Genomic DNA, 56,009 nt, shown 5'->3' on the forward strand with positions numbered 1-56,009 from the left:
CTTGGAAGAAGCGCTATCATGGCACGTGAATCTTGCGAAAAACAAGACGATGCACAAGACTGTAGAAGTTCAGAAGTAATTTTATAGATAGGAAATGACCAAGCGGACTTCGATCCGCTTGGTTTTTTCGTGTGATTTTTTTGGGGGTGGGGTGGGTAAATGGCTGGGTTGAGCGGATGTGGGGGTGGATAGAGCGGATAAGCCAGGGGATAGAGCGGATGCCGGGTCGCATAGAGCGGGTAAACGGATGGATAGAGCGGATGCCGGGTCGCATAGAGCGGATAAACGGATGGATAGAGCGGATGCCGGGTCACATAGAGCGGATAGCGTGAAAGTATGAGCGCTTGGCCATATATATGAGCGTCTCCTCTCTCAAGATGGATTAGGCTAGTCGCCGCGATGGACATTGAGCGGTTAAGCGAGTGCATAGAGCGGATACTGAGTCACGTAGAGCGGGTAAACGGATGGATAGAGCGGATGCCGGGTCGCATAGAGCGGATAAACGGATGGATAGAGCGGATGCCGAGTCACATAGAGCGGGTAGCGTGAAAGTATGAGCGCTTGGCCATGCATATATATGAGTGTTATCTCTTAGAGAAAATGAAACTAGACGATCGTAAGCGCAGAGCATCGATCAACGGCGCCCCCTTCCACGAAAAAAAGAGGAACCCATAACGGATTCCCCTTCCACTCTTACTTATTACAAATCATCAAAGCCGTTCAAATCACTAGTCTTCACGTACTGACGGCTAGTTTGTTCGAAGAAGTCCGTTTTCGTGTCGTCGAAGTTATCAACGTACGCGCGGATCCACTTCATTGGATTCTCTGTGAACTCTGGATAGATTTCGCTCAAGCCGAGCATGCGCAACATTTTGTTCGCGCGATACTTCACGTAGCCTTCCATCTCTTCTAGCTCCAGGCCATCGATTCCTGCTAATACATAGCGGCTCCAGATGACTTCTTGCTCGACGGAGTGGCGGAATTGGTCATAGATCCATTCCGTGAATTCGTCTGTGTTATACTCTGGATTTTCGGCCAAAGCTGCTCGGAAGATATCGCTGATCGCTTTACCGTGCTGCAGTTCGTCACGGTTGATGTACGAAATCATCGTGGATGTGCCAACCATTTTTTGATGGCGCGCTAAGTTATAGAAAAATGCGAAGCCACTGTAGAAGAATAGACCTTCTAATAATGTCGTATACACCATCGCTTTTAGAACTGTTTCGATTGTCGGGTTCTCCGCAAATTCATTGTAGACATCTACAATTCGTTCATTTCGCTTCATTAATACTTCGTCAGTGCGCCCCATTTCAAAGGCTTCCATTTGCTTGTCTAAGTTCGTGACAGATGAAAGTACATACGCGTAGCTATGGTTATGCTCACTTTCCTGGTCGGCAATAGTCGCGAGAATCGACTTGACGGAAGGATCCGTTGTGAAGTCTGCGATTTTCATTGCGATGACAGTTTGTGGACCGTCAAGTGTCGCCAGTAGGCCGATAATTTTTAGGAATGCGGATTGTTCTTCTTGTGTCAGGCTTGAGAACTGCTTGACATCTTGCGTCATGTCGACTTCATTTGCTGTCCAGAAAAGTGAACGGATTCGCTGACGTAATGTATAGAAATGAGGGTGCGCGATGTCGTTCCAGTTTAGGATGCCGCTTGCTTCGCCACCGAAAATAGCTGTCGCCTTATTCGGGTTTGCAGGATTCAGTACTTTTACTCTTGTAAGTGTCGCCAATGTTCGAGCACTCCTTTCGTCCAATTCGTAACCGTTTGTTCTTGTATACCACGCGGACTTTGTTCGATCTTCAGTGGGTCAAAAGGTGAATGATAGAATTTTGCTAGCTTGTCTGCGGCTTTGCAAAATAGATCGTCGCCGCCAAACTGCGTATCCCCTGTGCCAAAGACATAGACGAGCTCGGGTTTGTAACCGACGTCCGCCACGAAGTCTTTTACTTCATCGGGCGTTGCACCTTTTTCCCATGTGAATGAACCGATGCAGAGCGCGTCGTATTCTTTAACGTTTGGAATGACACCGATGCCGATACGATAGGTATCGACTTCGACGCCTTCACTTTGTAAACTTTCCGTAATCAATTCCGCTACTTCCTGTGTGTTGCCACTCCAGGATGCATAGGCGATTAAGAATGACACCACTCGCACTCCTCAATCTCCGCTGCAGTTGAACGCATATAGTACGTGGTTTTCATGCCGGATTTCCATGCCTGCAAGTGCAAATCCAAAATAACAGATGCGCGGATGGAGTTCGGTACATAAATATTGAATGAAATTGACTGATCGATGTGTTGCTGACGCGCGGCGTTTTGCTTGATAGACCAGCGCTGATCGACGATGTAAGCAGAACGACGGTAAATGTCATACGTATTATGATCTAGATCCGGTGCAATAACCGGTAATTTATAGTCTTTCTTCTCTTCATGGTAGAACGGTTTGAATACTGGGTCGATTGACGCTGTTGAACCTGCGATAACCGAAGTTGAACTGTTTGGTGCGACTGCCATCAAGTAGCCGTTCCGCATACCGTTCATTGCCACATCCATGCGCAGTTCACGCCATTTATTCGAATCGTATTCGCGTTGCTCGAAGTATTCGCCCGTTTGCCAATCCGAACCATCGAACAATGGATATGCGCCTTTTTCTTTCGATAATTCCATTGAAGCTTTAATTGTCAAATACGCGATATTTTCATACAGCTCGTCTGCGAAATTCACCGCTTCATCCGATTCCCACTGAATATTTTTCAATGCGAGTAAATGGTGCCAGCCAAATGTGCCAAGTCCAATTCCACGGTAGCGCGCATTTGTGCGTTGTGCTTGTACAACTGGGATTTGGTTCTGATCAATGACGTTATCGAGCATACGCACTTGAATGCGGATCAAACGGTCTAGCACGTCTGCTGTAACCGCTCTTCCAAGGTTAATCGATGACAGGTTACATACAACGAAATCGCCTGGCTTCGTGCGTGTGACGACCATATCGTCTTCTAGTGTTACGGATTCATGTGTAGATGCTGACATATTTTGAAGTATTTCTGAGCACAAATTACTAGAATAAATCATGCCTTCATGCTTATTCGGGTTCATACGGTTTACTTCATCACGGTAGAACATGAATGGCGTTCCTGTCTCGAGCTGGCTACGTAGGATACGCTTCATGATTTCAATCGCTGAAACCGTCTCTCTGGATAAATCTTCATTGCGGACACATTCTTCATACTTCTCGCGGAATGTTCCTTTCCCTTTTGTTTCGTCATAGAAGTCTTCTAATGAATAGCCCATTTTCGTACGGACTTCATGTGGATCGAATAAATGCCAGTCTTCGCGGGACTCGACTTTCTCCATGAATAAGTCCGGCAAGCAAACGCCTGTGAAAATGTCATGTGCGCGCAAACGGTCATCACCGTTATTGAGCTTGAGATCAAGGAATGTGAAGATGTCTTGATGCCATACGTCAAGATAAACGGCTACAGCCCCTTGACGTTGACCGAGTTGGTCGACACTGACTGCTGTATTGTTCAGCTGTTTGATCCATGGGAGAACACCGCTTGATGCCCCTTCGAAGCCACGAATCGATGCACCGCGAGAACGAACTTTCCCCATATAGACACCGATTCCGCCGCCGAATTTCGACAAGTTCGCGATATCAGTGTTGCTGTTGTAGATCCCTTGTAAGGAATCATCCACTGTATCGATAAAGCAACTTGATAGCTGTCCGTGCATCTTGCCTGCATTCGATAATGTAGGTGTCGCAACGGTCATGTACAAGTTGCTCATCGCCCAATATGCTTCGCCGACTTTATGAATGCGGTCTACTGTTTCATCTTGCATTAACGTCATGGCGATGATTAACCAGCGCTCTTGTGGAAGCTCCACTGATTGTTTCTTAAAGTTTACGGTGACGTAACGGTCTACCAATGTTTTCAATCCGATATATGTGAATAAAAGGTCACGAGAAGGATCGAGTAGCTTGCCGATTTCCTGAAGCTCGTCTTGGCTGTATTTCTCTGTCAGAACAGGTGTATATAAACCTTGTTCCACCAAGCGTTCTACATTTTTCGCAAAATCGGTATACACATCCGCTCCACGCAATGCTTTTTGCTTTGCATAGACGTCGAATAAATAAATACGCGCAGCTACAAACGTCCAATACGTGGTCGCTTCATCAATACGGCTTAAAGACTCTAGCACCATCGCATTCGTCCACTCAGTTGCCGAGCTTGCCGGGTGACGCTCCTGGAATTTTTCGCTCGCTTCGATCAACGGTTCGATTTGTTTCTTGCCGAATTCCTCTTGTAAGTTTTCCATCAATAGATTAAGTCCCACAGCTTCTTGAATAATAGCCATTATATCCGCTCCCTTTAGTTAATTAGTTCGGTTATATACTAAATAAAAAAACTCCCAATAAAATCGGGAGTCGTCAATTGACGCTTAGTAGATAGCGGAAAGTTTTAGGCAGACTGAAAAAAGACTGCTTTGTGCTTTCACTCTCCAACCCCGAAGAATGTTTTGCTGAGATGACTGGCAGGTCTACTGGCTGGCACATCGCTCTTCCATCTTTCCTTCCCGCCGAAGCAGTGGTTTTACAAGATAGTCGTCCGTGCCCTCAGTTGCGGGGGCAGCTCCGTTCGTGGCGGATTCCCTTTTAAACGTGGTGGGTACCAATTCATCTAATTGCTGTTACACACTATATATAGTGTATTGATTCATATATAACCCTAACATGTTGTGTTCAAACATGCAAAACAAAAATCGAACCGATGTTCAGAATCCTTCTTCTGAACTACGATTCGACTTTTGTTATTCAGTATTTTATAGTATATCAAACTTTTTACTTCTTGACTAAATTGTTTGTGTGAACGTTTTAATTAGATAGTGAAATTAGTGAGGAGAAGGGATTTCCGCTACAGCAGGGGGACGCTTTCCGAAGGGCGTGGCCTGAGCCAAGCGAACAGCGAAGGGTTCGCTTTGCCGTATTTCTGTGTACTTTGCAGAAATTAAGGCACCTGGCCAGGGTCTCAGACTCACGCTGATCCTCCCGGAGTCGCCAACTGCTTACGCTACAATCCTACTTTCTAACGTAGACCACCTAGAAAATTCACTGTATTTATTAGTTCCAATTCAAAGTCTTAAGATCAAAATATAAAAAGCCCAATATTATCTATCAATATCACAAACGATCTTCTGCTCTTTCAGCTGTTTCTTCCCAACACTCTGCGCCTTTTAAATCAGGGATGCTAGCTGCTTTGAAGACGGGGTTCCTGCCCGCCTTTCGTTGTTTGGTGAAGTCGTCGAGTACTTTGAAGGCAATTTTGCCCAGGAGTAGTATAACGACTAAGTTAATGATGGCCATTAGTCCCATGAATAAGTCGGCCATGTCCCAGACGACTTGTACTTTTGCAACGGCTCCGAAGTAGACCATAGCGAGTACGAGAACTTGGTAGATTCGTTTCCACAAGACGTTAGCGTTGATAAATTCGATGTTCGTTTCGCCATAGTAGTAGTTACCGATGATGGAACTGAAGGCGAAGAACATGATCGCTACGGCGATGAAGTATGGTGCCCATGCGCCTACGTGTACTTCCATGGATGCTTGCGTCAATAAGATACCGTTTGTTTCGCCTGATTGGTACAAGCCGCCAAGTAAGATAATGAAGGCAGTTGCTGAACAGATGATGATGGTATCGAAAAATACGCCTAATGATTGTACGAGTCCTTGTTTTGCTGGGTGCGATACGTTCGCTGTAGCTGCTGCGTTTGGCACACTACCCATACCTGCTTCATTGGAGAACAGACCTCGGCGTACACCTTGCATCATAGCCATACCGATTCCGCCACCCATGATTTCTTTAATACCGAATGCGTGCTCGAAAATTAATGCAATCATCGCTGGAACTTCTGTAATGTTCAATATCACAATATACAATGCTACGATAATATAAAATGTTGCCATTATAGGTACGATAGTCTGCGTTACTTTAACAATACGCTGCACACCACCAAAGACAATTACTGCCGTCAGAGCAATGAGTCCAACTCCTACAGCCCAATGTGGAATGCCGAATACGTCTGTGAACGATTGACTGATTGTGTTCGATTGCACTGCGTTAAAGATGAATCCGAAACACATCGTCAGTAAAATCGCAAAGACAATACCAAGTTTCCGCCAGCCTAACGCTTTTTGCATATAATACGCCGGCCCTCCGCGGAAAGTATCGCCGTCTTTCACTTTATACACTTGCGCCAATGTACTTTCAATGAATGCAGTCGCCATACCGATTATAGCGATAACCCACATCCAGAATACCGCGCCGGGCCCACCGATTCCGATCGCAAGGGCTACCCCTGCTACGTTACCTGTCCCTACACGTGACGCGGCACTAATTGTAAATGCTTGGAATGGCGATACCCCGTCGTTGCTATCCTTCTTCTCAACAATCAGACGGAACATCTCACCAAATAAGCGTACTTGTACAAATTTCGTGCGAATTGAGAAATATAAACCTGTTGCCAATAAAAGTCCGATTAAAACATATGTCCAAATGAAATTATTCGCCGGCCCTACAAGCCAGTTGATTGCATCTTGAAACATCTGACCACCTCCTCGTGTATTCTATACCCTACCCGCCTACTTGCTATGCATCACATAATAAAAAACTATTTTCTACTATCTACTTTGCATGACTATCGACGTTTTGTTTTCCAATAACTCTGCCGCATTTGCCATCAATTCGGTCAACGACTTCTTTCCATCATCCAATGAATGCAATTCGGTGAACCACACAAGAAGCTCTTGACGCGCTGCTTCTTCAATCGCTCCTGAAATGACAATAACCGGAACATCCTCTACCTTCGCAAGCTTCGCAATCCCCATTAATGCCTTGCCTGCAAGCGTCTGCCGATCCGTCTTACCTTCCCCTGTTACAATGAAATCTGCTGAAGATAGATGCTTTTCGAAATCCATCGCTTCGAGCATGACATCAATTCCACTTTCAAGACGCGCTCCACAATAGGCAATTAATGCACCCGCACTTCCCCCAGCCGCTCCGGCACCGCGTAACGCATGCAATCGCACGCCCATCTGCTTTTCCGTCTCGTCCGCCAAATGTCGTAACCCTTCATCCAGACGCAGAATCATCTCTGCATCCGCTCCTTTTTGCGGACCGAAAACAAACGACGCGCCTTGCTCACCGACAAACGGATTGTCCACATCAGATGCAATGCGAATGTCCGTCTCCAGCAAACGTTTATCCAGTTGCGAGGTATCGATTTCATTGATTAACGTAAGCGTAGCCCCATTCATCCGCAATAGCTGTCCATCAGAGAGGAAACGAACGCCTAGCGCTTCAAGCAAACCCGTTCCCCCATCATTCGTCGCACTCCCGCCAAGTCCAATGATCATTTTCCTGTAACCCATATCCAGCGCATGACGAATTAACTGCCCCGTGCCAAATGTTGACGCTTTCATTGGATCGAGTTCATGCTCCTCAAGCAACAGGAAACCGGACGCCTGTGCCATTTCAATGACCGCTGTCTCACCGTCACCAAGCATACCAAAGCATGCATCTACTGTGCGACCAAGCGGATCTTGCACAGATACGGTTCGCAACGTCCCGCCAGTTGACGCGACAAGGACAGCAAGCGTTCCCTCGCCACCATCCGCGACTGGTAAACGGACTACTTCTGCATGCGGATATACCTTCTTCACGCCACTATACATAGCGTCGGCCGCTTGATCTGCCTGTAAGCTGCCCTTAAATGCATCAGGGGCAATGACAATTTTCACAGCTCACACTCCCTTTATTCGTATTCTAGCAGATTATGCAGGAAAAGTTACCATAAATTATTGGATAGCTACTATATTTTTATACTATAGACTTTCCGCTGCCTGTGGTGGATGTGGATCCGATCATACTTTAGTGGAGTGCGCTCTATGAGGACGTTCATCCGCTCTATCAGCACGCGTTTCCGCTCATGGGCAACCGGAGAAGCCGAGCATACTTCTGCGGGAAGCGCTCTATGAGGACGTCTATCCGCTCTATCAGAATACGTTTCCGCTCATAGTCAACGGGCATCCGATCATACTTCTGCGGAGAACGCTCTATGAGTCTGTTTATCCGCTCTATCGGGGCGCGTTTCCGATCATAGGCAACCGGCATCCGATCATACTTCTGCGGAGAGCGCTCTATGAGTCTGTCTACCCGCTCTATCAGGACACGTTTCCGCTCATAGGCAACCTAAGTCCGATCATACTTCTGCGGAGAACGCTCTATGAGGCTGGCCAGCCGCCCTATCGGAACACATTTCCGCTCATAGTCAACGGGCATCCGATCATACTTCTGAGGAGAACGCTCTATGAGGCTGTCTACCCGCTCTATCGGGACACGTTTTGGCTCATAGTCAACGGAGATCCGATAGTACTTCTGTGGAAAGCGCTCTATGAGGACGTCTATCCGCTCTATCGGAATACGTTTCCGCTCATAGACAACGGGCATCCGAGCATACTTCTGCGGGAAGCGCTCTATGAGGACGTTCAGCCGCTCTATCGGGACACATTTCCGCTCATAGTCAACGAGTATCCGATCATACTGCTGCGGGAAGCGCTCTATGAGGCCGTTCATCCGCTCTATCGGGACACATTTCCGCTCATAGTCAACCGGCATCCGAGCATACTTCTGCGGAGAGCGCTCTATCAGTCTGTCTATCCGCTCTATCGGGACACGTTTCCGATCATAGGCAACCTAAGTCCGATCATACTTCTAAGGAGAACGCTCTATGAGTCTGTCTATCCGCTCTATAAGGACACGTTTTGGCTCATAGTCAACGGAGATCCGATCATACTTCTTCGAAAAGCGCTCTATGAGGACGTCTACCCGCTCTATAAGCCCCCAGTTCATCCCCCGTCTAACATCCACACAACAGGTTTTAAATGCCGCACCCTCAGGGAACACTACATACATAAGGAAGGGAGCGGGTGAAATATGGCTGAGTTACAAGTGAAAAACTGGACGAATCGAAAAAGTTATCAGAAGAGAAATCTATGGGCCGGCATATTATTCGGCCTTGGGTTTGTGGCGTTTTTGGATGAGACACTGTTCCATCAATTGCTGCATTGGCACAAGTTTTATGATAAATCTACCGTGGCGGTTGGCTTGGTGTCGGATGGTTTGTTTCATGCGTTCAGCTGGTTTGCGACGGTGGGCGGTTTGTATTTGGTAGCGGATTTGCGCAGAAGAAATGCGTTATGGCATAAGATGTTCTGGGGTGGCAAGTTACTCGGGGGCGGAGCGTTTCAATTATATGATGGAACTATTCAACACAAGGTCATGCGCATTCATCAGATTCGTTATAACGTGGACATTGTTCCGTATGATATCATTTGGAACGGTTCTGCGATTTTGATGATTGTGATCGGTCTGTTGCTCATCAAGTCCGCGCAACGGGATGCCCGCTCGGCGGAAAGGCTGATGCTTCATGCCACATGATTCATATATCAGTGTAACCGATTGGCTATTTGGGATTTCTGCGGTTCTCGCCATCCTATTATATGGAGTCGCTGTCTTTCATTCCAATCGGCAAAGACGTTTGCGAAAATGGCCACGGAGACGGATCGTGTTGTGGGTAGCGGGTGTAGTAGCCTCAGCAAGTGCTGTCGTCGGACCGCTTGCCGACCTGTCACATGATTCTTTCACATGGCATATGTTGGGCCATCTCTTGCTCGGCATGCTCGGCCCCCTTCTGTTGGCGCTCGCTGCTCCCATGACGTTATTGCTGCGGACACTACCCGTTCGGCAGGCACGTAAAGTAACCTACTTGCTAAAAAGCCGACTCGCAGGGTTCTATACACATCCCGTCACTGCATCCATTCTGAACATCGGCGGACTGTGGCTGTTATATACGACGGGTTTGTTTGCGGCCATGCACCACCATCTTTGGCTGCATATCTTGATCCATGTGCACGTGTTCGTTGCGGGATATTTATTTACCATTTCTCTTTTATACATCGATCCTGTATCTCACCGCTATAGTTACCGCTACCGCACTGTAGTCTTTATTGTGGCTCTTGCGGGACACGGAATTCTATCAAAATTCCTATATGCCTATCCGCCTGCCGGTGTACCTGTTGAAGAAGCGCGTGTAGGAGCTATGCTTATGTATTACGGAGGCGATGCGGTGGATCTTGTGTTGATCATTCTATTGTTTAGAAGCTGGTATCACTCAGCGAAACGGCAACAGACCAACATTCCATCCACTTCAGATGTTCATGTGTATAAGAGTGAAACGACACAAAACGCACCTGCCAACTACTAGGTGCGTTTTGTCTTCGGTTAGGCATTTCATTATTCGGCTATAGCTGTCATAATGGTCCCTTGGGCTGCGGCACACATCTTCTCTTCTCCATCTTTGACGGAAAAAACATCACAACGGCATACGGCTTGCCGCTTGCCTGCTGAAATAACTGTCGCCCGGGCAATTAACTTTTCACCAACAGCGGGCCGTATATAGTTGATTTTGTATTCTGCCGTCAATACGTTAGGGCCCAGAACGGAGCCGCCTACAAAGGTCAATGCGTTATCAGCTGCATAACCAATGACCCCACCGTGCACAAAGCCATGTTGCTGCAATACATGTTCCGTGATGGGAACTTCCAGAACGACTTCACCTGGTTTAAACTCCATCAATTCAGTACCTAACAGTTTGCTGAAAGACTGGGCTTCTAGTGCTTGCTTTCCGATATGGAACATTTCATTTTGCGTCATATTCTTGTCCTCCCCTTATAAAATGTTATCCTTCATTTGATTATGATCTCGGTGCAAACAATATGACAGACACACCAATCAGGCAAATACCCGCCCCTATGAAATCGTACAAATCAGGGGTTTTTTTATCAATTCCCCATCCCCATAATACAGATAGAAAAACGAACACTCCTCCATACGCTGCATACACTCTGCCAAAAGACGGGAATGTCTGGAATGTGACCACCACGCCATATACAATTAATGCAATGCCGCCGAATAAGCCAAACATCGCAGATTTACCTTCGCGCAGCCATTGCCAAATCAAATACCCTCCGCCAATTTCGGCCAAGCCGGCTAGGAGAAATATCACTACAACTTTCACCATCAGTAAACCTCCATTTAATCACTTCGGATAATCCAGCGTGGACTTTTCATCTATTGATAGTCGCATAACTTGTAAACACCCACTGGTTCACGTGCACAAGACCATTTCTTGAAAACTAGTACTAACCATATTATAATTCAGACAACTCAAAACACAAAAACCAGTTCAACGGTGTCAATTCGATTATACATGTGACCACAATAGAAAGAACTATTACGATAGAAAGTTGTTTAGGTGTTTGATAGAATATCACGCACAACATAATGTACATGATGAGTTCTGCCAAATAATTCACATCCACATAAAACAACCCGATTCCAAGTGAGAGACTCAACATCAATCCCATAGGCAACGCAGGTAAAATATAAGCTGAACTTCTGCCATGTTTCGCATACCAGACAATCATTGCAAGAAATGGCGTGAAAACTGCTACAAAGCCCCAATACTTCATATCATTCGTCGAATATACGCCAAATAAATAGGCTGAATACAGATAATAGCCGGTCAGCATTCCCAGAAAGAATAGCAACGTATGAATCGCTGCACGCATAGCCGTTTTACTGTATGCCGCAATACACGTCGCGATCAATACCCAAATCCCCATTCGAGTGAAGACATCTCCAAAGAAAGGGACAGAGTCCAAAAGCTTCGTCAGCAGGCCAAATAGAATACTGGCCACTAGCCAAGATACCAGCACTACTATTCTAGTCATTTTCATCTCTCTCACATCCATAACCTTCTGTTTTCCATGCACTTCGTATCTTATAACTATTGAGGAAAAATGTAAAAAGACTTACCGAAGTTCGATAAGCCGTTCACTACATCTTCCATTATTTCGCCAAAGCGATCTCAATATGTGCTAAATGATGCGCTTCATGCCAAGCCAACTTCGCGATCTTTTTCGCTACTGTAATCTCTCCGTTTATTTGATGAATAAATGTTCGTTGCAGTTGCTCTTCTGTCAGACTATTGCCTAACGCGACAATACGCTCATTGATCCCTTCGAGCATCTTAATGGAAGGCTCCACCGATAGCTCGGTGTCAGGGAGTACAGCCCACTTCTCTTGATCGAAAGCAGGTGCTGTTGGATGGTCGTCTGTTAACGCAAGCTTTAATCGCTGATACATAGTCAACTGCGAGTCTGTAATATGATGCACCAATTGACGAACTGTCCACGCACCTTCGCGATACGTATTAGTTAGTTCTTCGTCATTCAATGAATCTACAGTTCCCCTCAATCGAGTTGTATAGCTTTCAATTTCTAGTAACCACTTTCGAATATCTTCCAACGTCACTTGTTCAGGAACGTGTAAGTCTCCGATCGGAAATCGATGATCCATTACGAAACCCCCTCTTCATTACCTCATTATCCCATAAATTATCTGATTACTCTATGATTTTCTCAGCACTACTTTTTAAAAACTCTACTACATGTATTGACCCTCACGTTACGTCACACTTTATACTACATAATAAGGAGGTGCTGATAATGAAAATGAAGGTAAAGCAAGTCGCGGAATTAGTCGGTATTAGCGTGCGCACACTTCATCACTACGATGAAATCGGATTGCTGACACCCGAGGAAACCACAGACACGGGTTATCGCTATTACTCCGAACAGAATCTCGAGACGTTGCAGCAAATACTTTTTTTCAAAGAACTGGACTTTCCTCTGAAAGAAATCAAGGAAATTCTCAGCGATCCGTCATTTGACCGCCAGCAAGCTCTTCAGCTGCATCGAAAACTATTGCTTGAGAAACGCGACCGGATCGATCAAATGATTGCGACCATCGATAAAACTACACACTATCTAAAAGGAGAGATCGACATGTCGAATGAAGAGAAGTTTAAAGGATTTAATTTCAGTCAAAACCCATATGAAGAAGAAGCACGGAAATTATGGGGAGCAAAGGCGATCGAACAATCAAACACCGCATTCAAAAATACAGCCGTCGGAGAAAAGATGAATGACATCTACCGGAAATTGGCACAGCTCAAAAACACACCGCCTGAATCCACTGAAGCACAAACAGCTATTACAGAATGGTATGAGTTTTTGAATACGCATACTGGTCATCACTACACATTGGAAGCGTTCAAAGGGTTAGGGCATATGTATATAGCAGACGAACGCTTCACGACGAATATCGATCAATTTGGTGCAGGTTTGGCACAATTCATGTGCGAAGCGATGATCATTTTTGCAGATACTCACAAAGAATAAACATCCTCTTGCACGACAGATTTCAATCAATAGAAAAAGGGCTCCCGCTCGACAAAGCGGGTAGCCCATCTAGTTACCGTCTTTTCCGCGTCGCTTTCAGAATGTAACTGACGACAATGACAAAAATCAACGCGCCTACGATAGTAGGGACGACATAATAGTCTCCTAAACGCGGGCCCCAGCTGCCTAATAAATTGCCGCCAATCCACGCACCTATAATTCCCGTAATCATATTCCCCACAATACCACCTGGAACACTTTTTCCAATGAGTAGACTAGCAAACCAACCAATCACACCGCCAATTATTAAATACAAAAGGATACTCATTTCACACGCCCCTTCAGCTATTTTAAGTGTATTTACTACTCAAATTGCGAACATAATGAAGTGATCGAGTTACATCTTATTAGTAATCTATTCCTTGTTACAGCATAGTATTCATCATAAAAATCCGTGTAGGCGCATGTATGCAAAAAGTACCGCTCATATGTTCCAATCGTCGTGGATGATATAATTTACTACAGTACTAGATATACGCAGTAGGAACTGGAGGTTATAAAAGTATGCGATCCTTTCATTTCAACGGCAGTCGAATAGTGAAAACGAGGATAGCGATCTTTTTGACAGCTATTGTTTTATAGATGAACCCGTTATTACCTTACAGATGGTAAATTACACTATCCACAAACCACGTCCATGGGATTCTTCGTTAATTCCTACACTTCGATTCATTCTCCTCTCTAAACATATGTTCAATTTATGACAGCAAACACATTAATTCGACAAGATATGACAATTATCACTAGGTCCTGGCTAATCCGTAGTGTAAGTTATGGATAGAAGTTCGCTAGTTCATATACGAAATTTGTAGTTTGAGGAGAAATTTATAATGAAGAAAATAGCTTGGATTACGGATACGGCAGCACAAGTAGATGAGGCTTTTATTCAACGACATCATGTATCTGTACTTCCTCTTGGCCTAGTGTTTGAAGATCGATGCTATAGGGAATCACTGGATCTTACAGAAGACGAGTTTTATGATAAATTACGCGCTGCAAAAGGTTCACCTAAAACCTCACAACCTACAATTGGTGAGATGACTACTTTATATGAAAAACTGCAGACAGAAGGATATGACTTTGCTATTGCCGTGCATTTATCCAGTGGACTTTCAGGTACATTTGAAAGCGCTCAATCCGCAGCAAAAATGACAGACTTCCCTGTGTACCCTATTGATTCGAAAATCGGTTCCTTTCCGATGGTCAAAATGATTGAGATGGGGAATGAACTGTTTGCAGAAGGTAAAGGACCAGAAGAAGTCGTGGAAGCCCTTACTGCGATGACTGCAAATTCTAAGTTATCGTTTATCCCAGGTAGTCTAGGCCAATTGCATAAAAGTGGTCGCGTTTCAGGAACACAAGCATTTTTAAGTAATTTGCTGAACATAAAAGTTCTCATTAGTTTTGAGAACGGAAAAGCCGTGATGACGGAAAAAGTACGGTCCATGAAGCGGGCAAAAAAACATGTTACTTCCCTACTCCGTTCCGATATGGAAAAAGGTTCTGTACCAGAAGTAGCGGTTATTCATTGTCATAATCCACAGGACGCTAACATATGGAAGAACGAGCTACTAAAAGAATTTCCGACATTACACGTTCAAGTCGTTTCACTTAGTGTTTGTGTGGCCGTGCATGCAGGCGAAGGAACGACGGGATTAAGCTGGGTCACCTATTGAATATATAAAGGGACCGAATCCATTGTGAATTCGGTCCCTTCTTTGTTTATAAAACACTAAAACTCGTAACGTGTGCATTCTTCATAACCGATACGATGGGATGAGTCCCTTTTTATACAAGTACGCTACACCATTCAAAAACGAGCTCGGGACTTTCTTCCAAAAGAAATGTTTTTGATAAAATTGGCGATGAGCTTTTTTCAAATCACTCCACTGCCTGCAATCTTTTTGCTGTCTATACCGCGCCACGTCGATCAGTCTGATTTGATCGTCAGGCGTGATCAATATATTTCGCAAATGAATGTCTGACGGATTCAACCCTGCGTCGGATGCTAACGATAAAGCATAGTCGATTTCTTTAATATGTGCGTCTGTAATCAGCCGCCCATTTGTCAGGCAATCAAAAAGCGTATCTCCTTCCACGTAATCCATCACTAAATAATTCGTGCCTGCTTCATAAATACGTGGAAAATAATGAATATCCTTGAGTACTAGATAAATCTCAGCCTCTTCCTTCGCAATGTAGACGAAATTTGGAAAGAAAACTTTAATCGCCTTGTTCGAGGATTGAATTCGAAATACAAACGCACTTCTCCCTGTTCCGATAAGCTGCAGAGATGGATGAAAGTCCATTAGACGATTCTTTTGATTCACGACGATCGATTCCACAAGTTCCTGATATATACTCAAAGCGTAACCTCCAATAATTTTAAAAACAAAAAAGAGACATCAAAACCAATTAGTGGATTTGATATCTCTGTAAAAATCACAAGAGACCTCACCAAATAATTGGCAAGGTCTCGCAAACAACGTAAGTTGCCAGTAAAGCCGAGGATTCCCATCCTGTATTGACGACTTTTACTGTGATAGCTACTCCCCTTAACGGAAGTGTTCGTATATTAGTATAGGCTCACTATAAATTGAACCGCCTTATATGTCAACTAACTAGGAATGCATAGATATTTATTGACTCACTATGATAAAACAATCGACCTTTCTCATCGTACAGCTTGCCTGCTCAATTTACTTTTCACCACACCGATTAATGCAGGCAGGACAGATAAAAAGATAATTGCAAGCAACACCGTGGAAAAGTTCTCTTTAATAACAGGAATATTGCCGAATAAATACCCTAGCATCGTGCATAGACCTACCCAAAATGCCGCTCCAACGACATTATAGAAAGCAAAGTACCGATAATTCATGCGGCTCGCGCCCGCAACGAACGGAGCGAATGTCCGGACAAACGGCATAAAGCGGGCAATCAAGATAGTTTTTCCACCATGCGTATTAAAGAACGTCTCTGCAGCTCTCATTTTCTCTTGGTTTATCACTTTCCCTAGCCAACTGCCGGGAGAAATCGACATCCCCACTTTACGTCCAATATGGTAGTTCACTGTATCACCAAGGACAGCTGCAACGAAGAAGACCGCGACAAGCCACCAAATATTAAATGCATCTAACGCCGCAAATGCACCACCTGCGAACAGCAAAGAGTCACCAGGTAGAAATGGAAATATCACTACACCGGTTTCAATAAAAACGATTAAAAATAAGATGACGTACGACCAACCGCCAAAAATTTGAATGATATCGACTAGATGCTCATCAATGTGCAAGATAAAGCTGATTAGTCCTTGAATGAGATTCATGTACAGGCTCCTTTTTTGGAAAAATGACTTCGACGCGACGCAAGTGAGAATACCAAACGTATACACACGATCTATCTACTTTACGTTTGGCTTAGGGTATTTATCCTTGAAAAGTGCTAAGCCCGTAAAATAAATAGTATCCCTTCCCATTTGAAAGTAAAACAGGAGTTGGATACTAAGCGTTTGCGCCTACTTATGTGGTGTAGTAAATATACCATGGATTCCCGTAAGTTCATCCAACTTATTGTCTTTTCCAACTAATTGAACCCCACACCCGCTACACACGACCACGGTCGACGTATCGCGTGACCAGGCTAGCAACGAGCACACCGTATATCAAATGACTTCCTGTCCAGTACAACCATGCCATGCCGTCATCCGCTGCTGGCGGCCGGTCAGTCAGCAAGGTAAGGAAATACAACACACCGCTTCCCGCTGTGTACACAACCACATACGGCCACATATTGTATTGCCATTTGAAAAACTTCAATAGGTAAAACAGCCCCAATACACTGGCGATACAAAAAACGAAGTGAAAGACGATGCCGAACCAAGCGACATCCGAAAAGACATGAATGATGGGGAAGTAGTCTACATTATACAGTAAAACATACGCTTCATTTCCGGTTACGACCCATACGCCAAACAGGAGTAGCGCCAAAACGGCACCACTGACAATGCCTATGCTAACCAACTGCAAAAACTGCTTCATCTGCTTTCCCTCTTTTCCATAAGGTAGTTGGTTATCTATTCCCTTTGACTTTATGAATAAACGAACCTATTCATCCCGCTCTAGATTCGAAAAGTACGGATAAGCCGATGGATAATTCATCACTTTAAGGAGATTCATTGCCTCATGCTCTCGGGGGTCATACCATCACAAAAAGAGACCTCACCAAAAAACTGGTAAGGTCTCGCAAACAACACAATAGTTATTCTTTAATAGTATCCACAAGTCGCTTGGCATCTACCATCGACATGCCTTTATACTCCCGCAAGTACTTCACCGTTTTTACGACACCGAGAGTTTTTAATTTTTCCTGTGCAACGACGATTAATTCATCCTGACTTTCGACGGGACGCAATCTCTGAATCTCTTCCTTCAATACTCTAATTTGTTTGGCTTGCCCTAGGATCAGCAATAAGAATCCTACACTTGCTAAAGCGAGTGCTACAATTAATATACTTTCCGTATTCATAAACGAACCTCCCTAACTAGAGTACATTTCATTTTACTCTCTACCGTAATTCAACATTAACCAGCTACTAGTAAGATGTAATACATAGCCGATGCAAATCGTTCACGAGCATGTCGACATGTTCTTTCTTAGTAGACCAACTTGTGCAAAAACGAACCGCACTATGAGTTGCATCGACCTTTTCCCAGAAAGTGAATGAATACTTTTTACTCAGCTCTGTCATGACATACTCTGGCAAGATCGGGAATTGCTGATTAGTTTTTGAATCAAAACGTAATGCAAATCCGTTCTCCACAAATGCTTGTCGGAGAATCAACGCCATTTCCACAGCATGTTTCGAGACTTCATAGTACAAACCATCTTCGAACAACGTTTCAAACTGGATGCCTAACAGTCTTCCTTTAGCGAGCAAGCCGCCTCTTTGTTTGATAAAATACCGGAAATCCTTTTTCAATGAATCATTGGTAATGACGACCGCTTCACCAAACAACGCACCAACTTTCGTTCCGCCAATATAGAATACATCACATAGTCGTGCATAATCCGCTAACGTAATATCATTATCAACCGAAGCCAAACCATACCCAAGTCGGGCACCGTCCAGTACTAATGGCAACTCGCATTCTCCACACACTTTACTCAAAGCTTCCAATTCCGCTTTAGTATAGGTCGTTCCATTTTCTGTAGGGTTTGAAATGTATACGAGACCTGGCTGTACACAATGCTCCGGGCTCGCGTCATTCCAGTGAGCATCCACTAACTCTTTCACTTGCTCCGCTGTAATTTTCCCGTCCTCGCTAGGTACAGTAAGCACTTTATGTCCAGTAGATTCAATAGCGCCCGTTTCATGCGTCGCAATATGTCCACTCTCGGCAGCGATTGCGCCTTGGTACGGACGTAAAATCGACGCGATGATCGTAGTATTTGTTTGAGTGCCTCCTACTAAAAAGTGAACATCTGCCTCTTTCGCTTCACACTCTTTACGAATATACTCTCTAGCTTTCTCGCAGTGTTCATCCATACCGTATCCCGGCGTTTGTTCTTCATTTGTTTCGATCAATCGTTGCAGAATTCGCGTATGCGCGCCTTCCGTATAATCATTTTCAAATCGTATCATAGTTGTCCATCTCCAAATATGCCTGATTTTTTCTGCAAGTATACCATAGAATGATGGATTTTTGTTACATATTACATTGTTCTTTCAATGACGAATTTTCCGATTTTTATTTCACAAACAGCTGTTGCATTTCACTGTCTTCTTGTAACTTTTCTTGAATGAAAACATCCAATTCTTCTTTATTTGTAAAGTCGTTTAACTCTTTGCCATACCAGTCCTGCAATTCCGATTTGTTGATTTCATAGGTGTAGTTTCCAAAATCAAAATCCACCCACTCCGCATTATCAATGAGCGTGAATAAATAGCTTGCATTATAAACCGCTGTCTCTTTATAATCCCTTTCTCCCATCGCCGCATCCATATTTTCATACTGGATCGTCATACCATACGGTTCTGTTTTGGTTTCAAGCGAAACTTCTTCAAACTGCTCAGCGTAACGCAGTTGCTCGATTATATGAATTACTGCACTGTTATCGCCAATAAATGATCCTTTGTATTGGAATACATCTTCACTTGGCTGATCGGGAGTGGAACTGCAACAAGTTAAGAACAGTATTACTAGTAATGAAGACCAAAAGTATTTTGTGAAGTTTTTCATGGTATTCTCCTTTGGTAAAATGTTTTCCCTATCGCGCAATGAACATGACGATAGACGTTACTTGGATTTTACGTTGCTTGCCCACATTTGTGCTCAAAGTCGAGATAGTGGTTGGAACCCGTTGATCTGCGCTGCAGCCGGACGCGTTCCGGAGGGCGGGCGGTGAACCACACTCCTCACTTCGCTCGCTAGGTGTTTCACCTGTCAATGCAAAGATGTGCTCCTTCCCGCTACGCTTCACTCGCAAAAGCCGTTCTTCGTTACGGCTCTCGCTGATCCTCCCAGAGTCGCCGGCTGTAGCGAAGATCAACTAAGTGTTCGGAATTAAATATTGTGCCATAACCAGCCCCCGAATACTGAAAGATTTGAATAACTTCAAAAAACAATAGTGTTACCAGAATAGAAACAACCAAAATCGTTGACAAAATTCTACCTACTTTTGCTCCCCAATCACTTTTGAATTTATACCCAATAATTAAGGCTGGTATATAAAAAGCAAGAGAATAAAATACTGTATAATGCAAACCCGTATTACCGTTTGACCAAGGTTTTACACTCATAAAACGCAAAATATAATCGCCAATAGCATCGTATTTTCCAAAAGAGACAGAAAATAATATACCCAATATAAATAACAATAACGACAATGATCCCAATCCAAACTTTTTATGAGTTTTAACATTTTCAATACTATTGTTCACCACTAGATTCACCCACTTTTTTATTTCAATTAATCATAATCTGGCCCTATTGTCTAACTGTGAACCTAATCTTATTTTTCTATTAGTATAGCAGAATTATCCAGTTTTTAAAAAAGCAAATGACACCGCTATATCCAGTTCCACTTAGTGTTCTAATCGGATATTAATTCGATCAAAAAAATCCCGCAGGAGACGATGCTGTCTCCTGCGGGATTTTTTAAACTTAAGCTTCTACTGTTTGTTTTTCAAGTGATTCATTATACATATCCGTATCCAGTTCACCCGTCACGCGGGCTGTTGTGACACCTGCTGTCATCGAGCCACTGACGTTTACAGCAGTACGACCCATATCAATCAATGGTTCAACAGAAATCAATAACCCCGCGAGTGCGACTGGAAGATTTAGTGCCGATAAGACAAGAATGGCGGCAAATGTCGCGCCTCCCCCAACACCAGCTACACCAAATGAGCTAACTGCTACGATTGCAATTAATGTGACTAAAAATGTTGGGTCAAGTGGATTTTGACCTACTGATGGAGCAATCATGACAGCGAGCATCGCTGGGTAAATTCCTGCACAGCCATTTTGCCCGATGGATAAACCAAATGAACCAGAAAAGTTTGCGATCCCTTCAGGTACACCTAAGCGGTTTGTTTGTGCATGAATCGTTAACGGTAATGTGCCCGCGCTTGAGCGTGATGTGAAAGCAAATATCAACGCTTCTCCTGCTTTTTTCACATACGTCACTGGGTTTAATCCCGATAGTGTAATAATGAGCAAGTGAATACCGAACATCACCACTAAGGCGACATAAGAAGCAAAGACAAACTTCCCGAGACTGTAAATTGCCATAAAGTCAGACGTCGCTACAGTTCGAGCGATAATCGCCAAAATACCATATGGCGTCAAACGCAGAACGATTCGTACAACACCCATGATCAATGCGTAAATCGCATCAATTCCTTTTTTCACTGTTACCGCATTTTCTTCATCTCTTCTTGTAATCGCTAAGTAGGCAAACCCAAGGAACGCCGCAAAAATAACGACCCCAATGGTTGAAGTTGGACGTGCCCCTGTGAAATCTAGGAAAGGATTAGCAGGTAGTAAATCAATGAGCTTGTCAGGCAACGAAAGATCGGCTACAGTTTCGTAGTTTTCTTCCATCGAAAGCCCACGTGCCGCTTCTGCTTCTCCTTGTACAATTTCAGATGCGTCCAGTCCAAATAGAAGCGTAACTGAAATTCCTACAATCGCGGCAATCGCGGTTGTACCCACGAGCATACCTAAAATCGTAGCCGCCATCTTCCCAAAGTTTTTTCCAATGGTCACTTTCGTAAAGGCTGCCAATATGGAAATAAATACAAGTGGCATCACGATCATTTGCAGTAATTTAACATAGCCGCCACCTATTAGGTTAAACCATGGCATCGACTGCTTGAGGATCTCAGATTCTGTTCCATATGCGAAATGTAATATAAGTCCGTAGCCAATCCCGAGTCCAAGCCCCGTAAAAACGCGTTTTGAAAATGAAACCTTTTTACGATTCATTCTATATAACAAGCCTACGAGCAACAATAGACCCGCAATGTTCACAATAAGTAAAAAAGTATTCATCTTTCCATCCCCTTCTATTTTTATATTATTGTAGATTTTGATATAGTTTACACTTTATCCCCTTAATCCCTATTCGTCAAGTATGATTTTAAATAATCTAACATTAGCCAATCTGTTACGCTATTAACTTACACCGAAGACTGTAATAAAAAGGGAATATCGACTAAGCTAAATAGAGTCGGTATCCCCTTAAAATTTATGAAATTTTCATGATTGTTTCTCTACTACAAATACTGAATCATAATCGACATAGTTACCGCTACTTGATTAGAACCTAAGCAGTTTAGCGGTAACAATTAATAAGTGACTGGCGCTAGTCATCGCATCAGTGACTTAAAATAAAGCTATTTCTTGAATTAGCTTTTCCTAAAGTTCCTTGGGGACGAAAAAATAATTTACTTAAACATTGCGGCGTGTTTTACGTAGTATAAATATACCTTTTATTCTTCTTTACCCACTATACAAAAGATGAGAGTTTCATACTTTCTAAAAAAGTTATGTAATATACTATGTATAGTATTACACACAATATCAATGTACATATGATGTATTTTAATGTATACTTTTATGTAATTGAGACATACTATAAAGGAGATGATACGATTGGGGCGGATTGTTATGGAGAAACCGCAATTCAACAAAGACCAAGTAATTTCTGCTTCACATGCTGTGAAACGATTTGCAGAAGTTCGCCGAAATGCAAAAAGCAAACCTCAATTCATTTCTCAAAACAACAATATTGATTCAGTAATACAAAGTTATGAGGACTACGAAAAGATGTATATGGAATTAGAGAGCTTACGTGAATTATTCTACGATCTTCAGCTATCTGAACGCATTAAAAAGGCCGATTTAAACCCACAGCACCGATTCCCTATCCGTGAGGTGATGGGATCAGACAATTATGCCGAATTCCAACAAATCGATCCGAATTCCATCTCTGATGAAGAATTGTTCGAATGAGTTATGGCTAAAGAATTTGAGATTATCTTCATAGAAGATGCAAAAAAAGATTATCTGAAATTAGACGGTTCTGAGAAAAAGTATGTAGATCTTGCTCTTGCGAAAATCAGAATACGAGCAGATGAAATTGGAGATGAACTATCTAACAAAGCCGGCTCAAATTTAGCTGGTTGCAAAAAGATTAAGTTCAGGAAGATCGGAATCCGAATTGTCTTTAGAATAGTAGGAAACCAAGCTGAAATCGCAGAAATTATTTCAATCGGGAAGCGTAGAAATGATGAGGTATATAAACACGCAGCGAAACGTTTAAGAGATATCGATATAAAGTAAAACATCAATGAAGCTATTAGACTTTGTTGATGTTTTTTATTGATCGAACATCTTATTTACTTCAAAGAGTTTCGATCGTCAGTATAATACAGAAGAACTATCCGTAAATTTTTTTGAAAAGCAAATGACACCGCTATATCCAGTTCCACGACCTTGCATCAAGCTAATCAGCATATTATTCCCCGCCCCGATTTTGATGCAGCTCGACTTCCAGATATGCATCCATGAATGTAATAGCTCATATACTTCGTCTTCATTGTTTAATCTATTTTAGATCCCCTGTTGCAACGCGAAAATAACTACAGTAATCCCTAAAAGAAATTACGTAAATCTAAAATTTCAAGAAAAGACGGCAACGAATTACTCGCAGTTTCATCCAGTACTTTGGAGAGCTCGCCTAAAATTATTCCTACGATAAATATGGAAATCGAGTTTATACATTTTCTTAATACAGGCAAATTCATTGGTTTTCGGATTTCATTTAAACATGTTCCCATGTACTTCCCGAAAATGTAAGTATTTTTTATTCTAGAAAAGCATCCGTTAAAGGAATCCACCTTAGCGAGCACTGTAAAACTCATTTCCGGGGAATAACGACCTCTTCCTTTTCATTTATGACAAGGGTCCACACAGCACACATACACATCAAAATCCCAAAAGTAGTAATAAAGACAACAGGAGATATGATTTTAACGAAGCTGAAACCTATCATCGCACAACCAACAATCAAATAATGATGAATCGCATGTAAATGGTAGGTATCTTGCTCAGCATGCCAAGCACGAAAGTACCCTTGTAAGAGTCCAAGAATAACCTGCAATAAAAGTACCACATAGGGGAGAATGTCAGACGAATACTTTATACCGCCTATACTTACATACACGATCCCCATACCCGCGTAAATGATTGCGATATAAGAACGATCCTTATTCTTTCTCGTCTGCGCGATTCGATATCCACAAGCAGCTGCAAAAGAAAATGCAGCAAAGAACCAGGCAAATAAAGTAAATGTCAAAGAGACCTCTTTCAGCCAAATTATATAATATGGAAAAATAACCACCTGACCGACTGTAACGATAAGCGGTAAATAGCGCGTACTCTTATGATTCATGCTGCGCTCCCTCATTTTACATAATAGTCGTAAAACATATTCTGGAAAACGTTATGTGGATCTCTACGTAATTTTTCATCTGCAAATGTATTCCACTGAGGATAAGAACGCCTGAACTGTTCTTTCGTCTGATAACGATAGTAAGGTAAATAATACGTTCCTCCATGCTCTAATGTTAGATTGGTCCAGTTTTGGATGAGAGACGTCGCTTCCGATATCTGCTCCTCTTTTAACCCATGTTGCATTAAAACAACCAAGCCAAACATATCCTCTTTGGCATAGTTGAGTGTTGTAAACTGATCTTTGGCAGCGTATCTAATGGTGATATTATGGATTTTAAAGTCATCATGTTTATCATTGACTGGAATTACATTCTTCAAATCCTTCATATAGGCCTCAAAACCATGAACGGGAACAAAGAATTCCTGCAATACTTCCACCCGACCGGGCTTCGTATATTCCATAAACGTAGATTCCGAACGCATCGCATTATTTCGGGTAATCTCTTTCCCATTGAGGGAAGCAATGTAGCGCTTTTGTGTTCCCCAAAAAAGATTTTCTAAAGCGCCGCCATGCCGTCCAATATCAAGTGCTAACTTAGTTAATCGAACGCTTTGTTCTTTTTTTAACCCAGTAGTAAAATCTTGTTTTTCTGTATGATTATAATTAATGACATACATTTCATCTAAAAAGGAGTTCGGTGCTACACTCACTCTCGCATAGTGCATGGCCGTATGTTGATCATTTAATAACCGGTCAAAATAGGAGGCATACGCACTCATTTTCAATTTCTCTGTTTGGATCGTATATAGCTGGTTTTCCGTTAATTCTACTGTCACATCTACTATCACGCCAAACAATCCATAGCCACCAAATATGTACTTCATCCATTCATCTGGATCCTCTCGGGTCACGGTCTTGATTTCACCTTCAGGGGTAATGATCGTCATTGCCTTTACCGTTTCTGCCATTGAACCAAAGCGGATATCCCGACCATGTGCATTGACAGATAGAGAACCACCTATTGTAAAAATCGATTGAGATTGCGTCACTTTCAAGGCCAATCCAATAGGTTGTATGGCCTCTTGCACATCTTCCCAAGTTGCTCCTGCTTCTACACGAACTGTTTTTTGCCGTTCATCTATTTCCAGTATACGATTGAATGTCCGCATATCCAGGACCACTCCGTTTTTGTAATACGTATGGCCACCTTGTGAATGCTGCAATCCAGCAATAGCAATTTGTTGTCCATCCTCATTTGCTTGTTTTACAATTCTTTGCAAATCACTGCGATTTTCCGCTCGAACCACTCTTTCAATGCGCTCAGGAAGTAATCCGGTGTAATCTGTTACTAAACCACTCTGAGAAAGTCCATATTTCCTTTTCTCAATCGGAATGTTCCATAAGATAACAGATACAAAAATAACCACTAGACTTCCTAGGAACCACGGCTTCTTTACTAAATGTGCTATCGTTTGCATGTGATCTCCTTATCTAGTATGTATTTAACCTATAGAATATTGAATTTCATTTTTTCACAATAGCACCTATTAGAACATATGTGATTACTTATGAAGCAATCGCCGCGTTAGCTTAAATCTATCCATTTACAAGTCATCATTATATAATTTATTCGTTGAATCCGTTACAAATTGAAACCACTCTTCTTCTGACAAATCATCATAAGCAAATCCCATTACAGACGAATCACCGTACTTGATTACATCTAATACCTGATCGAGCAATCCCGTTCCAGCTCGCCAATCACGTAATCTTATATCCTTACAATTAAATGTTTCTTTGCAATTTCCACAACGAATATAGACTATATTGTTCTCATCTATTTTATCATTGTCGAAAAAGCATAAATTACCGCTTGTAGCATTGCAGGTAGGGCAAACAGCTTCAAGATGTTTTCTATACAGGTTTTCGAAATATGACCATCTTTTAGTAGCTAATTCTAATGAACATCTACAAACCTTTGCATACTCTTTAGGATTCAATAAAATCATCCATTTCATTCCTCCTTAAATGGATAATAAATATACGCTTCATTCAACTGTATTGTAACTTTTTATCATCAAACACTATGTCTATGCTTACTATAAGTAGTTCAGTTAAGAATTCTGCTACGCCTGATAAAACGACTGTTGTCATGGATGCATTGACAATATGTATCACAATCCAGCTTAAGATGAATTTAATTAAAGCTATCCAAATCCATTTTTCTTTACTGTGTGCTTTTGATCTCGCTATAAAAAATAAAGTGACCTGCTCTATTATTTCAAAGAACATGCCAACCAAAAAACAGAAGAAGATGAACCACAGTAAAGATCCAATTGATTCATACGAAACACCAAGTAAAGAGATAAAGCTTGCTAGACCAAAAACTATACCGCCAAAGACAATGACAATCGACATAGCTACCAACAGAGTCATTGCTATACCAATCATAATCTTATCTCTCCACTGCAAGACCGATCACCTTTATCTATCTTCCTTAGTCAAAACTTTACATATAAGAATCAATTTATTATCGGACCCCATTTGTGCGTGACCTTCCCCGTTAATTTCATCCATTTGTTAATTCTCTACACTCAAAGGAATATTTGCTTGTGAGATTACTATGTATTTCTAATGTTTCTTCCCCGCCGTTTTCCTGACATTGTGAAATTAATGACCTGATTTCCTTAGTATTAAAATAACTGGTACTCGCGATTAAAAATGATACAACTAGCAAAAGTGTCATGATAATCATTAAAATACCTGTAGCATAATTACTTTTGGAGTAATTCATTTTCTACCTCACCACTCTCTTTTATTTCTTATTCTTGCCCTTTAAAAAATACAGTTGTTTCCTTACATCGCTCTAAATTAAGATTGACAATGTCAGTTATTAGTGTCGTCAGTATTGCTAAAGTCGCTGCAATAATAAAAAAGATCATAGCCCTTTAAAATGTATGGGTGTTCATTATCTTAAAGATTTACGCCACCCCATTTAACTTGTTGAACATTCTGATAATAAAGGCAATATATTTCTTTATGCCGCGATAAATTTCACCATACTACTGAATAGATCACGTATCTTTAAGTAAGAGTCGCACGCAGTTGCTTTTATAAAGCTACTTGAAATAAGGATCGTTATGAAAAATATTCCAACCATAAATAGAATCCAAGTAAGCATACAAAAGTTAAGGTAAGCGAGAGTAGAGATACCTGAAAGTCTTTTCTGTTATCCGAAAATTTCCATTCCATATATGTTTGAACACCGATTCGCGTTAACACGAAAAGCCCAGATAGTATATATGGTATAAAGAGCTGACTAGTAAAAAGAAGTACACTAGTTATGATAGAGATCACGAAAACTATACATAATATCCAATCGATTTTTTTATGTAATGTATTTATTTGTTGATTTGAAAACCATTTATTTTTACTTGCACCTATTCTATAACGAAAAATAGCTGGAATAACACCAACCAGTAAAATAACAACTGACAGGATGATGATCATTTCTATCCAAAACCCATCTGGTATTCCAAGGTACCCCATTTAACGCAACCCCTTTATACTCGTCTTCTTCTTTCAATAAGTTCACCCATATCATCTGGCTGGTTTTATTGATTAGAAGCAGATCCCTTTTCCAAAATTACACCTGTTCGCGAGTTGTTTTATGTTTATTCATCAAAGTCGCTATTCTTATTTTTGTTTTTCCTCCATGTTAGGAAGACTGATAATTCTCCTATAATTAATCCTATTGATGTTAATATTATTCCAGTTTTATAGTCTGGGTTTTCAATTACAAGTCCGCCAATACCAAATCCTATTAGAACCCAAAAAATTATAAAGAGGTAACTCTTCACTCTCCCCTTAAAGTACTCCATCATAACAACTACCTTCCATCGTTCAGTTTTCAGTGGATTTGAAACACAAACATTCGGCTAGAAAGGAAACTCATGATCGAAGATACCTTGCTACATTTCCCCTCTTTCAATCCAATAGCAAATACAGATATCAAAAATAACGCCAGTAACAAAATAATCCACCCGATTGTGGACAGTCACTATTTCAATGGTATCTTCATTTTCCCATAATATAGATATTTCTGGTCTTCACTGATTGTATAGTTATTCTTATCAAACGAGTCGACTGTCTCATAATCATCCTTTTTGGAAAACCTTTGACTTTCACTGGTCACACGTTTATAAAGTAAAGGGTAATGCTCCTTATATACTGCAATATATAATACCCCTTCTCCCAGATGCCCTTGATGACTAACCTGGTGGACAGCGTAGTTATCAGTCAAAGAAGGATCCTCTATTGGTGTAAGACTTTGTGAAACAATCAGCATAGGAAACCACATAAAAACGGAATATATAAATAGTAAAAATGCTGCAAATGAGATGACCACACGTTTAAGGCCATCAAAATATATAAAAGCTACAGTAAAACAGATGGCACTCATTAAAATATCCATTGATGGCGCCAAATTCAATAAGTTGATTTCATATGTTTTTGAAAAGATCATGAAATCGAAACCCTTTACTAAAACAATCGATACCACTCGCAGAACTAGATAAATGGCTGATAAAATCATTAAGACCCTGTATATATAATTTTTAAGCGTAATTAAATATGTCTTCAAAATATCCCTCTTACCTGCCATAAAGCTAATCTTTTTGCTCTTTTTTCCCGACACCATATCCTATAGAAACGCCAAACAGTAGTATAAGCAATAAATCCCCGTCGAAGTTATTTGTAATGATACTAATTACTGACCAACCAAATAAGATTCCTGCAATTAACAACATTATATTTTTAGACATATTTAATACTCCCTCATTTTGGAATATGGCGAATGTATCACTGAACAATAATACAAAATAACCCGATTGTGGAAAATCCTTATTTAGTTATCGCATCCATTAATTGAATAGTATTTATACAAATTTTCACTTGTTAAATTCGGCTTTCAGAAGGTAAACCACGTCGTATTTTTCTAACTCTTTCATATTCCCTTCAAAGTCTTCATAAAAATCAGTAGAAAGACTACTCATAGTTTCACCACTTGAATAAGCGATATTGGCTAGCAAAAGCTCACCTTCAATAGAATGATTCTTGCCTTCAAGGTTGTTCCAAACGCTTGCCATAGCATCTAAATCATCTGAAGTTGTCTCGGAGTTATTTATAGAACTCATACCCCCATTACCGCTAATTCCAATATTGAATGTCTGCTTCTTTCCACTATCATATGGATTAGTAGTCGCAAAGATAATAGAGCCTTTTTCCTCTACATCTGTTATTAATGAGCTTATTGCATCATTAACCAACTTACCTGATTCGTATTTTTCAACCCATACTGATACTTCTTTATAATCACTGTCAACATTGAAGTCGAAAACAAATGATTTGTTTGAAGTAGTCGAAAGTATTGCATTCTCTCTCTCTGTTAATTCAACAGCAGATATTGTATTTGATTTTGAATTATTATTAGCACAAGCACCTAAAACAAATACCAACAGTGCTACTAGTGCAAATAACTTTTTCATATTATTCCTCCCTTTAACCATCTACCCTCATTCAATTTAATGGCCCGTTAATTCAACAAAATCACTGATTAATATTATGCAATTCAAATGACTCTTCCAAGTCATCCCATTTCACATGTACTTTTATCACTTCATCTTGCTCTACTTTTGCTCCACCTTTAGAACCGCCTGAAGACGAAAATGTTCTTGATGACGGAGGTGCCGTAAACTCTTCAGTACCACTCCCTTGACCACTGTTGGTTTCATAGGAGTATTCAATTTTTTGTAATGAAGACAACTCTTTTAAAGGGCCTTTGTATGTTAATACAAACCTAAAGTGATCTTCGTTCGAAATGGCTTTTTGCCCGTCTTTCTCTTCCCACTTTTCTGTTCCATTATAGGTATACTCAGCTTCCCAATGCTCACTTTCCCCAATAAATACATAATCATTATTGTTAGTTTCTGAACAAGCTGTTAAAAATATTACTGCAAAGAATAAAGTTATTATTTTCTTCAAATTAACTCTCCCCCAAGTAAATATCGAGTTAAGATGTTACCATATATTAACTATTCTAACACACTTCTAAAAATACCTCTTTTTCCACTAAATAGCCAAATCACCGAAAACGGGGTGGATTCCTCCTTTATAATCGTCCCCGTTTGCAGTAGACAGAGATTGTTTTTATACTGCGAATTTATTCTCCCCCATTGGAATTTGGTTCAACATGAACATGAACATCATATACTCCATCTTTTTCTTTCAATGTATTTTCGACTAAGGTGGAAATATCATGAGCTTCTTCAAGACTTAGATTCGGTTGTACTAAAATTACAATATCGACCACTGCATTATTTCCATAATTCCTCCCCTTAATTTCTTTGATCTCTTGTACTTCATTGATTAATTGAATCGTATTTTTATAAACTTCAATTTGATTCTCATCAAAACCGTCACTTAAATCATGGGAGGCTTCTCTAAAAATATCCCAAGCCGTTTTACAAATAAGAGATCCTACTATTAGTGCAGTTAAGGTATCAAGCCATGGCATATTTAACTGGGATCCGAATATTCCTATCGCAGTTCCTATACTGACCCATGCGTCTGAAATGTTGTCTTTGGCAGCAGCCATAACAGCTTGACTGTTTATTTTCAAAGCTAATTTTTTATTGTATCGATAAACAAAATACATGACCAAAAAGGAAAAGATACCAACATATCCTGCCATTATATCTGGCGATTCCTTTCCTCCATCCGCAAAGGAGATGATTGTGCTAAATAAGACTTGTATACCTACCGCCATCATAATAAAAGAAGCAACCATTGATGCGATGGTTTCACTTTTCCAATGACCATATTTATGGTTTTTATCTGCTGGTTTCCTCGATAATCTTAGCCCGATAAGAACAGTGATCGATGCAACAATATCAGTTGTATTATTTAATCCATCTGCTTTCAATGCTTCAGAGCCGCTTAAATATCCTATAATTAATTTTAAAATGGATAAACATATATAAGCGACTATACTTAAATAAGCACCTTTTTCACCTAATTTTAGATCATTATACTTTTGTTCATCCAACAATACACAACTCCTTATCAAATAAATTTACTAAATATTTTCAAGAAAATATAAACTTGCCTTAAGGCAACAAAAACCCCTGACTAGATTCAGTCAAGGGTTTTTGTTTTTGAAAAAATATATTGTTGAGATAAAATTCTCCATTCGAATCACTCGCAATATTGTTTTTTAAATTATATCACTAACGTGACCATATAACGAGAAATGCTATATTTTATTTATTTAATACGGTTCCATCTTCAACTATATGGCCCGATTACTGAAATGAGTGCAAATCCTTCTTCAAGAGTCGCACTCATTTGCATATAGCCCTTTTTAATTATCTAAATCATCATCCATAAAAGACTTTTTATATACTACAGGCTCGGTTGTTCTTTCTATTGACTGTCCCACTACAGACTTGTTAATTCCTTCTTTGACTGCTTTATAGATCACTAGATAAAGAATGAATAGTCCTATAATCCAAAGAATAATCATCCCAAAAACCTGACTGGCCAATACCTTTCACTCCATTCTTTATACAAAGCTTCCCCGCTGCTAGTAAAGTGTGTATTCAACAACTGCTTCCATCTGCTGGGCCTTGAACTTATAATTCTTGAATCATTTCTACTCTGTTTCCAAACGGATCCCTAAATTCAAATCGGTCATAACCTGGAATTGGTACGCCTTCAATGATTTGAATAGCATGTTGTTCTAACACGCCTTTCCAATGTAAGAGATCCTCTACCAGATAAGCTACATGCGCTTTTGTTGTTAAGCGGTTAAAACCGTCTTCTGTGCCTACGTGAACTTCTCGATCGCCGACTTTCAACCAAAATCCCCCACGACCAGTAAGTGAGTCCGGCTTTTCTACTTCTTTCAATCCCAATACATCACAATAAAAATGCTTACCTTCCGCTTCTGCATTTTTCGGAATTGTGATCTGGGCATGATGCAATCCAAGAATCATTTACCTCTCCCCCTATGTATTGATACCTTTACCTATCCAACAATCTTGGCCGCATTGTTGAACGGGTGCAAATCCTTATCCCAGAATCACACCCGTTTACCAAATTCCAATATATAGACTATCCGCCAAATCCAAACAAAACCATAAGTAACAGTGGTAAAACTAACCTAATAACAAGGAGAATTATTACTAAAAATCCAATGTATTTGAGAATGCCCTTCTCCTTTGCCTTGAATGCCCAAATGCCCGAAATAAAGCCGCCTATCATAAGTGCAATTCCACAGAAAAAAAGAGTCCCAATAAATATTTTCTCTGGAAATGATGGATTTTCAGATATAGAATAGCTGACCGCAAACGCAATAACGCCTACGATACTTAAAGCAATTGACCATCTACTCTTCTTCTGTGAAACCAATACTTTCACCCCTCACTCAATTGACTCAAGTTTATATGACGTTAAATGGCCCATTTGATGCGCAAGCGTTGTTCAGTTAACACACCCGAATGGCTAGGAGTTCCCTAAAACTCGTCATAACTATTCCCATCCGTATCCTGAACGAAAAGCTCACCCTTTATAGCACTTATGCCAACCATAATGTACGGATTATCTTCATCATTTTTATTTTCTATCTCTTTTAATATTGCTTTTGTATTTCCTGAATCTACTTTCACATCATCTAGTTCCAATGATCTCTCTGCATCTCCAGTTGATACGACCACCATTTTTCTACCTTCTGATATTGTAAATACTTTAAATCCTCTTTTATCAGGGTTATCCTGAAGACTAGTCACAAAGTTTTCAATTTCAGGATCTTCATTCAATCTATCCTTTTCCAACACCCAATAGTTGTCGGGCGTATATCCCCCACAAGCAACCAAAACCAAAGTTGTGACGGAAAACATTAAAACAAGGAATGTTTTCTTCAATATTTTCTCCTTTCTTGTTGAATCTTATTTAAACTAAATAGCCAGATTACTAGATCGTTTACTCCCCTAAATCAGATAACCATTTACGGAGTTTTGCTTTAGGGTAATATAGTTTATTATTTATAACTACGCGTGGTATGTCTGGATATTCTTGAATCAAGTGCTTCGCATCTTCTTTGGAAATCCCCATGAAGTAATGAACATTATTTTCCCTTATCAATTCGTGTTCATCATCATCGCTAAAAATCTCACTGAGACTATCTTTAGCATCCGGATTTTTAAAATTTTTAAGCCCATTGCCTATAAAGTATCCAGCTGCAGCAATTCCTAATGCAATCCAAAATAAATCAAATTCCATATTGTTATCCCCCATTTTTCCAACATACTGTATGTAATTAAGTGGCCCTTATATAGGTCAAACGCAATTCCTTGCTATAGAATCACACTTGATTTTAAAATAACCTCTGATTATATAAGGGTTTCCAAGCCACATCTGTTTTCTGCTACACAAATGCGATAAAATTCTTTTGTGCTTATCGTAACGACGGCTCAATAGCTCCGCAAGTATAGTCTGGATGATCAAATTGAACGTTATCGCCTTCCCATGAACAACAGCAATCCACCTACTATTTGCTTCTGAATCACTACTTGCGTTGGCGAAGCCTTATTTACATGTAACTAAGTGGTCCATTTCAGGAACTGTTCACCTTAAAAACTACTAGTGCTTCCTTCACAATTAATCTACAACTACTTCAATTAAATCAGTATGAATACTAATAAAATATGCTTCTACTAAATTGTCTAACTTCTGATTAAGCTTGTAATATTCATCATCAGCTTTTTCAATAACACTATAAAATTCATCTTCTTTATTCTCGCCATTTTCCAAGACAACGTGCAACCTCCACATTTCTTGACCATACTTTCTCTCAATCATTGCATAGTCTTGGGCACCAATTTTCTCAAGTATAGCTATTAATTCTTTCAAATAACTTTCTATTCCTATTTCTTCGATATACGATCCAAACCAGTTGAGTAAGCTTTCATGTCCTCCGCTCTCAAGCTCAGAATAATATTGAAACACCATACATGCTTCATTGACGACAGTATCTTTGGATGGTAAATCACATTCACTTACTACTGATACAACTGCATTCCATATATCGTCCTTGTTCAATAAATCTTCTCTGTTCATTTTAATTCTCATAATTCCCTCCCTCAACTCTTCTCATACTATTCATTTGTACAGTATGAATAGTGTGAGAAGTATTTCCGTTAAACGTGACCACAATGAAATTTAGCACCAGCACGATGTAGATGCCAAGTATGACTTTCCAATATTTTTTTCAAATCAAAACACACCGTAGTCTAAAATACTAAATCTCATCCGATTGATGGAGATTTCTTATTGAAGAATCGCAACCGACCGCTAAGACTTGATGGGCTGTTCATCTTTCACATGAATCACTTCAAAGCGTTCACAAACGAGAAGCATATCTTCTGAAAATTCATGTTCAATCGCATGTAATTCCTTTCTAAAAAACTCCTCATGTGCTTCCCACCAATATCTGTAGGTTCTATCCCCTTCACCTTCCGCAATAGCAAACTCTTCACTTACTTTATTCATTGGAGTTATCGTAACCTCTACAGTCTTAGTGATGGCTACGGGTTGATCGGCACTGTTTAAAATAATATTGTAATCTTTAGTTGTTGGGAGTGGTTCATTTTCGAGTTCGTAGAAAATGTGGCCTGAGCATGTTGCAGTTTTAATGCCGTCCACTACTAATTGTGCAAGGTAATCAGGTGCAGCCCCGAATTGCCACGCACTAACAGATTGTGGTTTCTCTTGATTTCCCCAATATTCATCCCAATATGTTTGTGTAGCTGAATTCATAATTCTAACCTCCATTAGCTTTATCTTTATTGATCTAAATGGTCCGATTGCAATATAAACAAGCCGTTATTGGCTTCTTTTCGGATTTTCATACCCTTCCTTCGAAGAATAGCCAACGAGATTCACATCACCATCTTCGACTATATACAGATAAGCGACTTCGAGTTCGTCTATGAATACCACTTCAACACCTGCCGAGGAAAAAGCAGATCGAGTAGCATATCTACTTACCCAATCGTCTTCAGGATACGTTTTTTCTAAATAGGCATTAACAATGTCTTCATGTTCGTACCACTCTTGAAGCGATGACTCTTGTTTGTACATCACATAATAAGTCTCGACGGATGCGACAACAATTGCTAGAACTAACAGGATAGTTCTAACCTTTTTCCAAAAAAGTGCGACAATGAGCAACAATATTAAAGGTGCAACTAAAATCATGAAAAGGATTACACTACTGGGACTCAAAACACGTACCTCCTAATCGTTGCTTATTTTATAAAACGCTAAGATAAATTCTCTATTGGCTAAGACTTTTAATGTAGGTAAGGCTTTATTTTTAAATAATTGTTTTAGTTTCTAACCATTTCTTGAAGTTCTGTCGTTCATTTTTATCTCTAAGAAGCTTTCTAACTTTTTTTCTAGATGAAAAGTAATCCTTAAGTTCTTTATCTTCCTCTATCAATGAGTTGATACTTGGATTACTTTCCGATAACTTCCTAAACCAATATTTTTCTTTTACCAAGCTTACATTGGATGAAAGTCTTCTTTCATTTGAAAGGAAAATATAATTAATATAAGTAAAAGTATCCTTTATCATTTCCCATATAGCCCTATCGTTTGTCTTCATTTATAGCTCCTTTAAAGAAAAGTGTATATCGAAACTAGCCAGTTATTTCATTCAACAAGCCTTACTCAATATGGTGCGATTGTGGAAAATACTATCTTGAATTACTCCAAACAAACCCAAATATAGTTAACTAAAAAAAACATTTTTTTGTTTTTCACTTTTCTTGGATTTTCGCTTTGTATAAATAACATAAGTGGCATTTCCAATTGTTGGAATTATTGCTGCTGTTAATAAACCAAGTACCCAATATATATTAAGAATATTAAAATCAAATATTAGGAACAAAATAGTTGCCACAATAAACGCTCCCCAACCTCTGATAGCCCAACGCCACGGATGTTGTCTATTATCGGAAAGCATATTAATCCCCCCGCCCGATTGCTTAAAGTTAAATTTAATTTTAGATCACTCGGGTTACATATTGAGTAGTCTTGGCAACATAGGCACCGTAAGCGTAAGTATTAATTCTTTTTCGTAATCTTCGACCGATTTTTTTCTAATTCTTCCCGGTTATTGAATCCATCAGCAACGCCTATACAATCCTCATATGCAATTCCTCTCTCTACAAATTCAATATTAAAATGGATTGTTTTATGACTATTAATTACGTATTCAGTTGGCATATAACCGATTACTTCATTGGTAGTAGAGTCAACAAGGATTTGGGGTGTTCCAGTAACAACGTTTTCTACGTCCTCAAAAGTAACGACCAAAACTTCCTGACCCTCATATTTTTTGTCTAACAGAACATAACGATTATCGGCCATAGTTTCTTCTACATCTGCACCTTGCCAACCATCTTCAGCTGTATTATTCCAACCTTTTTCATTAACAAATACCCATGCAGCAGCCCTAACATCACTATATTCGTAAACGTTATTTACTTTTTCTGAGTTCAATTTATTTGCGCAACCCATAATTAGTAAGGCTGACAACACTACTAAGAAAAAGCATATATATTTTAACTTCACTTTCCATCGCCTCCTCGCAAGGTTGAACGGCTTAAAATCATAAAGGTTACAATTATTCTGTCATATTACAGAATGGTTTTGTCCCAGTTTCTATATATTTTATCTAGTGATCATAAATTTAAAATGGATGATCTGGCCGTCACCACTAAGTTTAATTTTTACTTCATAGGTATCCAAATTTATATCAAACCAACATTGATAATCATTTATCAAAAATCACTCCAATTCATTTGTAATCAAAAACTCCTGTGTTTTGTAAAAATGCTATCTTGTTCAACTAGATGGCTCTATAGTGGCACTAACTTTCTGCCGTTAAAGGGAAAGTATAAGTTTATTATTTACTACTTTTCGTTTCTTGTTCGAGTCTGTCAATTTTCTTTTCAATTCTATTAAGTTGACTTCTTCTCTCTTTGTTAGTACGAAATAAAAACACTATGGCAACTATAATTAGCATTACAAATGCAATTAGAAGGATTTGAGCTAATGCATCTGCAATGCTAAAAACACTTTGTTTACTTTCCAAAATCATTTCAGAATTAATTTTACTCTCCCCTTGTTATTGATTTATTTCGAACGAATATTAGATTTCTTTAACTCAATTAATTTAATTGGCCCTATTACTAACAAGGGTGCAACTCCTTGTCATACAATTGCCACCGATAGCGAAATATTTACTATCCGTAAATTTACTCCGTTCATGTTATTCCTCAAAGTAATCAGATATAAAAAAAGGATTAACTCTAAGTTCCCTTAAAAAATATTTTATTGATGTATGCTTATTTAAGTAGTCACGTTTAGGAATTAACACTTCTTCTTTCAAGCGCTTGTATAATTCATTATCAATTTCGATGGTTGAATAAGCATATTTCCCACTATTTTCTTCTTCAATGCCAATTAAAAATGAAATGATATATTCATACATAATAGGAAAATCACTTTCAATTTGCTGATGACGCTCTACGAATGCCTTAATAAACTCTTCCAAATAAGATTCTTTATCTAAAAACGGGAAACTACAACCGCTATACCAATTTCCTAAATACACTGTAAATACAGCAATCGCATAGCGACGTGTTTCCTTATCTGAAGCACCAAAATAATTGTAATACGCATCCTCTTCAAAGCTTTGACCTGTATCAAAATAGCCAATTTCGATTCCCTCAAGTCCTTTTTTCACTTTTTCAATAATCTCATTTGACACGAAGATCCCCCAATCAAAAAAATGATTATCCACTGGATTTCCTAGAAAATTCACGCCGCTGTATTAGTATCTATCTCACTTTTTCTAACGTCAGAAATTGTCTTTACGGCCACAATTAAAAAGAGAGCAATAAACCCTACTTTGAATCCTATTGACCAATTCCATATGAAAGTCGAGAAAGTGACTCCAACTGTTAATGCTATATGGTATAGAACTTTATAAGATCTTTTTGAAAAAACATCTATTACAAAAAACATAATGAATAGAATCATGAATATATTTCTTAAAACTTCAAACAGAGCATCCCAATCCATCGTTTAACCTCCTTCACAAAATGGCCCGATTATGGAAAATCCTTATTCATTTATTACGCTCTTTAGCTGAAGAACTAATCTGATGCACCATAAAATTTGTAACCATCCACAATTTGAAGAAATTCTTGGTTACTCACTTCTAACCAATTATTCTCCAAAAGAGTCCCATTATTTGCATTTATTTCTGCAACAGTTTTATTTGATTCTCTCGTAATAAAGTAAATATTTACGTCCTTTACTACGTCCAAATGTTCTTTAGAATAACTCTTTATAGCTTCCAATAATGCTTTTGTTTCAACAGCTACATCAAATTCCAGATCATCATTATTCAAAGTTTCAGAATGGGGAAGCATCTTAAATTCAATGTTTAATTCTCCTACTGTAAAATCAACAACTAGAAAATCATAAAAATTTTGACTTTTATCTTTTAAATAAGCTTGTATTTTTTCTTCCTCGCGTTGGGTGCAAGCTGATAACATTAAAATGGAAGTCAATAATAATAACATGAGCAACATGTATTTTTTCATTGCTAAACTTCACTTCCTGTAACATTGGATAATGGCCGATTATTGATTCAACTTATTTTATCAGCACTTCAATTTTCTCTTTATTCTGTTCAACTAGTTCCTCTAATAACTGATTTGATTCTTCGTTATAATCTGATATCTGATTTTCATTATCATTATCAAAATGATTTGGCCCTATTTTTTCTTCCAGGTACGTAAGCACGTAGGCATTTTGTTCACTTACTCTTCTGGTATATTCCCGTTGAAATTCCTTTGTATCCATATCAAACTTTTTTGCCTGCGATTCAGCAAATTCCCGTATTTGCTTGCTATTCAGATCTTCCGTGTCTGCAGGTGGCAGTACTGCAAACGTGTCACTATCTGCATCCAGATGTCCAGAAATATCAAGGCCCATTTTCTTCACTTCCTGTTTCACCAGTTCTATCCGTATGGCACCGTCCAAATAGTTCAATGCTGTTTTATCGGGTAATAAGAACCGTAAATCCCCAACCGTGATCTCCTGCCCATTTACGATGGCTGCTGGTTCATCATTATCATATTTCGCTATACCGCTGCAGCCCGATAGCAAGATAAGGAGAAGCAGCACGAAACAGAACTTCATAGATTTTAACACCCAGACACCTCCTATTCTTTATTAATCTGTATTGAAAAAAGCTTGCCATATAAGCTTGTTTCCTTCTTGTTTAAGTACTCTTAATCCTTTTAAATTCCTAAGAATGGCATGGAACAACGCTTGATGTACACTAAGCACTTTCAAACTTTCCATTTTCAAACTCCTTGCATACTAAATTCACTATCTCAATGGAATTAGGAGAATCCTTCTGTCCTAATGGCATCCTTTTGTTTAGATACTTCATTCTCTTTTTTGACGTATTAACCATCTTGAGTAAAAATGTAGCTCCCCGATTATTAATCCAATTAAAATGGCGACAACAGCAGATTTATAATCAGGTTTACCAAATGAAAATGTAACAACTATAAATCCAATTAATAAACCAAAAATTATACTTATATAAGTTTTATATCTTTCCTTCAAGTATATTTTCATAGTCAATCCCCCTTCTAACAACTATTCATCAATATGGACCTATTATGAAAAAACCTCATTCAGTTTTCGCGCACAATTGTGTTGTTTATCATTGAGTTATAACAACATATCCAATCCAGCCGATCATTATTATTACTGGCACAATCAGCAAAATCGATAACCACATTATATTTTTCTTAAGCGATAAAGCTGAACCGAGATAAAAGAACGGCAAGATTATTCCCCACCATCTGAGTATTGGTGTAGCAGCTAAATAAAACGAAAAAGGTATTATTAGCAAGAAAGAAATAACGAGAAACAGTGGCTTTTTCTTAATTAAAGAAACAATAGAAAAAATAATGGAAGCAAGCATAAATGGCCAAAAAAGTATAACCATATTTCACCCTCCTATCTTTTATATAACACCGATGTATTACTTTCTCGACAAAATGGCCCGATTATGTTGTTTTACGCGATGCTTCTGTTAAGCAATTGCCACGAATGTGAAAGTAATAGTACCTCTACTTTTCATTGAATTCCAAAGAAGTCTTGTCTATTTGAATATTGGGATTTACAGCCAACAATGAATGTATAAGTTCACTTTCATTTCTTGGAGATATATTTATCACGTCATATTTACCATAAAGAATCTCCAACCTGTCAACGGATAGAGCAGGCGCTGTAAATGGACTTTTCGTTCTGCTGATTTTTTTGATCTCGTTGATATTTACCTTACTTTTAAACGGACCAAATTTTAATTTCAGCAACTTCCCCTCAACCTTATAACCTGTTCCAAACCAAATCCATATTAATAAAGCTAGAATGGATGCACCTAGGATATATCCAGGGATACTTTTATAAGTGATTAGTTGCCAGCCAACAGGTTTTCCACCGAATATGTAAATTAAAATTATGAAAAGTATAAAACCCCAAACGATTAAGAAAAACCAAATGTCTTTCTTGGTTGGAAAATACATTTGAATCACCTCTATTTAGACACTCATTCCATTAAACGGATCGTTTGTGGAAAATAATTATGCAGTTATCGCGTCCGTTAACGGATTATTATTTTAAAGGTTTCTTAAATACATAGCTTACTTTGTCATAATCCATCTTCTCCTCATAAAAACGATGGGCGTCTGTTCGCTGTAATCCCGATGATAAGGCGACACTTTCATAAGCATTTTCTTTAGCCCATTCGTGTACGTAAGCCAGAAGCTTTTCGCCATATCCATTTGAACGTTTATTCTTATCGGTAACTAAATCACATACCCATACAAAACGCCCGTAATAAAGAGTTATCATAGGTTTAAATCCTGTAACAGCGACAATTTCGCCTTGGTCATACAAGGCAAACAATCTGTACATATCCTTTTCTTTGGCCTCTGTTACCAAATCAAGATAGGCTTTTTCATCAAGATGTGTACGTAATTGATTCATCACTGGAAAAGCTTCAAGAATTTCCTTTTGAGATTGGAGTTCTCTGATAGTTAATGTATCCATTGGCAATTTCCCCTTTTAATTTTTTTCACAATCTGGTTCGATTGCGGAAAATGCTTAGTCACTTATCACGCCCTCTTGCAGGAAAATAGTTATCCCATAAGATGTGTTATAAAATATAGAAAACCATATGACCCTAGCGAACCAATACTTATTACTAAAACCATCACCGATAAGATTAAAGGTCTGTAATCTGACCTCTCCTTTGAATTAAAGAGGAAAATAAGGGATACACATATACTGGCGATAAAAAAGATCAACCATAGAATATTTATCGTGAAACTTTCAAAGTTTATAAGGAAATTAGCTATATAAAATATGTTTATTAACAGCAGTATAGTTAAAATCATTTTTTTCAAAGTAACACCCCTAATCACCTAGATTATCTTCCCAATTTACTCAACAATGTGGACCGATTGTGGAAAATCCTTATTCAGTTATCGCCCTCGATATACAAAGACTAACTAACCTACGCGCCAAGGTTTTGATTACCGATTATGGTTATCTATTTTCTTCTCAATTTTATCGAGTTGCTTTTTTCGCTTATTATTAGAACGAATCAATAAAACAACCGGGACTATAATTATTGATATTGTTGGGCAACCTTTTACTATGACTTAATTACTCTTTTACGACTCTAATATCTTTTATTGAATTCCTGGCAATTGAGTCTTCCTTCGTTATCTGATGACCTTCAACAAGTGAGATATAATAATGCTCGTTCGATAAAGGATAAAAGTTCTGATCTTCTTGCTTTTTTTCAAAATAGATGGTGTATCTGTGTTTGGAATCTGTTTTTAACTCCCAACTTCCACCTGATTCCATAGTGGCATTTGCTGATATTCTATTGGCAGTGTAGCCTTTTTTAGCTTCTAGCAATTCAGCTACAAAATAACTGTTTTCATTTTGTTCGATCACTAATATTTCTATTTCATCCGTTGTAGTTATCAAGTCAATACTTCCTTTAATTCCTTCGCTTTGAATCAGGTCTTCCAAAGCAGCCTCTGGTGATGGGAAGTAATTTATATTATTCTCTTCGCTACAAGCTGATAAGAGGAAAAAACTTGTCATTAGTAAGGTAACTATAAAATGCTTGATGATATTCTCCTCCTTCTAATCCCTTATTTGGACCGATTACAGCAAAGTCCTAATACTCAAATACACTCGATTGTTTAACTGACTAGTAGAAAATAATAATATTTTACTTCATGCAATAAACTGCTTAATTTAAAATATGAAGTAAAGGCGATATATGCTGCAATCGCTCCAAATGCACATAGAATGATGGTACCTCCGCTATTAAGCATCTTTCTTTTTTTCTTATAAAGAATAAGCGTCACTACAACGATGATCAAAAGATAACAACCCGATAGAATCAGCACGGATCGCCCCCGTTTATGGATTTTCTTTTCTGTCTTTATCCTTTATTGCCTTTATAGTTTCAGGGATGACGACAAAGACTAGTATTCCACCCATCATGGTTAAATAGGTGTATAGACTTATTACTTTCATTAAAAAAAGCAAGAGCATAACGGCAAGTACGAATATTCGCCAGTAAAAGAGAGATTTCTTTTTCATCAAAACACCCTCATTTCTCTGCAAAATGGCTATATTTTGAAAAATCCTTATTCAGTTATCGCTCCTACTTATGGGATTACCAAAGGGGTTCATCTTTTCCACTTAATTTAATTTTAGAAATAATAAACGGAACAAATATTAGACTTAACCATCCCAAAGTTAATAATCTCTGTGATTCAGCAGAGATGTATTGTCTGTCACCACAATTGGGACAGTTTTTTCCCTTCTTTGAAAATCCAAGAGCGATTATGTCTTTGGCATTCCACTTGTAATTACAATTAGTGCAACGTGGCATGATTATCCCCTCCTCTTCTTCATTACCCTATATTCAGAAAATGGCCCGTTTGCGATATTAGGGCGATTACTCGTGCAGCAAACGCCCCCGTTTATTGCACATATTTATTGTCAGGAGATTTCGATTCGCTTTTAAGAAATAACACAGAAATTAACATAATTATGCCTATAATCCCTACTATGAATTCAGCGATGTAAAAGTCAGAATCTCTTATTAAACGAATAAGAAATCCTCCACCAAAGATTATTGTCATACTCATACCAAGAATTAGAAATGCAGTTTTCATTGCTTCCCCTCCAAGCATAAACTATTTCGCAAAATGGCCCTATTCTTGTATAAACCTATTCACTCGCGGTCTTTTCACCATATTTATTTTCCATAACGTAAAAAACAAAAAGTATTATGAGAATCACAATTGGAGTTGTACTATGCTCCATTAACCCGAAGTACGGCAATATTAAAGACAGAAGTATGAATGTTGTTGCTACCAATCTTATGATAATAAGGTTTTTAGGATGTTTTTTATTATCCAAATTACTCTCCCCTTTTCTAAAAAAATGGCCTGATTTTGGAAAGGACGCAAATCTTTCTTCAAGAATTGCGCCCGATAATGGAATACGGCTATCTTTTTCTATTCATTTGAAAGGCTGTCATGGATGCCGAGAACATCAACAAACCTCCTCCAAAATTCATTATTCTATTGCCCGTGTCGCCCAAACTATTAATCGTCAAGGAAACCATAAATACCCCAATTACCATTGCGAAAACTATTAATACCTTTTTCCACACGCCAATCCCCCCTAATATTTAAGTCAGTATGCTGCAAATTGGCCCGATTGAGGCATAATTCTTATTCAACAACGGCTCCCATTCGTTGAAGTACACACTTTCTAAAATCCTTTATTTTTCTTCGGTTTTTTAATACTGAAGTATGCTCCTAAAATTAAACCTACCGCCGACAATCCATAGATCACAGATTTACTATCCGTATGAATATTTAAACTAGATGTAACCACAGCCAATATAAGTGAAATCAATATGAGTAAATAGAATGTAGATTTCATTTTCTCACGACCCTTGTCTACTAAAATTTGCTATTGCTAAAAAAGCCCTAACTATATTAAATTGGCCGCTTCCTTGTATACGTTGTACCACCATCACGCCATTTTCTAGCTCATCAAATTCAAATTAAAAGCACAACTTCCACTTCACATTCCCCTAAACTCATTTGGCACATGAACTAAAACATACTTTTTCGTCCACATTTGGGTCGTAATGAGTAACGATTCACCTTCTTTTTCAAAGAAAAGGCCTGAACCTTCCTTTGCTTTAAATACCCAACCTTTGGAGCCAATCATTTCTTTAATCGTTTCATCAGCTATTGAAACGCCATCATTCTGACTTCTTGTGATATACCAAATGAAGTCTTCATCCGTAGCGATTTCTATAATCTTTTGATCCGAATCATTCAATTGTCCAATGACTTCTTTTGCCGATCGGTTTTCTATCGGTAGAGAGGGATAATAGGATTTATTCACAATCATCCACACAGCTGCCATAACTGCAAATACCGCTGCGATCATGCCAATCCATTTCACACGCGCTCACCCATTCCTACAAATTGTCGATACACATACACCACGTTGTGTTATTCACTTCTCCCCAACTGAAGCGTCTCAACCATTTTGCTGCTGTTTTTCCCGTTCTTCTCGCTCGAGAATATATCTCTCGTATGCATCGTTCACGCCATCGTACGCATCGACTGGAACGGTATGTTGATGTATTTCCTTCAACAACCAAAACGACCTGAAAATCACTCCGACGATGATGGCAGCTAACACATACCAACCTAGAGGTCCTATAAACGCCAAAATCCCTAAAACACCCGCCACCAAAATACATCCTACCAACTTCATACTCTCTCTCCTTTACCCTGCATGCGACGTCAGATTTTCTACCACGATCATCTCATCTATTTTCATAATCCCATCAACTGAATATGCGTTTCCTCATCGTCTTTAAACACTCGCATATATTCATACGTCCGATCCAATGTAATGGTGTATAACTTATACTCGTCTTTTGTTGGTTCATCATTCTGCTGCAAATAAATCTGGAAAGAATCTTCATCCGTTCGTATATCCAAATCACCAAATCCTTTTCCACTATCCAAGAAATCTTGATTTAGATACACATATCGTTTCATTTCGTTTTCTGAGAACATATAGATGCCATTGCCCTCAGCCTCTTCAGACGTTTCTATACCGTCAATGAAACTTTTCACATCTGCATTGACTTGGTCGATGGACACTTCAGAATAGGTTAATTGCTTCTCACCACACCCTACCAACACACCCATAACCAGCAGCAACACGAATAATTTCTTCATGTTATATACGCCTCCTGTCAGTTTAATGCCAAAACCATCGCATAAATACTTCCAACAAATATACCATTATTTCCAAAGATTACATATAGCACATGTAATATTCTGCAATAAAAATTTAGAAGGAGTTTGATAATTCGCAATCTTCTACTCCGATATGGTAAAATGGAAGTGAAGTCAGGTTCTCTTTCTTGAAAAGCATACTAGTTTTTTATTATAAGGAGGAATGGCAAATGACTAAAGATGGTAGACAAGAGATTATTAAAAAGAACGAAATGCGGTCGAAGGAAATTTCCAAAATGATTGGCGAAGGCGGAATCGGAGCGGAAAAGTATTACGATATTAGAAAAAAAACGTCTACAGAATATGTATCAGAAGAACATAAAGAGAATGAATCTGACGGCAATAAATAGTTTAGTTATCTACTACAGAATTCCATAGAACGACCCACGAGCCACTTTCCTATAAGATGGAAAGTGGCTCGTGGTGTTTGCATATACAAAAAAGACCCCCGCATTTACACGGAAGTCATTACTTACAATATATACTTATCAATCTTCAAAACCAATTCTGCAATTTCTGGCTTACTCACTTGGTCGTCCGCTCCAACACTTTCCCCTTTATGTTTCAAGTCATCTGTGATGAGTGAAGAGAAAATGATAATCGGCAGCTCGGTAAGTTTTGGCGTCTCACGAATACGCTTCGTGAAATGATGGCCGTCCATTTGTGGCATCTCGATATCTGTGATAACCAACTGGACTTCCTTCTTCACATCGATGCCATCCGCCACTAGCGTCTCCAAATAATCAAATGCATCTTTGCCGTTTTCATAGAAGTCGAGATTCGCGTAGCCTGCTTCACTGAGTGTGTCATACAATAACTTCCGCAATAACGGGGAATCTTCCGCAATCAAAATGCGTTTATCTGAACGCTCACGCTTCCCTAGCTTCTTCACTTGCTCCACGTTAATGCCTGCATCCGGATTAATATCCATAATGATCTTTTCGAAATCGAGCAACAGCAACATATCACCATCGAGCTTGATGACGCCAATTACCTGAGAGTTTTCTGCCGCATAAATGCCAGACGGTTTCTCGATCTGATTCCAAGAAATTCGGTGGATCTGCGTCACGTTATGTACGCGGAAAACGACCGTTTGTTTATTGAAAGAAGCGACGATATACTTTGCATCTTCTGGATGGCTTGAAGGGGCCATTCCTAAGATTTTCTCCATACTGACAACCGGTAGCACTTCACCACGCAACTGAATAATTCCTTCCACCGCAAAATGGGCATGGGGAATCGGTGTGATCTTCAATGGCATGATAATTTCCTTCACTTTGATCACGTTAATGCCATAACGGTTACCTTGCATCTCAAATCCGACTATCTCCAGCTCATTTGTGCCGCTTTCCAATAAAATTCCTGAATCATTGGACACATTCTTCCACCCTCTCAGACGATATGGTCTATTGCTAATATATGTATTCATGGAACATACAATTCCTTGGTGCGATAGAACTAGTATATCACACCAATTGACTATCAATCTATGACAGGTTAAATAAATCTTGTAGTGAAATGAGGTTAGGGATGTACCAATCCTTGCTTATCGGACTCCGCCAACCAGTTTTCGAACTGCGGCACCGTCAATGGTTTTGAGAAATAATACCCTTGGAAAGTCAAATCCGATTTCAAATCAAGCAAGAATTCCACTTGTTCCATTCTCTCTACTCCTTCAACGACTACCGTAAGATCCATTGAACACCCCATCACAATAATCGCATTCAACACCGCACACTTCTTCGCTGGCGCGGGTACTTCATCCGTAAAGGATTTATCGATCTTCAGCGTCGAAATGGGCATCTGCTGTAAAAAGGACAATGACGACACGCCTGTCCCGAAATCATCAAGCGCGATCGAGAAGCCATAACGCCTGAATCGCTTCATTGCGGCAATCGCTTGGGTAGTGGACTTCGCCGTACTCGTTTCCGTCATCTCCAGTTCAATACGACTTGGATCTAGTTGGTACGTATTGATTTCCTTCCATAATAGATCGAGTAAATGTGGTTCGATCACGTATTCGCCGGGAATATTAATGGCTACTTGTGGCACATGAATACCTTGCGAATCCCAGTTATGAATCTGTCTGCACACTTCGCGAATAACCCAATCCGTCACTTCCCCCATTCGCCCTTCTTGCTCCAGAATCGGAATGAACGTCGCTGGGGAGATCGCTCCAAGTTTCGGATGCGTCCAACGAAGCAACGCCTCCAGCCCGACGAACTCATGGGCAGCCCCTTTGACTTTCGGTTGATAGACGAGATAGATATGTTTTTCATCCAACGCTTCGGAAATATCGCGCAAGACATCTTGCTCATAGGACATGCCGTGGATGGTAGGATCGAACGTCAGCAATCCCCACTCATGTGAAGCCGCCGCTTGTTCCACCACCATTGACGCTTCTTTATATAACGTCTTCACAGATTTGTTCTGATCAGCCTTCGCTAATCCACATATATAGCGCATCTCTTGGTTTTTAATAGGGAGTAGTTGATCGATATCACGTTGCATGACAACTAAGTTTTTATAAAAATCTACTGTGCGTCCCGTTTGATCCACAAAAAACAAATAACGATTTCCACTAACACGATACAAATGTGCATACGAAGGTTTCCACTTCGCAAGCAACTCACCAACTTGCTGCAGAATGATATCTCCTTCTGAGTAGCCATATAGTTGATTGATACGCGGTAGATCAGGGAAACTCCAAATCGCCACATCTCCGGCCGCGACTTCATCAGTCAAACAACGCTCCCAATTTCGGCGATTCGGTAGCTTCGTCAGAACATCGAAATACTTCAGCCAATAATCGACATAGCCGTCAATATAGGAAGTCAATAACATGCCAAGAAGCAACAGCCCAACTCCGACGCCGATCAATGTATTCATCACTTGCATATGCATAACGGACTCACGTAACGCTTGTCCGTCTTCTATATAATAGTCGGTACCGATTATGACAAAATAATGCATCGCTAACGTACCTACTGTCAAATACAATGTAGCAAACCCTTTTGATATACCGCCTTGCTTCACCTGATTCACACCGCGAATTGCTAAGTAGGCAAATAATCCACCCACTATATTACTCGCCACCACTAATTTCCAATCAATGCCGATATAAGCGTCTAGCTTGATCGCTTTCATGCCAAGCAAATGCATAGTACTCATCCCGATCGCAATGAGAATCGCAGCCATGATATGCCGAGAGCGTGCTTTCAACGGACTTTGAACGAGTTGAAACGTCAGCAACATCGCAAGAAAGATAGGAAAAATACAAATAATGGCCCAACCGTAATGTACATGGATTTCAATAGGCAACAATAGCGAATTGATCGTCAGAAAATGAGTCGACCAAACCCCAAATGCCAACGACAAGGAAGTGAGTACGAGCCATACTCCCCGTTTGAAGATGCTTGGTTTTAGCATGCGTTCATATAATACGAGTGTGGTATAGGAAGCGAATCCCATCACTAAAAACGACAACAACATCATCTTCAGTGAATACGTTCCGAATATTTGTGTGTATTCTTGGTAGTCAGTCATCGAAAACATCCGCTTCACCTCCTCAGCCTATGCGATAGGAAAATTCATACTTTATCATGTTTCTAAGTACTTACAACTAACGTAGTACAAAAGACAGTACTTCCTATTTATTATTTACTATTTGCCTATGGTAGTCAATCGTTTTTGTGTTACTTAGGATATAAGTCTACATAAATTATAAACAATACGATAATTATATACTGTTTTCTGATAATTATATAATCATACCCTCTATGTTGGAACAGAAAACGTTGGATTATGGTAGAATAAAGCAAATTACGGAATTGAAGGAGAGATACATATGCCCATCTATAATAAACTCGTCCGCGATCTCATCCCGGAGATCATCGAGGCGGATGGAAAAACTTGCGTGACTCGCTTACTTAACGATTCAGAATACATAGCTGAAATCAATAATAAGATGCACGAAGAATTGGCGGAGTACGAAGAAGCGACTAACGCGGAAGATGCTGTCGAAGAACTATCCGATTTACTAGAACTGATTCATGCAGCGGCTGCCTACCACGGTGTGACGGTAAAGGAACTCGAAGCCGTACGCGCAAAAAAAGCTAACGCACGGGGTGGATTTAATGAAAGAATCTATCTAGTGGAAGTAACGGATGACTAAACTGCGCCTGCTGACGAAAAACTTGTTGGATGACTTGAAGCGGCTAACTGCGGAGGCGGATACAATTTACTGGATGACAGCGTTCATGATGAAGTCCGGAGTGAACGAAGTACTTCCCGCTTTACGTGACGCCTCTATGCGTGGTGCCGATATTAAAATTCTAACCGGTGATTATTTGTCTATTACACAACCCGATGCGCTACAGTTATTAAATGAAGGTTTACCAACTGCCGAACTTCGGATGATCGAAAGTGGCGGCACTTCTTTTCATCCGAAAGCGTATCTATTCAAATCACCAAACAGCTCTACCGTCATCATAGGATCGTCTAATTTATCCCGTTCTGCTTTGACGAATGGAATCGAATGGAACCTCTACGCACCATCGACAGTCGACGAAGACATTTTCGAAACGTCTGCGGATGAATTCATGAAACTGTTTTTGTCACCGAGTACGGTACCCATCAACAACGAACAAATCGATTTATATAGAGCGCGATACGAAGAGACGAATCGGAAACTCCCCTTTAGTTCAGTATGGGAACCTAAGACGGAAATCGAAATGACATTCGGGGCAACTGAACAAGAACAAAGCAGCACCGTCGATCCAACTGCACCTTATCAATCATCTGTCTTAGATCCACGACCTGCACAACAACTGGCTCTCACTGCGCTCAATCAAACCGTTGAAGCCGGGTATGAAAAAGCACTCGTCGTCCTTGCGACAGGACTTGGAAAAACGTATCTAGCTGCTTTCTTTGCAGAGTCATACAAGCGTGTCCTATTTATCGCGCACCGTGAAGAATTACTCACACAAGCACAAGCTTCATTCGCACGCGTCTTTCCGAACCGTACAAGCGGAATTTACAACGGCCAGCAAAAGGACGCAGATACGGAGATCATCTTTGCATCAATTCAGACACTGGCAAGACAATACCATTTACACCGATTCTCAAAGACTGCGTTCGATCTGATTGTCGTGGATGAATTCCATCATGCGGCCGCCACTACATACGAACGGGTACTCGATTACTTCACACCCGAATTCCTGCTCGGTCTAACCGCAACACCCGACCGACTCGACAATAAAGACGTCTACAGTCTATGCGACGGCAATGAAGCGATCTCAATTCACTTCCTTGACGCCATCCGGCAAAACTGGCTCTCCCCTTTCGTCTACTACGGTGTGATGGACGAAACGGATTATAGTCAATTGAAGTGGCGGAATAATCGCTACGATGAAGAAGAACTATTGCGCTTGCAACTACGCGCCAGTTACGCACAAGCGGTACTTGACGCATGGAATGAAAATAAACAAACCCGCACGATTGGATTTTGTTCTTCCATTAAACAAGCTATTTACTTAAGCGACTATTTCACAAAAGCCGGCTACCGATCACTTGCCTTACACGGAAATACGGATCGGCAGACACGCACCCATGCACGGAATTTGCTAGAAACAGGCCAACTCGACATCATCTTCACCGTCGATCTATTCAATGAAGGCGTCGATATCCCGAGCGTAGATACACTCCTATTCGCCCGCCCTACCGAATCACTAACTGTCTTCACCCAGCAAATCGGACGCGGCTTGCGTTTAGCTACCGGCAAAACGCATTGCGTCATCATCGACTTGATCGGGAACTACCGCAATGCACGGAAGAAATTCGAAGTCTTTAACGAAAATAAAGAATTGCCTGCGAAAATCAGTAGCGAAACATTTAGCGAATCCGGCTATTTCGAGTTCCATTTCGAAACGACCCTCATCGACTTGCTGGAAGCGATGAAACAAAACGAACCGATACAACAACGACTCATTAACGCGTATTTCGATTTAAAAGCAGAACTTGGCCACCGCCCGACGTATCTCGAATATCATTTGAAGGCAAACGAAGATGCGAAGGCTATTCAGCAGAAGTTTAAGACGTATCCTGTTCTGCTAGATCACGCCAAAGAATTGAGTGCCATGGAGAAAGAAGTACTCGCACAACATAGAGACCTTCTCATTGAAATCAATAAAACCTTGATGAATAAAAGCTATAAGATGATTCTACTCAAGTACATGCTGACAAGAGGCGCAGCGAATTGGTATCAACCGGTGACTCCAATTGAAGTTGCCTCCTTCTTCCATACGTATTTAATGGAGAAACCTTATCGTCGTGATACGGACTTATCGGATAGACAAGGTCAGTCACTTCGAGAATATGATGAAGATAAAGTAGCGAAGTTGATTGCTACCATGCCGATGACGAAGTGGAGTGGATCTTCGAAAGGTTTGTTTGTGTTTGAGGATGGTGTGTTTGGTACGCAGATAGCAATTGAAGCGCAGCATGAGGATGTTTTGTTTGGTTGGGTACGGGAGATTTGTGAGTATCGGTTGCATGGGTATTTTGAGAGGAAGAGTTTTAATTAAAGAAGGCTGAATAAATACTAAAGAACTTGCCTCAATTGAAGAAGTAAAATTTTATAAAAAGACGTCCAATTTCTCTAAAATCGGACGTCTTTTTATTGAGTAGATTATCACTTGATATTTACGGCTTTTGTCCAACGAACTGGATGACATGGGACAGTCCTTTATGGAGGTCGCCTTCATGGCGTGTGACCTCTCCTATAAAAAAGTAAATGATTCGCCAATCACTGAATGCGTCTAGAAAGTCTTCCGGTCGGTAGAGAAAATCCAGCTCTTTGGGGCCTCCGCTTTGATACGGGATTTGGTATTGTGAATAGACTTCCGCTATAAAATACCCTCCAGGTTTTACGGCTTCTTTGACTCCATGAAGGGTTTTCAGTCGGACTTCTTCTGGGAAGTGGCCAAAAATATTCACAACGCCATCCCAATGATTCTGCTGCCACTGTGCTTCTGCCAAATCGACCAGTTGCGTGTTCACTTGGACACCTTGTTTTTCTGCCAACTTTTTCGCCTTATCCAATCCGGATTCGGCATTGTCCCATGCCGTGACGTGCAGCCCCTGTCTGGCCAGGAAGACGGCGTTTCTTCCTTCCCCTTCCGCGATGGTCAAGACCTCCCCAGATAAATTCCCCTGCATATCCTTTAGAAATACATTCGGTTCGGTCCCATAGATATACTTCTCGTCATTAAAGCGTTCATTCCAGTTCACCATTGTACTGCCTCCTTAGTTTTGGAGTGATTTCTGCAACTCCCAACAACGGTGTGTTTGCGATCGGCATTGGGCAAGCAAGTCCTTTTGCATCAAATGATTTATCTGTCTAAATCATTTAAATCCCTCTATACTGCGCAGTTGTTCGGGCCCGTCTCCATTTCCTTCGCTTCTTCAGGCGGTGGATTAATCTTGCCCATATTTGTCTGTCGGATTTCTTCATATGCATTCGGCTGATCTTTCAGACCTTCCGTTACCCGCTTGATAAACTTTTCTTCATCTTTTATCTGCAGGCCTTCATTGTTCTGATAAAGAACAGACAGTTTCGCTGAAACACTGGCGTCTTCATTGAGCTCACTGACATCCGAGTAATGAGCCGGAAGCACAAGCAAATCATCAGCCATTTTTTTGTAGCGGCTGTAGAGGGTTTCGTACAGATCTTCTGCCCAGTCGCCCGCTTTACCGGCAAGATCTGGGCGGCCGATGGATTCTACAAACAGAATGTCACCCGTGAGCAAGTACTGATCATCGACCACAAATGTCGTGCTGCCTATTGTATGCCCCGGAGAGTATACAGCTTCGATCTCTGCGCTACCGACTTGAAGTTTCATGCCGTCAGTGACTGGTTCAAATTTAAAAACAACTTCATCCGCATCATCTGGCGGCAAGTAATAGGTAGCATCCGCTGAGTCCGCCAGTTTTTTACCGCCTGAAATATGGTCCGCATGCAAATGCGTATCAATGACATGTGTTATCTTCAGACCTTTTCCCCGCGCAAACTCTTCGTAGGTTTCTGTCATCCGACTAGCGTCAATAATTGCCGCTTCCCCGTCGGATTCGACCATATAGGATAAGCATCCTTTACCAAGTCGCACGAATTGATAAAGAGCGCCTCCGGGCAATTCACCAATTTTGACTGCTTCCAGCTGTTCACTCCAGGCTGCCATGCCGCCTTCAATCGAGTAGACATTGTCAAAGCCCTGTTCTTGCAAATAGGAAGCCGCTTTTTGGGAAGTGTTCCCTCTTGCACAGACTGTATACACATTCTGGTCTTTCGGCAAATCCTCCAGACTCGTTGAATTGGGATCACTCAGCTCCCTGAAAGGGATGTTGACGTATTTGACTTGATCTCCTTCAATCTGCCAGTCAGCCGCTTCGTCTTTGCCGCGTACATCCAGCACATAAACCGGTTCTTTCTGAAACACCTGATTCGCCACTTTCTTTGGTGATACTGATTTAATTTCCATAAATAATTCCTCCTTACCATAAACTATTATTTACCGCCCGAGGTATACTGTACGGTAAAAAAATTTAGCTTAAACTGTCTTATCAATACAGCGAATCAATCTTTTTTCAATATCTACCGCAATTTCCTTCAGCGAATCGTTATTAACCATTTCTATCAGCGCACTCGGTTTCGGCATGCCTATTTTTGTTGTACCCTCCTCTTCAAAGATAACAATTTTGCATGGAAGGAAATACCCAACGAGCAGATCTTCGGACAATACGCGGTTTGCTTCCTGCGGGTTGCAGACTTCAAGAATCGTATATGGTGTATCGAAATCAGTGCCTTTTTCCTGCAGTTTCGCAGTCAAATCGAAATTCCAGAGGACACCGAATTTTTCGTCCTTCAGATTCGCTTCCAGATCCTTCACCGCTTCATCCTTGCTCTTGCTTGTTTCCACTGTGTAATCAAACATTTGTATTGCTCCTCTCTTTTGTGTACTCATTCTTTTCTTAAACTTCCCGTATTAATCCCGCCAAAACATTTCTTCTGGAAATAAGCCTTTACTACTTAGTGAAAATAACGAAAAACAAAAACGCCATCCTTCCAGGAGAGGCCCAATTTCCGTCTGAATCGCTTCCCACACAATTAACATGAGTGACAAAAGCAGTCATCACTTTATTTACTGTTTTATCTCCCAAAGCAATGTTTTCTAAATTACTTTAGACATAGTAAATGTTTTCACTGCAACTCCTTTGAACATAGACAGCATTTTAGGTTTGATATCAAATGCATAAATCGCATTCTCAGTTTTTAGCCATTAGAATCGGGAAATAAACATTCCCAAAAGCAAACGAAGACGCCAAAGCCATTCAGCAGAAGTTTAAGACGTATCCGATTCTTTTAGATTATGCGGGTGAGCTGGGTGACTTGTAGAAAGAGGTACTCACTCAATACAGAGACCTACTCATTGAAGTCAATAAAACCTTAGTGAATAAAAGCTATAAGATGATTCTACTCAAGTACATGCTAACAAGGGGCGCATCTGATTGGTATCAACCTGTGACGCCTAACGAGGTCGCCCCTTTCTTCCATACGTATTTAATGGAGAAACCTTATCGCCGTGATACGGATTTATCGGATAAGCAAGGCCAGTCACTTCGGGAATATGATGAAGGTAAGGTTGCGAAGTTGATTGCTACTATGCCGATGACAAAGTGGAGTGGATCTTCCAAAAGTTTGTTTGTGTTTGAGGGTGGTGTGTTCGGAACGCAGATAAAAATTGAGGAGCAGCATGAGGTTATTTTGTTTGGCTGGGTAAGGAATATTTGTGAGTATCGGTTGCATTGGTATTTTGAGAAAAAGACTCCAATACGTTAAAACGCAAAAAAGTAGCGGCCGTTGTTTAAACTGTAACTTTTTTATGTTTCACACCTTGGATTTCTAAGGCTTGCTTCAGCTACTTAGAGAGTAATATCTAATGCTTATGTTACTCGGCAAGTGTCTCATTTCAA

The 56,009-nt window shown here is 40.1% G+C and carries 74 protein-coding genes and 1 riboswitch (1 of these 75 only partly in view); of the genes, 12 read left to right on the forward strand and 62 right to left on the reverse strand.

All coding sequences use genetic code 11. From position 1 onward, the window contains the following. Both CSV73_RS06420 and CSV73_RS16440 read left to right on the forward strand, forming a co-directional pair. Positions 1-79, forward strand: partial view of a succinyl-CoA:acetate CoA-transferase ScpC gene (locus CSV73_RS06420; protein ID WP_369802576.1) — the 3' portion only. It extends 1,466 nt beyond the left edge of the window; the window shows 79 of its 1,545 coding nt (coding positions 1,467-1,545); its start codon lies beyond the left edge, outside the window; its stop codon occupies positions 77-79. 99 nt (positions 80-178) lie between these two features. Continuing rightward, positions 179-340: a hypothetical protein gene (locus CSV73_RS16440; protein ID WP_158232297.1), complete on the forward strand. Its 162-nt coding sequence runs from the start codon at positions 179-181 to the stop codon at positions 338-340. 360 nt (positions 341-700) lie between these two features. Here the strand turns inward: CSV73_RS16440 and CSV73_RS06425 are convergent, their stop codons facing one another. From CSV73_RS06425 to CSV73_RS06450, 6 genes are all read right to left on the reverse strand, one after another. After that, positions 701-1,738 carry a ribonucleotide-diphosphate reductase subunit beta gene (locus CSV73_RS06425; protein WP_085132599.1) on the reverse strand — a complete coding sequence of 346 codons (1,038 nt, stop codon included), beginning with the start codon at positions 1,736-1,738 and terminating at the stop codon, positions 701-703. Further along, positions 1,717-2,154 carry a flavodoxin gene (locus CSV73_RS06430; protein WP_099626920.1) on the reverse strand — a complete coding sequence of 146 codons (438 nt, stop codon included), beginning with the start codon at positions 2,152-2,154 and terminating at the stop codon, positions 1,717-1,719. The genes CSV73_RS06425 and CSV73_RS06430 overlap by 22 nt, the downstream gene beginning before the upstream one ends. Then, positions 2,142-4,364 carry a ribonucleoside-diphosphate reductase subunit alpha gene (locus CSV73_RS06435; RefSeq protein ID WP_085132597.1) on the reverse strand — a complete coding sequence of 741 codons (2,223 nt, stop codon included), beginning with the start codon at positions 4,362-4,364 and terminating at the stop codon, positions 2,142-2,144. The genes CSV73_RS06430 and CSV73_RS06435 overlap by 13 nt, the downstream gene beginning before the upstream one ends. A gap of 159 nt (positions 4,365-4,523) precedes the next feature. Beyond that, a riboswitch (cobalamin riboswitch) is annotated at positions 4,524-4,699 on the reverse strand. Positions 4,700-5,187: 488 nt separating this feature from the next. After that, a complete protein-coding gene (locus CSV73_RS06440; protein ID WP_085132596.1) occupies positions 5,188-6,609 on the reverse strand; it encodes an alanine/glycine:cation symporter family protein in 1,422 nt (473 codons plus the stop codon). 75 nt (positions 6,610-6,684) lie between these two features. Continuing rightward, a complete protein-coding gene (locus CSV73_RS06445; RefSeq protein WP_099626921.1) occupies positions 6,685-7,803 on the reverse strand; it encodes a glycerate kinase in 1,119 nt (372 codons plus the stop codon). Positions 7,804-8,254: 451 nt separating this feature from the next. Next, entirely contained in the window at positions 8,255-8,680 is a 426-nt protein-coding gene (locus CSV73_RS06450) for a hypothetical protein (RefSeq protein ID WP_099626922.1), read from the reverse strand. A 318-nt stretch (positions 8,681-8,998) separates the two neighbouring features. Between CSV73_RS06450 and CSV73_RS06455 the strand changes: the two genes are divergently transcribed. Both CSV73_RS06455 and CSV73_RS06460 read left to right on the forward strand, forming a co-directional pair. Beyond that, complete coding sequence (locus tag CSV73_RS06455) at positions 8,999-9,502, forward strand: DUF2243 domain-containing protein (protein WP_099626923.1); 504 nt, start codon at positions 8,999-9,001, stop codon at positions 9,500-9,502. After that, the gene (locus tag CSV73_RS06460) at positions 9,492-10,328 is read left to right on the forward strand and encodes a cytochrome c oxidase assembly protein (RefSeq protein WP_099626924.1); all 837 of its coding nucleotides are present in this window, start codon (positions 9,492-9,494) and stop codon (positions 10,326-10,328) included. Before CSV73_RS06455 ends, CSV73_RS06460 begins: the two co-directional genes overlap by 11 nt. Positions 10,329-10,357: 29 nt before the next feature. Here CSV73_RS06460 and CSV73_RS06465 read toward each other — a convergent pair whose 3' ends face one another. From CSV73_RS06465 to CSV73_RS06480, 4 genes are all read right to left on the reverse strand, one after another. After that, the gene (locus CSV73_RS06465) at positions 10,358-10,777 is read right to left on the reverse strand and encodes a PaaI family thioesterase (RefSeq protein ID WP_099626925.1); all 420 of its coding nucleotides are present in this window, start codon (positions 10,775-10,777) and stop codon (positions 10,358-10,360) included. Positions 10,778-10,817: 40 nt separating this feature from the next. Further along, positions 10,818-11,144, reverse strand: coding sequence for a YnfA family protein (locus CSV73_RS06470; protein WP_099626926.1), 327 nt, complete (start codon positions 11,142-11,144; stop codon positions 10,818-10,820). Between the two features lie 130 nt (positions 11,145-11,274). Continuing rightward, entirely contained in the window at positions 11,275-11,856 is a 582-nt protein-coding gene (locus CSV73_RS06475) for a hypothetical protein (protein WP_099627029.1), read from the reverse strand. Between the two features lie 118 nt (positions 11,857-11,974). After that, complete coding sequence (locus CSV73_RS06480; protein ID WP_099626927.1) at positions 11,975-12,484, reverse strand: YfiT family bacillithiol transferase; 510 nt, start codon at positions 12,482-12,484, stop codon at positions 11,975-11,977. 149 nt (positions 12,485-12,633) lie between these two features. Here CSV73_RS06480 and CSV73_RS06485 point away from each other — a divergent pair, with 149 nt between their 5' ends. Continuing rightward, the gene (locus tag CSV73_RS06485) at positions 12,634-13,368 is read left to right on the forward strand and encodes a MerR family transcriptional regulator (protein ID WP_099626928.1); all 735 of its coding nucleotides are present in this window, start codon (positions 12,634-12,636) and stop codon (positions 13,366-13,368) included. A 73-nt stretch (positions 13,369-13,441) separates the two neighbouring features. On the opposite strand, the gene CSV73_RS06490 is transcribed toward CSV73_RS06485, so the two are convergent. Further along, positions 13,442-13,696 carry a GlsB/YeaQ/YmgE family stress response membrane protein gene (locus tag CSV73_RS06490; protein WP_099626929.1) on the reverse strand — a complete coding sequence of 85 codons (255 nt, stop codon included), beginning with the start codon at positions 13,694-13,696 and terminating at the stop codon, positions 13,442-13,444. 562 nt (positions 13,697-14,258) lie between these two features. Here CSV73_RS06490 and CSV73_RS06495 point away from each other — a divergent pair. Beyond that, positions 14,259-15,104 carry a DegV family protein gene (locus tag CSV73_RS06495; protein ID WP_099626930.1) on the forward strand — a complete coding sequence of 282 codons (846 nt, stop codon included), beginning with the start codon at positions 14,259-14,261 and terminating at the stop codon, positions 15,102-15,104. A gap of 81 nt (positions 15,105-15,185) precedes the next feature. Here CSV73_RS06495 and CSV73_RS06500 read toward each other — a convergent pair whose 3' ends face one another. The 8 genes from CSV73_RS06500 to CSV73_RS06535 form a co-directional block, all read right to left on the reverse strand. Further along, complete coding sequence (locus tag CSV73_RS06500; protein WP_099626931.1) at positions 15,186-15,794, reverse strand: serine/threonine protein kinase; 609 nt, start codon at positions 15,792-15,794, stop codon at positions 15,186-15,188. A 308-nt stretch (positions 15,795-16,102) separates the two neighbouring features. Further along, positions 16,103-16,756, reverse strand: a complete 654-nt coding sequence (locus CSV73_RS06505; RefSeq protein WP_085132585.1) for a VTT domain-containing protein — start codon at positions 16,754-16,756, stop codon at positions 16,103-16,105. Between the two features lie 277 nt (positions 16,757-17,033). Further along, positions 17,034-17,468, reverse strand: coding sequence for a hypothetical protein (locus CSV73_RS06510; protein WP_099626932.1), 435 nt, complete (start codon positions 17,466-17,468; stop codon positions 17,034-17,036). A gap of 220 nt (positions 17,469-17,688) precedes the next feature. After that, the gene (locus tag CSV73_RS06515; protein WP_099626933.1) at positions 17,689-17,955 is read right to left on the reverse strand and encodes a hypothetical protein; all 267 of its coding nucleotides are present in this window, start codon (positions 17,953-17,955) and stop codon (positions 17,689-17,691) included. A gap of 67 nt (positions 17,956-18,022) precedes the next feature. Next, on the reverse strand, positions 18,023-19,072 hold the full coding sequence (locus CSV73_RS06520) for a threonine aldolase family protein (protein WP_099626934.1): 1,050 nt from the start codon (positions 19,070-19,072) through the stop codon (positions 18,023-18,025). A 106-nt stretch (positions 19,073-19,178) separates the two neighbouring features. Then, positions 19,179-19,670 carry a DUF4825 domain-containing protein gene (locus CSV73_RS06525; protein WP_099626935.1) on the reverse strand — a complete coding sequence of 164 codons (492 nt, stop codon included), beginning with the start codon at positions 19,668-19,670 and terminating at the stop codon, positions 19,179-19,181. 260 nt (positions 19,671-19,930) lie between these two features. Beyond that, positions 19,931-20,371, reverse strand: a complete 441-nt coding sequence (locus tag CSV73_RS06530; RefSeq protein WP_143560931.1) for a hypothetical protein — start codon at positions 20,369-20,371, stop codon at positions 19,931-19,933. A 223-nt stretch (positions 20,372-20,594) separates the two neighbouring features. Next, positions 20,595-21,986, reverse strand: coding sequence for an L-cystine transporter (locus tag CSV73_RS06535; protein WP_099626937.1), 1,392 nt, complete (start codon positions 21,984-21,986; stop codon positions 20,595-20,597). Between the two features lie 603 nt (positions 21,987-22,589). On the opposite strand from CSV73_RS06535, the gene CSV73_RS06540 reads away from it, so the two are divergent. Together CSV73_RS06540 and CSV73_RS06545 are read left to right on the forward strand one after the other, a co-directional pair. Next, on the forward strand, positions 22,590-22,949 hold the full coding sequence (locus tag CSV73_RS06540; RefSeq protein ID WP_099626938.1) for a hypothetical protein: 360 nt from the start codon (positions 22,590-22,592) through the stop codon (positions 22,947-22,949). A gap of 3 nt (positions 22,950-22,952) precedes the next feature. Further along, on the forward strand, positions 22,953-23,279 hold the full coding sequence (locus CSV73_RS06545) for a type II toxin-antitoxin system RelE family toxin (protein ID WP_099626939.1): 327 nt from the start codon (positions 22,953-22,955) through the stop codon (positions 23,277-23,279). Positions 23,280-23,856: 577 nt separating this feature from the next. Here the strand turns inward: CSV73_RS06545 and CSV73_RS06555 are convergent. The 38 genes from CSV73_RS06555 to CSV73_RS06750 all read right to left on the reverse strand — a co-directional run bounded on the left by CSV73_RS06555 (position 23,857) and on the right by CSV73_RS06750 (position 45,920). Beyond that, entirely contained in the window at positions 23,857-24,390 is a 534-nt protein-coding gene (locus CSV73_RS06555) for a hypothetical protein (RefSeq protein WP_099626941.1), read from the reverse strand. Positions 24,391-24,401: 11 nt separating this feature from the next. Next, positions 24,402-25,871 carry an FAD-binding oxidoreductase gene (locus CSV73_RS06560; RefSeq protein WP_233202844.1) on the reverse strand — a complete coding sequence of 490 codons (1,470 nt, stop codon included), beginning with the start codon at positions 25,869-25,871 and terminating at the stop codon, positions 24,402-24,404. 126 nt (positions 25,872-25,997) lie between these two features. Next, on the reverse strand, positions 25,998-26,411 hold the full coding sequence (locus tag CSV73_RS06565) for a hypothetical protein (protein WP_143560932.1): 414 nt from the start codon (positions 26,409-26,411) through the stop codon (positions 25,998-26,000). Positions 26,412-26,445: 34 nt separating this feature from the next. Next, complete coding sequence (locus tag CSV73_RS06570; RefSeq protein ID WP_099626943.1) at positions 26,446-26,844, reverse strand: YrvL family regulatory protein; 399 nt, start codon at positions 26,842-26,844, stop codon at positions 26,446-26,448. Positions 26,845-27,531: 687 nt separating this feature from the next. Continuing rightward, positions 27,532-27,942, reverse strand: coding sequence for a DUF4181 domain-containing protein (locus CSV73_RS16935; RefSeq protein ID WP_099626944.1), 411 nt, complete (start codon positions 27,940-27,942; stop codon positions 27,532-27,534). A 125-nt stretch (positions 27,943-28,067) separates the two neighbouring features. Further along, positions 28,068-28,277, reverse strand: coding sequence for a hypothetical protein (locus CSV73_RS06580; RefSeq protein WP_099626945.1), 210 nt, complete (start codon positions 28,275-28,277; stop codon positions 28,068-28,070). 176 nt (positions 28,278-28,453) lie between these two features. Then, positions 28,454-29,035: a hypothetical protein gene (locus tag CSV73_RS06585; protein WP_099626946.1), complete on the reverse strand. Its 582-nt coding sequence runs from the start codon at positions 29,033-29,035 to the stop codon at positions 28,454-28,456. Between the two features lie 25 nt (positions 29,036-29,060). Further along, complete coding sequence (locus tag CSV73_RS06590) at positions 29,061-29,216, reverse strand: tRNA U-34 5-methylaminomethyl-2-thiouridine biosynthesis protein (protein ID WP_099626947.1); 156 nt, start codon at positions 29,214-29,216, stop codon at positions 29,061-29,063. 126 nt (positions 29,217-29,342) lie between these two features. After that, positions 29,343-29,939 carry a hypothetical protein gene (locus CSV73_RS06595; RefSeq protein WP_099626948.1) on the reverse strand — a complete coding sequence of 199 codons (597 nt, stop codon included), beginning with the start codon at positions 29,937-29,939 and terminating at the stop codon, positions 29,343-29,345. Positions 29,940-30,000: 61 nt separating this feature from the next. Then, a complete protein-coding gene (locus CSV73_RS06600) occupies positions 30,001-30,435 on the reverse strand; it encodes a membrane lipoprotein lipid attachment site-containing protein (RefSeq protein WP_233202845.1) in 435 nt (144 codons plus the stop codon). Positions 30,436-30,613: 178 nt separating this feature from the next. Further along, positions 30,614-31,498, reverse strand: a complete 885-nt coding sequence (locus CSV73_RS06605; protein WP_099627032.1) for a cation diffusion facilitator family transporter — start codon at positions 31,496-31,498, stop codon at positions 30,614-30,616. Between the two features lie 586 nt (positions 31,499-32,084). Next, positions 32,085-32,447: a VOC family protein gene (locus CSV73_RS06615; RefSeq protein WP_099626950.1), complete on the reverse strand. Its 363-nt coding sequence runs from the start codon at positions 32,445-32,447 to the stop codon at positions 32,085-32,087. Between the two features lie 118 nt (positions 32,448-32,565). Further along, positions 32,566-32,862: a hypothetical protein gene (locus CSV73_RS06620; protein ID WP_099626951.1), complete on the reverse strand. Its 297-nt coding sequence runs from the start codon at positions 32,860-32,862 to the stop codon at positions 32,566-32,568. Positions 32,863-32,966: 104 nt separating this feature from the next. Next, entirely contained in the window at positions 32,967-33,374 is a 408-nt protein-coding gene (locus CSV73_RS06625) for a lipoprotein (RefSeq protein ID WP_099626952.1), read from the reverse strand. 58 nt (positions 33,375-33,432) lie between these two features. Then, positions 33,433-33,732: a DNA-binding protein gene (locus CSV73_RS06630; protein WP_085132567.1), complete on the reverse strand. Its 300-nt coding sequence runs from the start codon at positions 33,730-33,732 to the stop codon at positions 33,433-33,435. A gap of 378 nt (positions 33,733-34,110) precedes the next feature. Beyond that, entirely contained in the window at positions 34,111-34,581 is a 471-nt protein-coding gene (locus CSV73_RS06635) for a DMP19 family protein (protein WP_099626953.1), read from the reverse strand. 222 nt (positions 34,582-34,803) lie between these two features. Next, positions 34,804-35,268 carry an ASCH domain-containing protein gene (locus tag CSV73_RS06640; RefSeq protein WP_099626954.1) on the reverse strand — a complete coding sequence of 155 codons (465 nt, stop codon included), beginning with the start codon at positions 35,266-35,268 and terminating at the stop codon, positions 34,804-34,806. Between the two features lie 66 nt (positions 35,269-35,334). Next, positions 35,335-35,736 carry a DUF3139 domain-containing protein gene (locus CSV73_RS06645; RefSeq protein WP_099626955.1) on the reverse strand — a complete coding sequence of 134 codons (402 nt, stop codon included), beginning with the start codon at positions 35,734-35,736 and terminating at the stop codon, positions 35,335-35,337. A gap of 91 nt (positions 35,737-35,827) precedes the next feature. Continuing rightward, the gene (locus CSV73_RS06650) at positions 35,828-36,118 is read right to left on the reverse strand and encodes a hypothetical protein (protein ID WP_099626956.1); all 291 of its coding nucleotides are present in this window, start codon (positions 36,116-36,118) and stop codon (positions 35,828-35,830) included. A gap of 126 nt (positions 36,119-36,244) precedes the next feature. Next, positions 36,245-36,478, reverse strand: a complete 234-nt coding sequence (locus tag CSV73_RS06655; RefSeq protein WP_099626957.1) for a hypothetical protein — start codon at positions 36,476-36,478, stop codon at positions 36,245-36,247. A gap of 101 nt (positions 36,479-36,579) precedes the next feature. Continuing rightward, positions 36,580-37,089: a hypothetical protein gene (locus CSV73_RS16565; protein ID WP_199092978.1), complete on the reverse strand. Its 510-nt coding sequence runs from the start codon at positions 37,087-37,089 to the stop codon at positions 36,580-36,582. 700 nt (positions 37,090-37,789) lie between these two features. Further along, entirely contained in the window at positions 37,790-38,290 is a 501-nt protein-coding gene (locus tag CSV73_RS06670; protein ID WP_099626959.1) for a hypothetical protein, read from the reverse strand. 50 nt (positions 38,291-38,340) lie between these two features. Further along, a complete protein-coding gene (locus CSV73_RS06675) occupies positions 38,341-38,604 on the reverse strand; it encodes a hypothetical protein (protein ID WP_099626960.1) in 264 nt (87 codons plus the stop codon). Between the two features lie 74 nt (positions 38,605-38,678). After that, positions 38,679-39,131 carry a hypothetical protein gene (locus CSV73_RS06680; protein WP_099626961.1) on the reverse strand — a complete coding sequence of 151 codons (453 nt, stop codon included), beginning with the start codon at positions 39,129-39,131 and terminating at the stop codon, positions 38,679-38,681. Positions 39,132-39,183: 52 nt separating this feature from the next. Continuing rightward, positions 39,184-39,744 carry a hypothetical protein gene (locus CSV73_RS06685; RefSeq protein ID WP_233202846.1) on the reverse strand — a complete coding sequence of 187 codons (561 nt, stop codon included), beginning with the start codon at positions 39,742-39,744 and terminating at the stop codon, positions 39,184-39,186. A gap of 21 nt (positions 39,745-39,765) precedes the next feature. After that, complete coding sequence (locus CSV73_RS16825) at positions 39,766-39,897, reverse strand: hypothetical protein (protein ID WP_255397460.1); 132 nt, start codon at positions 39,895-39,897, stop codon at positions 39,766-39,768. 87 nt (positions 39,898-39,984) lie between these two features. After that, entirely contained in the window at positions 39,985-40,179 is a 195-nt protein-coding gene (locus CSV73_RS06690) for a hypothetical protein (RefSeq protein ID WP_099626962.1), read from the reverse strand. Positions 40,180-40,267: 88 nt separating this feature from the next. Then, positions 40,268-40,555, reverse strand: coding sequence for a hypothetical protein (locus tag CSV73_RS06695; protein ID WP_099626963.1), 288 nt, complete (start codon positions 40,553-40,555; stop codon positions 40,268-40,270). A gap of 124 nt (positions 40,556-40,679) precedes the next feature. After that, on the reverse strand, positions 40,680-41,135 hold the full coding sequence (locus CSV73_RS06700) for a PH domain-containing protein (protein WP_099626964.1): 456 nt from the start codon (positions 41,133-41,135) through the stop codon (positions 40,680-40,682). 88 nt (positions 41,136-41,223) lie between these two features. Next, positions 41,224-41,661, reverse strand: coding sequence for a GNAT family N-acetyltransferase (locus CSV73_RS06705; RefSeq protein ID WP_085132555.1), 438 nt, complete (start codon positions 41,659-41,661; stop codon positions 41,224-41,226). Between the two features lie 618 nt (positions 41,662-42,279). After that, positions 42,280-42,729, reverse strand: a complete 450-nt coding sequence (locus tag CSV73_RS06710; RefSeq protein WP_099626965.1) for a hypothetical protein — start codon at positions 42,727-42,729, stop codon at positions 42,280-42,282. Between the two features lie 324 nt (positions 42,730-43,053). Beyond that, complete coding sequence (locus CSV73_RS06720) at positions 43,054-43,236, reverse strand: hypothetical protein (RefSeq protein ID WP_099626967.1); 183 nt, start codon at positions 43,234-43,236, stop codon at positions 43,054-43,056. 76 nt (positions 43,237-43,312) lie between these two features. Next, positions 43,313-43,531, reverse strand: coding sequence for a TIGR04104 family putative zinc finger protein (locus CSV73_RS06725; RefSeq protein ID WP_099626968.1), 219 nt, complete (start codon positions 43,529-43,531; stop codon positions 43,313-43,315). A gap of 91 nt (positions 43,532-43,622) precedes the next feature. Further along, positions 43,623-43,817, reverse strand: coding sequence for a hypothetical protein (locus CSV73_RS06730; protein WP_099626969.1), 195 nt, complete (start codon positions 43,815-43,817; stop codon positions 43,623-43,625). Between the two features lie 604 nt (positions 43,818-44,421). Then, positions 44,422-44,595, reverse strand: a complete 174-nt coding sequence (locus CSV73_RS16445) for a hypothetical protein (RefSeq protein WP_158232298.1) — start codon at positions 44,593-44,595, stop codon at positions 44,422-44,424. A gap of 144 nt (positions 44,596-44,739) precedes the next feature. Beyond that, positions 44,740-45,129 carry a hypothetical protein gene (locus tag CSV73_RS06740; RefSeq protein ID WP_099626971.1) on the reverse strand — a complete coding sequence of 130 codons (390 nt, stop codon included), beginning with the start codon at positions 45,127-45,129 and terminating at the stop codon, positions 44,740-44,742. Positions 45,130-45,207: 78 nt separating this feature from the next. After that, positions 45,208-45,447, reverse strand: coding sequence for an ATP-dependent Lon protease (locus tag CSV73_RS06745; protein ID WP_085132551.1), 240 nt, complete (start codon positions 45,445-45,447; stop codon positions 45,208-45,210). Positions 45,448-45,509: 62 nt separating this feature from the next. Next, positions 45,510-45,920, reverse strand: coding sequence for a hypothetical protein (locus tag CSV73_RS06750; protein ID WP_099626972.1), 411 nt, complete (start codon positions 45,918-45,920; stop codon positions 45,510-45,512). Positions 45,921-46,150: 230 nt separating this feature from the next. On the opposite strand from CSV73_RS06750, the gene CSV73_RS06755 reads away from it, so the two are divergent. Further along, positions 46,151-46,330: a hypothetical protein gene (locus tag CSV73_RS06755; protein WP_085132549.1), complete on the forward strand. Its 180-nt coding sequence runs from the start codon at positions 46,151-46,153 to the stop codon at positions 46,328-46,330. A 122-nt stretch (positions 46,331-46,452) separates the two neighbouring features. Here the strand turns inward: CSV73_RS06755 and CSV73_RS06760 are convergent, their stop codons facing one another. Next, entirely contained in the window at positions 46,453-47,358 is a 906-nt protein-coding gene (locus CSV73_RS06760) for a chemotaxis protein (protein ID WP_085132545.1), read from the reverse strand. A gap of 146 nt (positions 47,359-47,504) precedes the next feature. After that, the gene (locus tag CSV73_RS06765) at positions 47,505-49,535 is read right to left on the reverse strand and encodes a bifunctional diguanylate cyclase/phosphodiesterase (RefSeq protein WP_099626973.1); all 2,031 of its coding nucleotides are present in this window, start codon (positions 49,533-49,535) and stop codon (positions 47,505-47,507) included. 292 nt (positions 49,536-49,827) lie between these two features. Here CSV73_RS06765 and CSV73_RS06770 point away from each other — a divergent pair, with 292 nt between their 5' ends. Then, on the forward strand, positions 49,828-50,154 hold the full coding sequence (locus tag CSV73_RS06770) for a nucleoside triphosphate pyrophosphohydrolase (protein ID WP_099626974.1): 327 nt from the start codon (positions 49,828-49,830) through the stop codon (positions 50,152-50,154). Beyond that, a complete protein-coding gene (locus tag CSV73_RS06775) occupies positions 50,147-52,564 on the forward strand; it encodes a DEAD/DEAH box helicase family protein (RefSeq protein WP_099626975.1) in 2,418 nt (805 codons plus the stop codon). The genes CSV73_RS06770 and CSV73_RS06775 overlap by 8 nt, the downstream gene beginning before the upstream one ends. Before the next feature lie 118 nt (positions 52,565-52,682). Here CSV73_RS06775 and CSV73_RS06780 read toward each other — a convergent pair whose 3' ends face one another. From CSV73_RS06780 to CSV73_RS06790, 3 genes are all read right to left on the reverse strand, one after another. Then, positions 52,683-53,273 carry a class I SAM-dependent methyltransferase gene (locus CSV73_RS06780; protein ID WP_099626976.1) on the reverse strand — a complete coding sequence of 197 codons (591 nt, stop codon included), beginning with the start codon at positions 53,271-53,273 and terminating at the stop codon, positions 52,683-52,685. Between the two features lie 125 nt (positions 53,274-53,398). Then, positions 53,399-54,517, reverse strand: a complete 1,119-nt coding sequence (locus CSV73_RS06785; RefSeq protein ID WP_099626977.1) for an MBL fold metallo-hydrolase — start codon at positions 54,515-54,517, stop codon at positions 53,399-53,401. A 69-nt stretch (positions 54,518-54,586) separates the two neighbouring features. Beyond that, entirely contained in the window at positions 54,587-54,970 is a 384-nt protein-coding gene (locus CSV73_RS06790) for a DUF302 domain-containing protein (RefSeq protein WP_099626978.1), read from the reverse strand. Positions 54,971-55,503: 533 nt separating this feature from the next. On the opposite strand from CSV73_RS06790, the gene CSV73_RS06795 reads away from it, so the two are divergent. Beyond that, positions 55,504-55,875 carry a hypothetical protein gene (locus CSV73_RS06795; protein WP_085132538.1) on the forward strand — a complete coding sequence of 124 codons (372 nt, stop codon included), beginning with the start codon at positions 55,504-55,506 and terminating at the stop codon, positions 55,873-55,875. The last annotated feature ends 134 nt before the right edge of the window (positions 55,876-56,009 follow it).

It is taken from the genome of Sporosarcina sp. P1 (assembly GCF_002743155.1).
Lineage (GTDB): Bacteria > Bacillota > Bacilli > Bacillales_A > Planococcaceae > Sporosarcina > Sporosarcina ureae_B.

What these genes read in the sequence shown, in the direction of transcription:
- CSV73_RS06435 (WP_085132597.1), bottom strand. Translation starts at nt 4,364, where the DNA reads ATGGCTATTATTCAAGAAGCTGTGGGACTTAATCTATTGATGGAAAAC.
- CSV73_RS06440 (WP_085132596.1), bottom strand. Translation starts at nt 6,609, where the DNA reads ATGTTTCAAGATGCAATCAACTGGCTTGTAGGGCCGGCGAATAATTTC.
- CSV73_RS06450 (WP_099626922.1), bottom strand. Translation starts at nt 8,680, where the DNA reads ATGCCGGTTGACTATGAGCGGAAATGTGTCCCGATAGAGCGGATGAAC.
- CSV73_RS06455 (WP_099626923.1), top strand. Translation starts at nt 8,999, where the DNA reads ATGGCTGAGTTACAAGTGAAAAACTGGACGAATCGAAAAAGTTATCAG.
- CSV73_RS06460 (WP_099626924.1), top strand. Translation starts at nt 9,492, where the DNA reads ATGCCACATGATTCATATATCAGTGTAACCGATTGGCTATTTGGGATT.
- CSV73_RS06465 (WP_099626925.1), bottom strand. Translation starts at nt 10,777, where the DNA reads ATGACGCAAAATGAAATGTTCCATATCGGAAAGCAAGCACTAGAAGCC.
- CSV73_RS06470 (WP_099626926.1), bottom strand. Translation starts at nt 11,144, where the DNA reads ATGGTGAAAGTTGTAGTGATATTTCTCCTAGCCGGCTTGGCCGAAATT.
- CSV73_RS06475 (WP_099627029.1), bottom strand. Translation starts at nt 11,856, where the DNA reads ATGACTAGAATAGTAGTGCTGGTATCTTGGCTAGTGGCCAGTATTCTA.
- CSV73_RS06480 (WP_099626927.1), bottom strand. Translation starts at nt 12,484, where the DNA reads ATGGATCATCGATTTCCGATCGGAGACTTACACGTTCCTGAACAAGTG.
- CSV73_RS06485 (WP_099626928.1), top strand. Translation starts at nt 12,634, where the DNA reads ATGAAAATGAAGGTAAAGCAAGTCGCGGAATTAGTCGGTATTAGCGTG.
- CSV73_RS06490 (WP_099626929.1), bottom strand. Translation starts at nt 13,696, where the DNA reads ATGAGTATCCTTTTGTATTTAATAATTGGCGGTGTGATTGGTTGGTTT.
- CSV73_RS06495 (WP_099626930.1), top strand. Translation starts at nt 14,259, where the DNA reads ATGAAGAAAATAGCTTGGATTACGGATACGGCAGCACAAGTAGATGAG.
- CSV73_RS06505 (WP_085132585.1), bottom strand. Translation starts at nt 16,756, where the DNA reads ATGAATCTCATTCAAGGACTAATCAGCTTTATCTTGCACATTGATGAG.
- CSV73_RS06510 (WP_099626932.1), bottom strand. Translation starts at nt 17,468, where the DNA reads ATGAAGCAGTTTTTGCAGTTGGTTAGCATAGGCATTGTCAGTGGTGCC.
- CSV73_RS06515 (WP_099626933.1), bottom strand. Translation starts at nt 17,955, where the DNA reads ATGAATACGGAAAGTATATTAATTGTAGCACTCGCTTTAGCAAGTGTA.
- CSV73_RS06520 (WP_099626934.1), bottom strand. Translation starts at nt 19,072, where the DNA reads ATGATACGATTTGAAAATGATTATACGGAAGGCGCGCATACGCGAATT.
- CSV73_RS06525 (WP_099626935.1), bottom strand. Translation starts at nt 19,670, where the DNA reads ATGAAAAACTTCACAAAATACTTTTGGTCTTCATTACTAGTAATACTG.
- CSV73_RS06535 (WP_099626937.1), bottom strand. Translation starts at nt 21,986, where the DNA reads ATGAATACTTTTTTACTTATTGTGAACATTGCGGGTCTATTGTTGCTC.
- CSV73_RS06545 (WP_099626939.1), top strand. Translation starts at nt 22,953, where the DNA reads ATGGCTAAAGAATTTGAGATTATCTTCATAGAAGATGCAAAAAAAGAT.
- CSV73_RS06555 (WP_099626941.1), bottom strand. Translation starts at nt 24,390, where the DNA reads ATGAATCATAAGAGTACGCGCTATTTACCGCTTATCGTTACAGTCGGT.
- CSV73_RS06560 (WP_233202844.1), bottom strand. Translation starts at nt 25,871, where the DNA reads ATGCAAACGATAGCACATTTAGTAAAGAAGCCGTGGTTCCTAGGAAGT.
- CSV73_RS06565 (WP_143560932.1), bottom strand. Translation starts at nt 26,411, where the DNA reads ATGAAATGGATGATTTTATTGAATCCTAAAGAGTATGCAAAGGTTTGT.
- CSV73_RS06570 (WP_099626943.1), bottom strand. Translation starts at nt 26,844, where the DNA reads ATGATTGGTATAGCAATGACTCTGTTGGTAGCTATGTCGATTGTCATT.
- CSV73_RS16935 (WP_099626944.1), bottom strand. Translation starts at nt 27,942, where the DNA reads ATGGGGTACCTTGGAATACCAGATGGGTTTTGGATAGAAATGATCATC.
- CSV73_RS06580 (WP_099626945.1), bottom strand. Translation starts at nt 28,277, where the DNA reads ATGATGGAGTACTTTAAGGGGAGAGTGAAGAGTTACCTCTTTATAATT.
- CSV73_RS06590 (WP_099626947.1), bottom strand. Translation starts at nt 29,216, where the DNA reads ATGTCTAAAAATATAATGTTGTTAATTGCAGGAATCTTATTTGGTTGG.
- CSV73_RS06595 (WP_099626948.1), bottom strand. Translation starts at nt 29,939, where the DNA reads ATGAAAAAGTTATTTGCACTAGTAGCACTGTTGGTATTTGTTTTAGGT.
- CSV73_RS06615 (WP_099626950.1), bottom strand. Translation starts at nt 32,447, where the DNA reads ATGATTCTTGGATTGCATCATGCCCAGATCACAATTCCGAAAAATGCA.
- CSV73_RS06630 (WP_085132567.1), bottom strand. Translation starts at nt 33,732, where the DNA reads ATGGAATTTGATTTATTTTGGATTGCATTAGGAATTGCTGCAGCTGGA.
- CSV73_RS06635 (WP_099626953.1), bottom strand. Translation starts at nt 34,581, where the DNA reads ATGAGAATTAAAATGAACAGAGAAGATTTATTGAACAAGGACGATATA.
- CSV73_RS06640 (WP_099626954.1), bottom strand. Translation starts at nt 35,268, where the DNA reads ATGAATTCAGCTACACAAACATATTGGGATGAATATTGGGGAAATCAA.
- CSV73_RS06650 (WP_099626956.1), bottom strand. Translation starts at nt 36,118, where the DNA reads ATGAAGACAAACGATAGGGCTATATGGGAAATGATAAAGGATACTTTT.
- CSV73_RS06655 (WP_099626957.1), bottom strand. Translation starts at nt 36,478, where the DNA reads ATGCTTTCCGATAATAGACAACATCCGTGGCGTTGGGCTATCAGAGGT.
- CSV73_RS06675 (WP_099626960.1), bottom strand. Translation starts at nt 38,604, where the DNA reads ATGGATTGGGATGCTCTGTTTGAAGTTTTAAGAAATATATTCATGATT.
- CSV73_RS06680 (WP_099626961.1), bottom strand. Translation starts at nt 39,131, where the DNA reads ATGAAAAAATACATGTTGCTCATGTTATTATTATTGACTTCCATTTTA.
- CSV73_RS16825 (WP_255397460.1), bottom strand. Translation starts at nt 39,897, where the DNA reads ATGGAAAGTTTGAAAGTGCTTAGTGTACATCAAGCGTTGTTCCATGCC.
- CSV73_RS06690 (WP_099626962.1), bottom strand. Translation starts at nt 40,179, where the DNA reads ATGAAAATATACTTGAAGGAAAGATATAAAACTTATATAAGTATAATT.
- CSV73_RS06695 (WP_099626963.1), bottom strand. Translation starts at nt 40,555, where the DNA reads ATGGTTATACTTTTTTGGCCATTTATGCTTGCTTCCATTATTTTTTCT.
- CSV73_RS06700 (WP_099626964.1), bottom strand. Translation starts at nt 41,135, where the DNA reads ATGTATTTTCCAACCAAGAAAGACATTTGGTTTTTCTTAATCGTTTGG.
- CSV73_RS06705 (WP_085132555.1), bottom strand. Translation starts at nt 41,661, where the DNA reads ATGGATACATTAACTATCAGAGAACTCCAATCTCAAAAGGAAATTCTT.
- CSV73_RS06710 (WP_099626965.1), bottom strand. Translation starts at nt 42,729, where the DNA reads ATGACAAGTTTTTTCCTCTTATCAGCTTGTAGCGAAGAGAATAATATA.
- CSV73_RS06720 (WP_099626967.1), bottom strand. Translation starts at nt 43,236, where the DNA reads ATGAAAAAGAAATCTCTCTTTTACTGGCGAATATTCGTACTTGCCGTT.
- CSV73_RS06725 (WP_099626968.1), bottom strand. Translation starts at nt 43,531, where the DNA reads ATGCCACGTTGCACTAATTGTAATTACAAGTGGAATGCCAAAGACATA.
- CSV73_RS06730 (WP_099626969.1), bottom strand. Translation starts at nt 43,817, where the DNA reads ATGAAAACTGCATTTCTAATTCTTGGTATGAGTATGACAATAATCTTT.
- CSV73_RS16445 (WP_158232298.1), bottom strand. Translation starts at nt 44,595, where the DNA reads ATGAAATCTACATTCTATTTACTCATATTGATTTCACTTATATTGGCT.
- CSV73_RS06745 (WP_085132551.1), bottom strand. Translation starts at nt 45,447, where the DNA reads ATGAAGTTGGTAGGATGTATTTTGGTGGCGGGTGTTTTAGGGATTTTG.
- CSV73_RS06750 (WP_099626972.1), bottom strand. Translation starts at nt 45,920, where the DNA reads ATGAAGAAATTATTCGTGTTGCTGCTGGTTATGGGTGTGTTGGTAGGG.
- CSV73_RS06755 (WP_085132549.1), top strand. Translation starts at nt 46,151, where the DNA reads ATGACTAAAGATGGTAGACAAGAGATTATTAAAAAGAACGAAATGCGG.
- CSV73_RS06765 (WP_099626973.1), bottom strand. Translation starts at nt 49,535, where the DNA reads ATGTTTTCGATGACTGACTACCAAGAATACACACAAATATTCGGAACG.
- CSV73_RS06770 (WP_099626974.1), top strand. Translation starts at nt 49,828, where the DNA reads ATGCCCATCTATAATAAACTCGTCCGCGATCTCATCCCGGAGATCATC.
- CSV73_RS06775 (WP_099626975.1), top strand. Translation starts at nt 50,147, where the DNA reads ATGACTAAACTGCGCCTGCTGACGAAAAACTTGTTGGATGACTTGAAG.
- CSV73_RS06780 (WP_099626976.1), bottom strand. Translation starts at nt 53,273, where the DNA reads ATGGTGAACTGGAATGAACGCTTTAATGACGAGAAGTATATCTATGGG.
- CSV73_RS06785 (WP_099626977.1), bottom strand. Translation starts at nt 54,517, where the DNA reads ATGGAAATTAAATCAGTATCACCAAAGAAAGTGGCGAATCAGGTGTTT.
- CSV73_RS06790 (WP_099626978.1), bottom strand. Translation starts at nt 54,970, where the DNA reads ATGTTTGATTACACAGTGGAAACAAGCAAGAGCAAGGATGAAGCGGTG.
- CSV73_RS06795 (WP_085132538.1), top strand. Translation starts at nt 55,504, where the DNA reads ATGATTCTACTCAAGTACATGCTAACAAGGGGCGCATCTGATTGGTAT.